Below are 57,422 nucleotides of genomic sequence, written 5' to 3'. Positions count from 1 at the left end.
CTGGCCTTCTACCTTGCCTTCCACGCCGAACGCCGCAGCGTGCCGGGTCTTCTGCTGCGGCTGTTGCCACTGCTGTTCATCGGATTCGCCCTGCGCGGCCCGCTTGGCCTGGTGGTGCCGGCGGGCATGGTGTGCAGCCAGTTGCTGCTGGACCGGCGCTGGAAGTCCCTGTTCGCCTTTTCCGCGAGCGCGCTGGTGTTGCTGATCCTTTGTGTATTTGCGCTGATCGCGCTGGCACGCTCCGTGGGCGGCGAGGCGTTCGTCCAGGATGTCCTGCGGATGCAGGTGATCGGTCGCCTGGATGGCTCCGCCGGCTCCAGCGATGCGCTGTATTACTTCCGCAGCTCCCTGGGCAACTACGCGCTGGCCTTCCCGCTGGCGCTGCCGGTCCTCGCGCTGTTCTGGCAGCAGCGCCGTGAGCCGGCCTTCCGCCTGGTGGCGGGCTGCGCCCTGGCCGGGCTGGTCGTCATGCTCGGGCTGTCGGTCCCACAGGCAAAGAAGGCGCGTTACATCATCGCCGTGGCGCCCCTGGCGGCCGTCATCGCGGGATATCCCTTCATGATCGCCGGTAGCCGCCTGGCGCAGGTGCTGCGCGGGCTGCTGCGTTTGCTCTGGTTGTCGCTGCCGGCGCTTCTGCTGGCCGGGTTGTGGTTCGTCTGGAAGCGTTATCCACAGGAGCTGGCCGCGCTCGGCTGGCACCTGCCGGCGTGCGTCGTGGTACTCGCGGCATTGCTGGCAACTGGCGCGCTGCGCTGGCGCCGGTCGGCGGAACTGGCGCTGCTGGCGGCGCTGGCGTTGTGGGCGAGCTTCATCCTGGTCTTCGAACCGGTGGAGCACCGTCTGTACGACAGCCAGGCGTTTTCCCGCGAGCTTGCCCGCCATCTCGATACGCAGCCTGCGCCGCTGGTGCTCTATGGCATGGGGCCGGACGCGCGGGCGATCAAGCTGATGGTCAACCTCGACCGCGACTTGCAGCCGCTGTTCCTCGACAGCCCGGAGCAACTGGCGGCGCAGAGCGGCCCGTTCTACCTGATGATCCAGGCGCGTGATGCCCAGCGCATTGCCGCTTCGCTGCCCGGGGCCTCGCAAGCGCTGTTCGAAGGCCGTTTCGACAACGACACCTACCGCCTGCTGCGCCTCCCCGGAGTGGGCTCCAATCCGTGATGAAAGTACTGACTTCCCTACTTGCCTGCTGCCTGCTGCTGGGGGGCTGCGACGACTCCGATACCCAGGACGTGGTCGAACGGGACCAGGCATTCTTCCGCCAGCACCCCCTGCCGCCCCTGGAGATCGTCTCCGGCGGCGGCAGCTTCGTCCTGCCGTTGCTGCCGGACACCCAGTTCTATGCGGAGAACAACCACCGCAAGCGCCATCTGTTCCGCAGCGAGCAACGCTTCCCCGACCTGCCGTACCAGCCGGCACTGGCGTTCTTCGCCCAGACCTACTGGCTGGCGAAGCATGCCGAGCTGCTGCAGGTTCCGCTGGTGGTCCACCTCGGCGACGTGGTGGAGAACGCCGGTGTCGCCACCCAGTGGCAGACCGCCAGTGGCGCCATGCGCACGCTGGAAGAGCGCGGCGTGCCCTACAGCATCGCCACGGGCGAGCGTGACGTGCATGAGGAGGCCAGCACGGATGACCGTCGCTCCTTCCTCGATCGCTTCAAGGACCACTTCGGCCCCGAGCGCGCCGCCTGGCAGAGCACCTATGTGGGCAGCGATCCAAAGGGGCTGAGCCAGGTGCATCTGTTCCAGCGCTACGGCCAGTCGTTCCTGCTGCTGGCGCTGGACTGGAGCCCTTCAGAGGCGACTCTGGCATGGGCACAGAGTGTCATTGACGAACATCCGCACGTACCGGTGATCCTCGCTTCGCACAGCATCCTGCAACGCGGTGCCAACGGCATGGCTGAGCTGTCCCGCGAGGACAATGCCAGCGGAGCGCTGCTATGGGACCGGCTGATTCGCCGCAACGACCAGATATTCCTCACCCTGAACGCCCATGCCGACGGCGCCGTGCACACGCGGATGCTCAATGACCTGGGACACAGCGTGGACATGGTAATGGTCGACTACCAGCACCAGTACCTGGGCGGCAACGGGTTGCTGCAGTTGCTGGAGCTGGACCTGCGGCGCAATCGCCTCGCCGGCCTGTCGCTGTCGCCGTGGGTGCTCTGGAAGCGCCAGGTCTACCCGCAGGCGTACAAGCCCTGCGAGTCGCTGCAGGCGCTGAATGATTGCGATCAACTGATGCCGGAAGATTCGCCCGGCTGGGATAACCGCTTCCAGCTCGAGCTGGATTACCAGGCGCGGTTCGCCAGTTTCCACGGCTACAGCGCGCAGTTGCCACTGCCGGGAGCGCAGGCTTCGCTGCTCGACCAGGTCCAGGCGCAGCTCGGCAAGCGCTGAGTCAGGCGTCCCGGCGGAGAAGGCGGCGCATGCCGATGCCGGCCAGCGCCACACCCAGGCAGGGCAACCAGACCCAGCGCGCCTCGGAGAGCAGCACGTCGAGCCCGCGTTGGCTGAGGAATCGCGACAGGCCGATGGGCGAAACCTCGATGGGGTGCAGCGGCAGGAAGTAGCGCTGCTCGCTCCAGGGCCAGAACCACGCGACGCCCAGGCCGCCGTCGGTCATCGCATCCAGCACGCTATGGGATGCGGTCGCCAGGCCGATCCACAGGCCGGCTTTCAGCGGGCCGCTGTCCAGCAGGCGGCAGCCCAGCGCCCCGAGCACACCCATGCACGCCGCGAACAGTAAGGAGTGGCTGAAGCCGCGATGGCCGAACGCATCGTGGTAGGCAATCCCCAGCTTGAAGGCGACCACGTCGAGGTCGGGCAGGCAGGCGGCCAGCATGCCGGCGAGCAGCAGTCGCGGCGCAATGAGGCGCGAGCCAAGCGCGAGGCCCACTGCCAGCACGGGCAGGGGGTGAGTGATCAGGGTGGTCATGGAGTCCGTTCCACGAGGGGCCTGGCGACCCCCTCTCTTTCTATTGGGGGTCAGGTGGTGCGCAGGGCGCGCATGCGCGAGAGCTGGCGCTCCAGCATGGACGGATAGGGCTCTTTCAGCCATTCCACGCAGCAGGCGTTTTCCGGGCTGGCGATGGGGCGGATGCGTGCCCGCTCGCGGACCTTCTCGTCGTCGCCAATGGATTTTTCCACCAGCAGCAGGTTGCGGCTGTGCTGGCTGAGGGCCAGGGCGTCCTGGGCAGAGGAATCCTGCAGCAGTTCGGCCTGTTCCAGGTCGGCGACGTCTTCGCCCAGCACCAGGCCCAGCTGCAGTTGCAGGGTGATGCCGCTGTCGGCAACCTCGATCTGCAGGGCGTGGCCGAGGGCGCGCATCAGCTCGCCGCAGCACAGTGCATTGGTGAGGAACTCCTCGTCCTGGTCGCGGCTGTGGAAAAGGATCAGGCTACCGCCGTCGCTGAGGGTGTAGAGCGTGCCCTTGTACAGGCGCGCGGCCTGCTCCAGGCAGTCGCGGTAGCGTTCCAGCAGGTCGACCAGGCGCGCACGCGGCAGGCGCCGTAGCTGTTCCTGGGCGCCCAGTTGTACGGCGAGCACCGCGCTGGTGCCGGCGGAAACCGGCTCCGGCTCGGCTTCGGGTTCTTCTTCCTCGACGCCGATTTCGTCCTCGGCTTCCTCTTCCGTCACCGCCTCGAATTCTTCCTCGGGGAAGTCGTCTTCAGCGTCGGTCTTGCGGCGTGCGGCGGGGGCGAGCAGCTCGTCGTCGGAGAAGATGTTCTCGTCGAATTCGTGTTCGTCAGTGGCGCCGCTGGCTTCCAGCACCGGCTCCCTGGCAGCGGGCTTGCCGGCCTTGGCCGGCGCTTTCGCGCGCGGCGCGGGGGCGCTGACCACCGGCTCGGGGGCCGGCGGCTTCTCCGGCGCCAGGCGAGCTTGCAGCTGGCGGGCGAGATCGCCGATCTCGTTCTGCAGACCGGCGCCCGGCGCGCTGTCGTCCGGATCGCGAAGCCAGACGCGAAGTTGTAACAGGGGTGTGGAAATCTGCCGCCCCAGGCGCAGGCCGAAAGTCAGGGTGAGCAGCAACAGGATCAGGCTGATGAGTCCCATGCTCTGCAGGCTGACGGTCATCGGCTGCTCGAACTGATGCATGTCGAGGCTGATGCGCAGGTGGCCGGCGATGACTTCCTGGAAGGTGATGGGCGTGGAGTACAGGCCTTCGGCGTCGCCCAGCAGGCCCTGCTTGGGCCGCGTACCGGACTCGGCGAGGATGCGGTTGTCCACGCTGTAGATCGCCGCGTGGGCCACCAGCGGGTTCTTGGTCAGGTTGTTGAGCAGCACGTTGAGGCTGAGGATGTCATTGGACACCAGCAACTCGGTGGCTGACTGCGCGGTCTGCGTGGTCAGGCTCTGGCCGAGGGCGTCGGCCTGCTGCTGCATGGCCTGCTTGAACTGCAGGCCCATCACGCAGGCATAGATCACCAGGGCCGTGGCCACCAACAGCAAGCTGTGGACGGCGATGCGCAGGGCAATCGGCACGCGGCGCTGACGCAGGGCGTGGAAGAGCAGCAGGAAGAAATTGTCGGGCTTGACGGAGGTGGGCCGGGTCACAGCGGGCTCGGTCTTCTCTAGGGCAGATGCGGGGCAGTATAACGAGGCCCTACCGGGGGGCAAAGCGCCGCAGGCGCTGTCAAGGCGGCGAAAGTCGGCGTGCCGCACCGATCCACCGTGCATTCCGATCGGCGGTGGCGCTGCGCGGGCGGGCGAGCGGAGCATCCGCAGGCACTGAAAGCAGGTAGAATGAGCGCCTTTTTTCCATGGCGGAGACAGCGCCTTGCGCGAGATCGTCCTGATCAACATCACCGGGGAAGACCGCCCCGGCCTCACCGCAGCCATTACCGGCGTCCTGGCGCAGGGTGGCGTGAACATCCTCGATATCGGCCAGGCGGTAATCCACGACACCCTTTCCTTCGGCATCCTGGTGGAAATCCCGGATAACCAGCGGGCTTCCTCGGTGCTCAAGGACGTGCTGTTCACGGCCTACGAACTCGATCAGCAGGTGCGCTTCACGCCGGTCTCCGAAGACGACTACCGCCAGTGGGTCGGTGGCCAGGGCAAGCCGCGCCACATCGTCACCTTGCTGACTCGCCGGGTAACCGCCGAGCAGTTGCAGCGGGTCAGCTCGATCACCGCCAAGTACGGCCTGAACATCGACCAGATCGATCGCCTGTCCGGGCGCATGCCGCTGGACATGCCGGCCGACCAGGGCAAGGGCTGCATCGAATTCTCCGTGCGTGGCGAACCGGCCGACCCTGTGGCGCTGCGCGCCGAGTTCCTCAGCGTGGCCCAGGAGCTGAACGTCGACATCGCCTTCCAGCAGGACTCGGTGTTCCGCCGCAACCGTCGCCTGGCGGTGTTCGACATGGACTCGACGCTGATCGAGGCCGAAGTGATCGACGAGCTGGCCAAGGCCGCCGGCGTCGGCGAGCAGGTCTCCGAGATCACCGAGCGCGCCATGCGTGGCGAGCTGGACTTCCGTGCCAGCTTCAAGGAGCGTCTGGCGCTGCTGCAGGGGCTTTCCGAAGACGTGCTGGAAGAGATCGGCGCCTCGCTGCGCCTGACCGAAGGCGCCGAGACCCTGTTCGCCGAGCTCAAGCGCCTGGGTTACAAGACCGCCATTCTCTCCGGTGGCTTCAGCTACTTCGCCAGGCAGTTGCAGGCGAAGCTGGGCATCGACTATGTGTTCGCCAACGAGCTGCAGATCGTCGACGGCAAGCTGACCGGCGTGGCCATCGAGCCCATCGTCGACGCCCAGCGCAAGGCCGACCTGCTGCGCGAGCTGGCAGCGAAGGAAGGCTTGCAGCTGGAGCAGACGATTGCCGTGGGCGACGGCGCCAACGACCTGCCGATGCTCGGTCTGGCCGGCCTGGGTGTGGCCTTCCGCGCCAAACCGCTGGTCAAGCAGTCGGCCAAGCAGGCGATCTCCACCCTCGGGCTGGATGGCATCCTCTACCTGCTCGGCTTCCGCGATCGCGAAGGTGCCTGACCAGCGCTGAGTTGTCGCTGCAAAAAAGCCGCCCCAAGGGGCGGCTTTTTTGTTTTCGCATGCTACGGATGGTTCGGCGTGGAGCCAACCCAATCGCGGACAGAGTCCGCTCCTACGCTCAGGCCGGGGGTAGGAGCGGACTCTGTCCGCGATCGATCAACCCCAATACTGGAGCTCCGCCGTAACTTCCGCTTACTCGTCCGAGGCGAAATCGTAGTCCATCGCCTGGCTCGGGCCCTGCAGGTAGCGGCCCTGGATGTAGTTGGCGCCGGCCTGCCACAGGGTGGCCAGCGCGGTGGCGCTTTCCACCATCGGGACGATGGTCAGCTTGGCCTGGGCGTGCAGGCTGGCCATCAGGGTCTTCAGGTTTTCCTGGTTCTCCGCCGTGTTCAGGTCCTGCACGTAGGAACCGTCGACCTTCACGAAGTCGACGTTCATATGCTTGAGGGTGTTGAACGGGTTGAGTGCGCAACCGAACTGGCACAGCGCGACCTGGCAGTGCAGCTCGGCGAGGCCCTGGCTCAGCACCTTGGCCTGGCGCAGGTAGGCGATGGCGTCCGGCTCGCTGATCTGCACGATCAGCGCGTCGGCCGGCAAGCGCGAGGCCTTCAGCGCCACGCTCAGCCACGGCAGCAGTTCCGGGTCCTGCAGGCTGGGCCCGGAGAGGTGCACGAAGAGCTTGGTCTCATGCCCCTTGGCGCGATGCTCGGAGAGCAGCTTGATGGAATTGAGCAGCACCCAGCGGTCGATCTTCTCGGCCAGGCCGCTGGACTTGGCGGCATTGAGGAAGTCCGCCGGCGGCACTTCCTCGCCCTGCGGATTGAGCAGGCGCAGCAGTACTTCATAGTGCTCGTGGGTGTCGCCGCGCAGGCTGATGATTGGCTGGAACAGCAGGCGGAAGCTGTTCTGCTCCAGCGCCTGGCGGATGATCGCGCTGATGTCGCCACGGTAGGCGGCGGCAGCCAGTTCGTCGGCCGGGTTGAAAACCTTCAGGCCGTTGCCGTCCTTCTGTGCGATTTCATCGGCGCCGCGGTGGGCGCGCTCGATGACTTCCTGGGCGCGGGTGGTCTTCTCGTCGAGCCCGGCGGTACCGATGGACAGGGTGATCTGCGCGGTGCGGCCATGAATGTCGAACAGATGGCCTTCGACTTTCTTCAGCAGGGCGTTGAAGCGCGGGACCGATTGCTCTGGGGTTTCGCCCGGCAACAGCACGGCGAACACGTCGTCGCTGAGGCGGGCCAGTTGCGCCTGCTCCGGGAACTGCCCGCGCAGCAGGTTGCCCAGGTCCGCCAGCAGCAGGTCGATGCTGGCGACGCCGAGTTCCAGCTGCAGGGCCTGGGCGCGATCGAGCAGCATGTAGGCGAAGGTCGCCGGCTGTCCGGCGGTCACTGCGCGCTCCACGGCGGTGTCCATCAGGTCGAGGAAGTGGGCGCGGTTGAACAGGCCGGTAACCAGGTCCTGGCTGCTGACTTCGCGGAGTTTTTCCTCGAGCTGGGCGTTGTCCGACTCGGCGCGGATCACCACCTGGATGCACGGCTCGCCGTCATAGGTGGCCGGCGAGAAGGTCATGCGCGCGGCAAAGGCCTGGCCGTCGCTGCGGATACCGCTGCAGGCGAGGTCGGCATTGTCCTCGGTGGTCTGATAGCCCTTGAGGAAGTCCTTGAAGTTGGCCTGGTCGCAGCCGGCGATCAGGTCGATCATCGGCATGCCTTCCAGCTCCTCGGCATCCTCGTAGCCGAACAGGCCGACGTAGGCGCGGTTGGCGTAGATGTGCATGCCGTCGTGGACGTAGGTGATGGCGTCGACCGAACTGTCCAGCAGCAACTGGCAACGCTTCTCCGCTTCGCGCAGCGCGACTTCGGCGGCACGCCGCGCGCGGCGCTCCTCGAGGTTGGCCAGCTCGCGGTTGGCCACCAGGATCAGCCGCTCGTCCTCGCCTTGCGGCAGGGCGTCCTGCGCGCCGAGGGCCAGGGCCTCGGTGACGGCATCGGAGTCGTTGCCGCTGACCAGTTGGATGAAGGGAATATCCTTGGCCTGCCGGCGGATGGTGCTGAGCGCTTCGCTCGGCTCCAGCGCCTCGGCTTCGGGGGCTGCAATCAGCAGGTCCCAGCCCTGGGACAGGATGTCCGTCAGGTCTTCGCTGGAGGTGATGCGGTGAACGCGGGTCGCACGACCGGCGTTGCGGAACAGGCTGACCAGGCGCTCGGCTTCGTTCTGCGAGTCTTCCAGGATCAGCAGGCGGATGGTTTTCTTTTCATTGGCCATGGAGAAGACTGCTTATACCGCGCTGGACGGCAGCAAAAAGGCGACGAAAGGGGATCGCCTGGAATCTACAGAGACTTCCAGAGCGAGTCAAAGTCTTCCTCCCCGCCAGCGCCGCGAGCATTCGGTGCTGTGATGGGCTTATCGCTCGCTGTGCCGGCTGCATCCTGCGCCTGGTATTCGAACTGGGTGAAGCTGGCAGTGGCGGTGACCTTGCGGGTCAGGGTAGCGCGACGCTCGTCACCCTGCAGGTTGAGCTGCACGCGATTGCCTTCCTGGAACGGCAGGCGCGGGGTGATGACGGTGGCCGGGCGGGAGATCGCGGCGATCTCCGGTAGCAGCAGGGCGCGCAGATACTGGCTGCCCTGTTCGGTCTTGCGCAGCAACTGCAGGCCGCAGGGTTGCGCGAGCGGAGCGATCAGCTCGATGCCCATCTGCGTGCCGCCGCCACGGACCTGGCGAATCCAGCGCACCACGGCGACGCTCCAGCTGTGCTCCGGGGTGTCCTGGATGCCAAGGATCTCGCCGGCCTGCAGTTGGCTGGGGATATCCTTCGGCCAGGTCAGGCAGTAGCCGCCGGGGCTGTGGTTGACGATGTTCAGGGTGAACACCGGGTAGTCGTCGCGCGGGGATTCCTGCGCCACGTTCAGGCCGCTGTCGTCGTTGGCGCGCGGTGCGGTGTACTCGATTTCCTCCAGCGGCATGCCGGGCTGCCAGTCGTTGACCTTCTGCGCGTCGAAGGCGCCGGACCAGGCATCCTTCACGTCGGCCTTGAAGGCCGGTACCTGTTCCTGCACCTGGATCTTCAGCACGTCGTTGAAGCTTCTGCGGCCAGCGAGGAAGTAATGCAGGGCGCTCATGCCGATGCACAGGGTCAGCTGGCCCTGGCCGGGAGTGCGGTGAAAGGTGCGTTCGGCGATATCGCCCCAGGCCGCGGCAAGGTGCTGCAGCAGGTCGACGCTGACGCCTTCGGGAACCTTCAGGCGCGCCTGCGCGCGGCTTTCCGGCGGCAACAGGAGGTACTCGCGGATCAGGTCCACCAGCGGCTGCGGGTCGATGCCGAGGCTGCCGGCGAGGTCGCTTTCCTTGAACAGGGTGCGGTAGCGCGGCGGGCCGTCGACCTGCGGCACCACCACGAACAGGGTGGAGGGCGCATCGGCGGCCTGGACTTTCACCTGCGCCGTCCAGCCCTCGAGGACTTCGGCGACACGGGCGATGTTGTTCTGACGCATCTGGTTGCAGCGCGCGGAGCCGAGCATCAGCGCCACCAGGTAGGACTGTTCGATGGACAGCCCCTGGGACTGACGCGCCAGGGCATCACGCACCGGCGTGTGCTGCAGGCCGTGCTGGCGGGCAAGCTGGTAGAGCTGGTGGAGCTCCAGCCAGAGGTTTTCCGGCACCGGGCAATACAGCTGCGAGGCGCGCACCAGCGGGCCGCAGAGGCTGCGGATGGCGCGCTGGATAGCAGCGGTGGTGACCTGGGCGCGCTCGCGGGTGAAGCGCGAAGCTTCGCGTACGACGATCAGCTTGTAGCCGATGGCCAGGTGGTTCTGCAGGGCCTGGCAGAGGTTGGCGACCTTGCGCGGGCGCTCGTCGAGGACGATGGATTGGTTGAGGAAGTGCCGTTCCAGGTTATGGCAGACGAAGTGGACTTCCGGGCGGAACAGTTCCAGCAACTGCAGGCGCGTCTCGACCGGCAGCTTGAGCTGGTTGAGTTCGATCAGCCCCTGGTAAAGCTGGCGGGCTGTTTCCCCGAGGTTGGCCTTGGGCAGGTGATCCAGCCAGTTTTTCAGCTCACGCGCATTGGCGTTGCAGAAGCTCAGGCTCTCGTGCGTCGGGGTGGGGACACGTAGAAACTGCTGGGGACTGTTGTCCATGGTGGCAATCGTTTCTCCACAAGCCGGCTCGTTGTACGAACCGGTTGGTCATAACTGTCGGCTTTTTCCGAACTCTAGCAGCATCCGCCGCCCGCCGCAGCCCATCGCCCGGATGGTGCGCGGACAGGTCACGGTAGAGCGGTCTCGCCTTTGATCTGCCGTTGCAGGGCGTTCTTCGCCGAGTCCTGCGCCGTGCTGCGTACCCAGCCGTCGCCCTGGGCGAGCACCGGATGCGCGGCCCAGTCGAGCAGGTCCTGGCGCCGGCAGACGCCGGTATTGCCCTTGCCGGCGCCGCCGACCACCTTGTAGACGAGTTGGTCCTGGCGGCTGCGCTTGTCCGGATGGTCGTCGATCACCTGGCGCACGGCCCAGGCGTCGCCGCTCAGGGCATTGCTGTAGCAGGCGCCGAGCAGGATGTCGTCCGGCGTCAGGCGCTGCGCCTGGGCATGCTCCTGGGCCAGCTGGAGGATTTTCAGCAGGTCGTCGAACTGCACGTCGATGTACGAATCCATCTTGCGTAGCGCGTGGTAGAGGTCTTCGGGCGCCGGGCCGGCGGGCAGCTTCGGCGTGGCGGGCAGGCGTGCCAGCGGCGCGGGATAGCGACGCCAGGCGAACAGACCGTTGAAGACCACGGCGACCGCGAGGATCAGCACCACGTTGAGCAGTACCGGGCTGAGCACGTAGTGAAAGCCCAGGGCTGTGATGGCTGGCCCGCCGGAAACCGCTGCCAGCGCGGTAGCGCCGCCCGGTGGATGGATGCAGCGCGCGTAGTGCATGACCAGGATCGCCGCGCCGACCGCGAGAGCGGGCGTGAACGGCTGGCCGGGAAAGAGTTTCTGGCAGATGACGCCGACGCAGGCCGAGAGTACCTGGCCGCCGAGAACTGCCCAGGGCTGCGACAGCACGCCATGGGGTACGGCGAACAGCAGCACGGCGCTGGCGCCCATGGAGGCGACGACCCAGATGGCCGCTTCGCTGGGCAGAACCCAGTGGGTGACGGCGTAGATAGCGGCGATGCCGCACAGCGCTCCGATTGCGGAGAGCCACTTTTCAAGATGGCTGGTGGCGTTGGCACGCCAGCCCATCAGGTGCAGGAAGCGTTTCATGGCAGGAGAACTAACACGATGAGGCGGAAAGCAGCGGCGGGCAGCTCATTGGCCGCCCGCCTTATAGAAACGGGCGTCAGCCCTGGCGCGCGCCACCCAGGCGTTCGCCCATGCGTACGGCGCTGGTGGCGGCGAGGTTTTCCGCCCAGCTGACCTGCTCGGGCCCGAACAGCACGATGGCGGTGGAGCCCAGCTTGAAGCGGCCCAGTTCGGCGCCTTTCTCCAGGTGGATCGGCGCGCGTGCGGCTTCGTCGTAGCTGAAGGACTTCAGCTCGCGCTTGGGCGGTGTGACCAGGCCGGCCCAGACGGTTTCGATGGAGGCGACGATCATCGCGCCCACCAGCACCACGGCCATCGGCCCGCGCTCGGTGTCGAAGATGCACACCACGCGCTCGTTGCGGGCAAAGAGTTCCGGTACCTGTTCGGCGGTCAGCTGGTTCACCGAGAACAGTCGGCCCGGCACGTAGACCATCTCGCGCAGGGTGCCGGCCAGTGGCATGTGCACGCGGTGGTAATCCTTGGGCGACAGGTAGACGGTGGCGAACTCGCCACCCATGAACGGCGCGGCGCGCTCGGCGTCGCCGCCCAGCAGTTCCATCAGGCTGTAGCTGTGGCCCTTGGCCTGGAACACGCGGCCGTGCTCGATCGGGCCGAGCTGGCTAATGGCGCCGTCGGCGGGGCAGAGCACCGCGCCTGCGCTTTCGTCCAGTGGCCGGGCGCCGTCTTTCAGGGCGCGGGTGAAGAAGGCATTGAAGTGCTCATAGGCACGCAGGTCCTCGACCTGGGCTTCGCGCATGTCCACCTGGTAGCGACGGGCGAACCAGGGAATCAGACGGTCCTTGAACCAGGGTGCGCGGCATTCCGCAGCGCAGCCGATCAGGCGCGACAGCAGGTGATGCGGCAGCAGGTACTGGGCGAGGATGAACAGACGATCTTTGAACGACATTCCTTAAACCTCTACGGGGGTGTCGGGATGGTTGCCCCATTCCGACCAGGAACCGGCATAGCCCTTGACCCGCGGATAGCCGAGGGCCTTGGCCACCAGGTAGGTGAAGCCGGAGCGGTGGTGAGTCTGGCAGTGGGTGATCACTTCCTTGTCCTTGGTGATGCCCAGGTCCTCGAGGATCTGCGGCATATCGGTACGGATGCGCAGGGCGCGGGCCGGGTCCATGCCGGCGGTCCATTCGAAATTGACGGCGCCCGGCACATGCCCGCCCTTGGCGGCGAGGACTTTCTGGCCGCTGTACTCGCTGGGGTTGCGGGCGTCCCAGACGGCCAGGTCGGCGGCGCCCAGGCGGCTCTGCAGGTATTCGCGGGTGGCGGTGGGTTCGTCGTGCAGGGTCAGCGGCAGCGGGCCGCCGGCCGCGGCGGGGACGTCCTCGCTCAGCGGCAGGCCGTCGGCGAGCCAGGCATGCAGGCCGCCGTCGACGTAGTGATAGTTGTCGTGGCCGATCACGTCGAGCAGCCAGATGAAGCGGCCGGCCCAGCCACCGCCCTCGTCGTCATAGACCACATAGACGGCATTGGGGTTGTGGCCCAGTTCGCCGAACAGCGCCTCCAGGTCGGCCTTGGCCGGCAGCAGGCCGGGCGCCGGCGTGCCGCCCAGCTGGGTGCGCGCGGGCGCGACGAAGCGGGCGCCGGGGATGTGGCCCTGGGCGTAGCGCGCGGCGCTGGTCAGGTCGACCAGAATCAGTTCCGGAGCATCGAGACGGCTGGCGAGGTCAGCCGGTTCGATCACCAGGGGCAGGGCGGAGAAGGCGGACATGGCGGAGACTCCCGGCAAAAAAGGTGGGGGAGGCAACGTGAGCGCGTGCCCTGGGCTACCCCGTGAGGGCGGTTAGTTTAAAGGGCGGAAGGCGGGGCGCAAACCTTTCCCGGATCACGAGCCGCTCGCCATCTGCTTCACCGCGTGCTCGATGCACTGCACGGTGCGGCCGAAGGCCTGGGCGTGAAAGTCCGCCAGTGGCTGGCCTAGGCGGTCGCAGACGACCAGCATGACCACCCGCGCGCCGTTGCCCAGCGAGCGCAGCAGCAGGTGTTCGCTGGGCAGCAGCGCCTTCAGCGAGCCGGGGATCAGCGCCGAGAACTCGGCCATGTTGGCTGGGCTCAGGCGCAGTTGCCCGGGTTGTTGCAGGAGTTTGCGCAGCACCGGGCTGGCGGCGACTTCCAGCTTGAAGTCGCCAATCTCGCTGTCCAGGCCGAAGTGCCGGCGTGCCTGCAGCCAGCTGCCACCCTTGTCGGCCAGCAGGATCATCCCGCGTTGCAGCCCGCAGGCCTGCAGGGCGTCGCTGGCGCAGTCGAGCAGTTGTACGGCGTTGCCGAACGGGCTGGGCGTCTGCATCAGGCGGCTACAGTGCTGGCGCCATTCGGCCAGCGTATCCGGCGCCTTGGCCGGCTCTGCAGCCTTCGGGCCGTTGAGCCAGCGGCGCGCCTCCCAGGGCCACAGCAGCGCCTCGGCCGGGTGCCAGAGCAGCGGACGGGCGTGGTGACGGGCGCTCTGCGCGGCGAGGGCGTGGACGGTCTGTTGCAACTCTTCCAGCGGCATCTGCAGGTAGAGGCTGGTCAGGCGCTGCCAGCGCAGCATGTGCACGCCGCCCCAGGACTGGTGCGCGGCCATGGCGATGCTGTTGGCCAGGAGGATGGTGTTGGCCGGGCGGGTCAGCCAGCGTTGCAGTTCCGGGTCGGCATCCAGGCGCTGCTGCTGGCCCAGCGGCTCATGTTCGGTGTGGGCGACGTGCAGGGCGCGCACCAGCAGGCGCTTGTCGTCGCTGAGCAGGGCGTAGCCCTGGCCGACCCAGTCCGGCAGTCGCCAGCTGTCGGCCAGCGCGCGACACAACGGCAGCAGGGGAGTGCCGAGCAGTTCCGCTTCGACTTCGCTGCTGCAGCGGCCCAGGCCGTAGACTTGGCGCTGCCAGTTCTCCATCAGCTCCGGCCTGGCGGTGGCCAGCGCCCACAACGGCGCGAGGGTGAACAGGCTGCCCCAGTGGATTTCCTGCCAGAGCCGCGCCAGGCGGTTGGCGAACAGGCCGCTGGCCTGCTGCATGGCATGGCGGCTGATCAGTAGCAACTGACTGAGCGCGCGGGGCATCTGTGCTTCCGGCATCGCCGGCAGGCTATCCAGCAACTGGGTGACACGTGCCAGCCCCAGGCGATTGAGGGCCACTTCCAGGCTTTCCGCCGGATTGTCCCGCACACTGGGTACGCGGTTGGCTTCGCGCAGGATGGCGAACGCCAGCGTTGGTGCGTCCTGCAGCAGTTCGGAAATGTCCCGGATCGAGCGGCGACTGTCGTTCAGCGCCCGGCGAATGTCATCGCGCTGTTCCAGTGGAACCGGCAAAGGCAGATCTTCCAGCTGGGTAAGCCAGGCCTTGAGACGCTCTGGATGAAGCACTTGCTTAGACATGCGTGAGGCGCCGAACTGGTTTTTAGTGTTTTCGGCCTATAGTCTTGCCCGAAATCTCCGATAACAACAGGGAGGCGGGAATCATGCCTCCTTTCTGTTCACAGTTTCAGTCCGGTCCCCATGGCAAAAATCATCGGCATCATCGTCATTCTGGGTAGCGTGCTCGGCGGCTACATGCTCTCCGGCGGCAAGATTGCTGCCATCATCCAGCCGTTCGAAGTGCTGATCATCGGCGGTGCCGCGCTGGGCGCCTTCCTCCAGGCCAACCCTGGCAGCACCTTCATGACCGTGCTGAAGAAGGCGCCGAAGATGTTCGGCAACCGCTTCACCCACACCTTCTATCTGGAAGTGCTGGGCATGCTCTATGAGGTGCTCAACAAGAGCCGCCGCGAGGGCATGATGGCCATCGAGGCCGACGTCGAGGACCCGGCTGCCAGCCCGATCTTCAGCAAGTACCCGGCAGTGCTCAAGGATGACCGCATGACCGCCTACGTCTGCGACTATCTGCGCATCATGTCCTCCGGCAACATGGCGCCGCACGAGCTGGAAGGCCTGTTCGACATGGAACTGGGCAGCCTCAAGGAAGACCTCGAACACCCCGCCCACGCGGTGACCCGCGTCGCCGACGCCCTGCCAGGCTTCGGTATCGTCGCCGCGGTACTGGGCATCGTGATCACCATGGCGCTGCTTGGCCAGGGCAGCCAGGCCGAGATCGGCCATCACGTCGCCGCGGCGCTGGTAGGTACCTTCCTCGGTATTCTCGCCGCCTACGGTTTCGTCGGCCCGCTGTCCAACGCCCTGGAGCACGACGCCAAGGAAGAGCTGAACCTCTACGAAGCGATCAAGGCCTGCCTGGTGGCATCTGCCTCCGGCATGCCGCCGTCGCTGGCCGTGGAGTTCGGCCGCAAGGTGCTGCTGCCGGCGCATCGTCCCAGCTTCAGTGAGCTGGAACAGGCGGTACGTGGGCGCTAAGCATGGATAACAACCAGCCGATCATCGTCAAGCGCATCAAGCGCTATGCCGCCGGCCACCATGGCGGTGGCTGGAAGATCGCCTTCGCCGACTTCGCCACCGCCATGATGGCGTTCTTCCTCGTGCTGTGGCTGCTGTCTTCGGCCACGCCCGAGCAGAAGAAGGCCATCTCCGGCTACTTCCAGGACCCCATCGGCTTCACCGAGAGCGCCAGTCCCTACGTCATCGACCTGGGCGGCACGCCGACGCCGGCGCCGGACAAGACGCTGAACCCGCAGATCCAGGCCCAGCCGGACGCCGACGAGACGCGCATCAACCCGGACGAGAACGCCAAGGTCACTGAGCAACAGGCCCAGGACGTCGCCGAGCAGGTGGAGAAAGAGCGCCTGGAGCTGCTGCTGCAGGAGCTGCAGAACAAGGTCGACGAGAACCCGACGCTGAAACGCTTCAAGGACCAGATCCTCTTCGAGATCACCCAGGACGGGCTGCGCATCCAGATCGTCGATTCGGACAATCGGCCGATGTTCGACCTGGGCAGCGCGCGCCTGCAGTCGTATTTCGAGGACATCCTGCTGGCGCTGGCCGAGACCATCAAGCAGGTGCCGAACAAGATCAGCATCAGTGGCCACACCGACGCCAAGCCCTACGCCGGCAACGGCGACTTTGGCAACTGGGAGCTCTCGGCCAACCGCGCCAACGCGGCGCGCCGCGCGCTGGAAGCCGGCGGCTATCCGGAAGACCAGATCGCCCGCGTGGTGGGTTACGCCTCCTCGGCGCTGTTCGACCGCGACCAGCCGCTGAATCCGGTAAACCGCCGCATCGACATCATCGTCCTGACCAAGAAGGCCCAGCGTGCCATCGAGGGACAGGACGGTGGCGCTGAGAAGCCGGCCGATGGCGCCACGCCTGCCGTGCCGGGGGCACAAGCTGCTCCCGGTGCTCCCGGTGCTCCGGGTGCCCCGAATGCCGCGCCGGCCAGGCAGGGCGACCCCGTGCCGCCGGACCAGCTCAAGCAGAAGCTCAACCTGTTCGACGACGGTGGCACGCTGAAACTCGACGAGCTGAACAAGCAGCAGTAGGAAACGAAGAAGGCCAGCTGAAAAGCTGGCCTTCTTCGTTGCGCTTCATGCCATTGATTGGCCGAGGCGTGCTCTTCGTAGGAGCGAGCTTGCTCGCGAACCAACGCCGCTGCGGAAGCTGTTCGCGAGCAAGCTCGCTCCTACTGGTCCGCGCAACATCGGTGCGGCGGATAACGCGTGAGGGTTATGCGCCCTACGGCTCGCATCGGTGTAGGGCGGATAAAGCGGAACGCTTTATCCGCCAATCAATATTCGTCTTCCGGCAGGCTGGCGAGGATGTGCCGGTAGCTGTTCATCCGCTGCGGCGAGACGCGCCCTTCTTCCAATGCCTTGAGCAATGCGCAGCCCGGTTCACGGTCATGCTTGCAGTCGCGGAAGCGGCAGTGGCCAAGCAGATCGTGGAATTCGATGAAGCCGGCCTCCACATCGTCGCGGCTGACATGGCCGAGGCCGAATTCGCGAATGCCGGGGGAGTCGATCAGGTCGCCGCCGGCGGGGAAGTGGAACAGCCGCGCGGTGGTCGTGGTGTGGGTGCCCTTGCCGGTGACTTCGGAGAGGTCGCCGACACGCGTGTCGACCCCGGGCAGCAGTGCGTTCACCAGCGACGACTTGCCCACGCCGGACTGGCCGACGAACACGCTGACGTGCTCGTTCAGCGCGGCGCGCAGGGCATCCAGTGCCAGGCCGTTGGCGGCCGAGACTTCCAGCAACGGGTAGCCCAGCTCGCGGTAGGTGCCCAGCAGCGCATCGAGGAAGGGGGCGTTTTCCTCGTCGATCAGGTCGGCCTTGTTCAGCAGCAGCAGCGGCTTGATGCCAGCGTGTTCGGCAGCTACCAGGTAACGGTCGATCAGGTTGGCGTGGGGTTCCGGGCGCGGGGCGAAGACGATCACGATGCGATCGACGTTGGCCGCCACCGGCTTGAGCACGCCGCGCATGTCGGGGCGGCGCAGCTCGGATGTCCGCGGCAGTTGCGCGACGATCACCCCGATGCCCTGGTTACCCGGGCGCCAGACCACCTGGTCGCCGGTCACCAGCGGAGGCAGGTTGGCGCGCAGGTGGCAGCGGAACACCTGGCCGGCGGCGTCGCCGTCCTGGGCCTCGACTTCCACCTGGACGCCGAAGTGGGCGATCACCTGCCCGGTCTGTTCCGGGCCCAGGTCGCCGCCTTCCAGTTCTTCCAGCGCGCGTGATTCGCGCTTGGCGGCGCGGGCGGCGCGCTCTTCCTGGACTTTTTCGATCCGCCAGCTCTGCCGGCGGGTTAGGTGACGCTTGGCCATAGGGAATCCACAGGGAAAATCGCGCCGCAGTTTAGCATGCACTGGTGCGCTTCCCGCTAAACTAGGGGGCTGAGCTGAGGAGCCCCATCATGCAGAACCCGCAGAACCTGATCTGGATCGACCTGGAAATGACCGGGCTGGACCCGGACAAGGACGTCATCATCGAGATGGCGACCATCGTCACCGACAGCGACCTCAACATCCTCGAAGAAGGCCCGGTGATCGCCGTGCACCAGAGCGAGGAGCTGCTCGCCGGCATGGATGAGTGGAACACCCGCCAGCACGGCCAGTCCGGCCTGACCCAGCGGGTGCGCGAAAGCACCATCTCCGCCGCGCAAGCCGAGGCGATGACCATTGCCTTCCTGGAGAAGTGGGTACCCAAGCGCAGCTCGCCGATCTGCGGCAACAGCATCTGCCAGGATCGCCGCTTCCTCTATCGGCATATGCCGAAGCTGGAAGGCTACTTCCACTACCGCAACCTGGACGTCTCCACCCTCAAGGAACTGGCCGCGCGCTGGGCCCCTTCGGTGCGTGACGGCTTCAAGAAGGGCAACACCCACCTGGCCCTGGATGACATCCGCGAGTCCATCGCCGAGCTGCGCTACTACCGCGAGCATTTCATCAAGCTCTGAGTGGGCGGCATCTCGTAGGGCGCATAACCTGGAACAGGTTATCCGCCGACGTGCGCGGCGGATAACGCTGGCGCGTTATGCGCCCTACAAGAGCCTCAAGCGCCGTGCCGGCCCAGCGCCCACTCCACATGCTCGCGTACCAGTTCCGATGGGAACTCCCGCCGCGCGCGCAGCGCCTCGATCACCGGGATGGTCGACGGCGCATTGCCCAGCCCCACAGCCAGGTTGCGCAGCCAGCGCTCGTAGCCGGCGCGCCGCAATGGCGAGCCTTCGGTGCGGCTGAGAAACTCTTCTTCCGTCCACAGGAACAGCTCCGCCAGCGCGGCGTTGTCCAGGCTGTGGCGCGGCTGGAAGTCGTGCTGGTCGGTGGCGCGGGCGAAGCGGTTCCACGGGCAGACCATCTGGCAGTCATCGCAGCCGAACACCCGGTTGCCGATGAGCGGGCGCAGGTCCTCGGGGATCGAGCCCTTCAATTCGATGGTCAGGTAGGAGATGCAGCGCCGCGCGTCCAGTACATAGGGTGCGACGAAGGCGGCGGTGGGGCAGATGTCCATGCAGGCCGAGCAGCGCCCGCAGTGCTCGGTGCCGTGCGGCGCGTCCACCGGCAGTGGCAGATCGGTGAACAACTCGCCGAGGAAGAAATAGCTGCCGGCCTTGCGATTGAGCACCAGGGTGTTCTTGCCGATCCAGCCCAGGCCCGATTGCTCGGCAATGGCCTTCTCCAGCACCGGCGCGCTATCGACGAAGGCGCGGAAACCGAACGGCCCCACCTGCTGCTGGATGCGTTCGGCCAGTTGCTGCAGGCGCTTGCGGATCAGCTTGTGGTAGTCGCGGCCCAGGGCGTAGCGCGATACATAGGCCTTCTCCGGATCGCCCAGCACCTGCGCCATGCGCGTGTCGCCGGGCAGATAGTCCATGCGCAGCGACACCACCCGCAGGGTGCCGGGCACCAGTTCGTCCGGCCGCCAGCGCTTGCTGCCGTGGGCGCCCATGTAGTCCATCTCGCCGTGATAGCCGGCGGCCAGCCAGCGCTGCAGGTGCGCACCGTGCGCCTCCAGGTCGAGCCCGCTGATGCCGACCTGCTGGAAGCCGAGTTCGCGCCCCCAGTCCTTGATGGCGCGGGCGAGGTCGTCATGGTCGAGCGTTGAATCGTGCATGGAGGGCAGGAAACCGAAGTCCGGGTGCGTATAATTCTGCCAGACCTTGCCGGCGTCGGCCTGCCCGCACGCCAAGGCGACACACCCTGCCGCCCGGAATCGCGATGACTGCCCACGATAATCTGCCCCTTGATCTCTACAGCGCCCAGCAGGTACGTGACCTCGACGCACGCCTGATCGCCGCTGGCACGCCCGGCTTCGAGCTGATGCGCCGTGCCGCCCATGCTGCCTGGCGCGCCCTGCGCCGCCAGTGGCCGGATGCCGGCGAGATCACCGTCCTGGCCGGCCATGGCAACAACGCCGGCGATGGCTACCTGATAGCGGCCCTGGCCCTGCGCGCCGGCTGGCGCGTGCGCGTGCTGGCGGTGGGCGAGGCTTCGCGGCTGTCCGGCGATGCCGCCTCGGCCCATGGCGAGGCGCGCTCAGTCGGCGTGGCTATCGATGCCTGGAGCGAGCGTGCCGAACTGCGCGGCGTGCTGGTGGATGCGCTGCTGGGCACCGGCCTCGGTGGCGAGGTGCGTGAACCCTATGCCTCGGCCATCGGCGCAATCAACGCCAGCGGACTGCCGGTGCTGGCGGTGGACATCCCTTCCGGTCTCAGCGCCGACACTGGGCAAGTGCTGGGTTGCGCGGTGCACGCCGACCTGACCGTGACCTTCATCGGCCTCAAGCTTGGTCTGTTCACCGCCAGTGGCCCCGATCAGTGTGGCGAACTGGCGTTCGACGGGCTCGATGCCGATCCTGCGCTGATTTCCGAGGACGGCGTGGCGCGCCGTCTCGCTCCTGCCTCGCTGGCTCGCCTGGCTGTGCGCCCGAAGGCCGCGCACAAGGGCCAGTTCGGCCATGCGCTGGTAATTGGCGGCGATACCGGCATGGGGGGCGCCGCTCTGCTGGCAGCGGAAAGCGCGCTGCGCTGTGGTGCCGGGCTGGTTTCTCTGGCGACGCGCACGGCCCACGTGCCCGCTGCGTTGGCTCGCCGGCCTGAGTTGATGGTGCGCGGCGTTTCCTCTTCTGCCGAGCTGCTGCGTCTCGCCGAGCGCGCCGATGTCCTGGTAGTGGGGCCCGGTATCGGTCGCGAAGCCTGGGGCCGTGTGCTGGTCAGTGCCGCGGCGAGCCTGGCGTGCCGGCAGGTGTGGGACGCCGATGCGCTCAATCTGCTGTCCGAAGGGCTGGTCGCTCGTCCGTCCGCTGACTGGTTGATCACTCCCCATCCCGCCGAAGCGGCGCGTCTGCTAGGGATAACCACCGCCGAGGTCCAGGCGGACCGCCCGAATGCGGCGCGCGCACTGGCACAGCGCTATCAGGCCGTGGTCGTGCTCAAGGGCGTCGGCAGCTTGGTCGCGTCTCCGGATGGACGGCTGGCGCTGTGCAGTCATGGTCACCCTGCCATGGCGGGCGCTGGGCTCGGCGATGTGTTGTCCGGCATTCTCGGTGCGCTGCTGGCGCAGGGCTTGCCTGCGTTCGATGCCGCCTGCCTGGCAGTCTGGCTGCATGCATGTGCCGGCGAGTCGCTCGGTGCGCAAGGTCGCGGCCTGGCAGCCGCCGATCTGATTCCTGCCGTTCGTCAGTTGCTCGAGGAGCTGTCCCCATGCCTGAACTGAATCTTTTCGCCGACGGCGAAGATGCCATGGTCGACCTCGGTCGGCGGATTGCCGAGGCAGCCGGCGGACGCGGGGTGATCTACCTGCACGGAGACCTGGGGGCGGGCAAGACGACCCTCTCGCGCGGCATTCTGCGCGGATTGGGCCATGCCGGAGCGGTGAAAAGTCCGACCTTTACCCTGGTCGAGCCCTACGAAATCGGCGATCTGCGCGCCTTCCACTTCGACCTCTACCGCCTCGCCGATCCGGAAGAACTGGAGTTCCTCGGTATCCGCGACTACTTCGAGGGCGACGCACTGTGCCTGATCGAGTGGGCGGAGCGCGGCAAAGGCATTTTGCCAAAGGCCGACATGGACATTACCATTGTTCCGCATGCGGGCGGACGCATGCTGCGCCTCGACCCGCACGGAACACGGGGCGAAGCCTGGTGTGCCGCCCTGGCCACGGGAGCATAGAAAAAAGATGGGTTGGGGGTTGCGCCTTCGGGCGTTGTTTATCGGGGTGTCCGTTCTGCTGGCATTCTTTGCCGGCGAGGTTTCTGCCGCCACGCAAATCAAGAGCGTGCGCATCTGGCGCGCGCCGGACAACACACGTCTGGTGTTCGACTTGTCCGGTCCCGTGCAGCACAGTCTGTTCACCCTGAGTGCACCCAACCGCATCGTCGTCGACATCAATGGCGCGCAGATGGCCGCCGCACTCGACAAGCTCAAGCTGAGCAACACGCCGATCACCGCGATGCGCTCTGCACAGCGCTCGCCCACCGACCTGCGCCTGGTGTTGGACCTGAAGAACCAGGTCACGCCCAAGAGCTTCGTGCTGCCGCCGAACCAGCAGTACGGCAATCGCCTGGTCGTCGACCTGTATGACCAGGGCGCTGACATCGCCCCGGACGTACCGGCGACCCCGACCCCCAGCGTACCCGCCACCCCGGTCAGCCCGGCGCAGTCGGTCGCCAAGATTCCCGCGCCCAGCAGCGGCGGCAAGCGTGACATCGTGATTGCCATCGACGCCGGCCACGGCGGCGAAGACCCCGGTGCTCTCGGCCCGAACGGCCTGCACGAGAAGAACATCACCCTGTCGATCGCCCGCGAACTGCAACGGCAGATCAACCAGATGAAGGGCTTCCGCGCCGAACTGACGCGGACCGGCGACTACTTCATCCCGCTGCGCAACCGCACCGTCATCGCCCGCAAGAAAGGCGCGGACCTGTTCGTTTCCATCCATGCCGACGCCGCGCCCAGCCGCAGCGCCTTCGGTGCCTCGGTGTTCGCCCTGTCCGATCGCGGCGCCACCTCCGAGACCGCGCGCTGGCTGGCCGACACGGAAAACCGTTCCGACCTCATCGGCGGTGATGGCGGCGTCAACCTCGACGACAAGGACAAGATGCTCGCCGGCGTGCTGCTCGACCTGTCGATGACCGCCACCATGTCTTCCAGCCTGGACGTCGGCCACAAGGTCCTGACCAGCGTTGGGCGTGTCACCCCGTTGCACAAGCGTCGGGTGGAACAGGCCGGCTTCATGGTGCTGAAGTCTCCGGATATCCCGTCGATCCTGGTGGAAACCGGGTTCATCTCCAACCCGAACGAATCGGCCAAGCTGGCCAGCGGTTCGCACCAGCAGGCGCTGGCGCGATCCATTGCCAGCGGTGTGCGCCAGTACTTCGTGCAGACCCCGCCGCCGGGCACCTACATCGCTTCGCTGCGTGACGGCGGCCAGTTGGCTTCCGGCCCCCGCGAGCACGTGGTGCGCGCCGGCGAGAGCCTGGGCATGATCGCCAGCCGCTATGACGTCAGTACCGCATCGATCCGCAGTGCCAACAGCCTGAAGACCGATGCCCTGAAGGTCGGCCAGGTGCTGAACATTCCCGGCACTGCCCTGGCGTCGCAGCAATGAGTGACGTTCGCCGAATCCAGCTGCTGACTCCGCGGCTGGCGAACCAGATCGCTGCCGGCGAAGTGGTCGAGCGGCCCGCCTCGGTCATCAAGGAACTGCTGGAAAACTGCCTGGACGCCGGTGCGAAGCGCATCGATGTCGAAGTCGAGCAGGGCGGCGTCAAGCTGCTGCGTGTGCGTGACGATGGCAGCGGCATCCCCGCCGACGACCTGCCACTGGCACTGGCGCGCCACGCCACCAGCAAGATCCGCGAACTGGAAGACCTCGAGCGGGTGATGAGCCTGGGCTTCCGTGGCGAAGCGCTGGCCTCGATCAGTTCCGTCTCCCGTCTGACCCTGACGTCCCGCACCGCCGACGCCGAGCAGGCCTGGCAGGTGGAAGTCGAGGGGCGCGACATGGAATCCACGGTGAAGCCGGCGGCGCACCCGGTGGGCACCAGCATCGAAGTGCGCGACCTTTTCTTCAACACCCCGGCGCGGCGCAAGTTCCTGCGCGCCGAGAAGACCGAATTCGATCACCTGCAGGAAGTCATCAAGCGTCTGGCCCTGGCGCGCTTCGACGTGGCTTTCCACCTGCGCCACAACGGCAAGACCATCCTCTCGCTGCATGAAGCGAAGGACGAAGCCTCCCGCGCCCGACGCGTCGGCGCGGTGTGCAGCTCCGGCTTCCTCGAGCAGGCCCTGCCCATCGAGGTGGAGCGCAATGGCCTGCATCTGTGGGGCTGGGTTGGCCTGCCGACCTTCTCCCGCAGCCAGCCGGACCTGCAGTACTTCTACGTGAACGGCCGCATGGTGCGCGACAAGCTGGTCGCCCACGCCGTGCGCCAGGCCTATCGCGACGTGCTGTACAACGGCCGGCATCCGACCTTCGTGCTGTTCTTCGAGGTCGACCCCGCGGTAGTGGACGTCAACGTCCACCCGACCAAGCACGAAGTGCGCTTCCGCGACAGCCGCATGGTCCACGACTTCCTCTACGGCACCCTGCACCGGGCGCTGGCGGAAGTGCGCCCGGACGATCAGCTGGCGCCGCCGGGAGCGACCAGTCTGACTGTGCCGCGCCCCACTGGCGCGGAAGCCGGCGAGTTCGGCCCGCAGGGCGAGATGCGCCTGTCCGAGACCGTGCTCGAGGCTCCTGCCGCCGCGCGCGCCTGGCAGCCGAGTCCGACTTCCGCCGGCGCCGGCGCTGGTGGCGGCTACAGCTATCAGCCGAACCGCCCGGAAATGCCGCCGATCCAGGAGGCCCAGGGCGCCTACAAGGCCTACTTCGCTCCGTTGCCCGACCAGGTGCCGCAGGCGCTGCCGGAAAGCAGCCAGGACGTGCCGCCGCTGGGCTATGCCCTGGCGCAGCTCAAGGGCATCTATATCCTCTCGGAGAACGCCCACGGCCTGGTGCTGGTGGATATGCACGCTGCTCACGAACGCATCATGTACGAACGCCTGAAGACCGCCATGGCCAGCGAAGGCCTGCGCGGCCAGCCGCTGCTGGTGCCGGAGTCTATCGCCGTCAGCGAGCGCGAGGCGGATTGCGCCGAAGAGCATGGCAGCTGGTTCTCCAGGCTGGGCTTTGAATTGCAGCGGCTCGGCCCGGAAACCCTGGCGATCCGCCAGATTCCCGCGCTGCTCAAGCAGGCCGAGGCCACCCAGTTGGTGCGCGACGTGCTTGCCGATCTGCTGGAGTACGGCACCAGCGACCGTATCCAGGCGCACCTCAACGAGCTGCTCGGCACCATGGCCTGCCACGGCGCGGTACGCGCCAACCGGCGTCTGACCCTGCCGGAGATGAACGGCCTGTTGCGCGACATGGAAGTGACCGAGCGCAGCGGCCAGTGCAACCACGGCCGCCCGACCTGGACCCAGTTGGGGCTCGACGAACTGGACAAGCTGTTCCTGCGCGGACGTTGATTTCCGTAAGGTTGCGTTCAGGAAAGTGCAGTAAACTGCGCGCCAATCGATTCAGCAGTGCGCAATAACGAGCTCCCGATGTCCCTGCCTCCCGCCATTTTTCTCATGGGCCCCACCGCCGCCGGCAAGACCGACCTGGCGCTGGAACTGGCGCGCTTGCTGCCAGTGGAGTTGATCAGCGTGGACTCGGCGCTGATCTACCGCGACATGGACATCGGTACTGCCAAGCCTTCTCGTGAAGTGCTGGCCGAGTTTCCGCACCGCCTGATCGACATTCGTGACCCCAGCGAGGCCTATTCGGCGGCGGAGTTCCGCGCTGACGCCCTGGCGGCCATGGCCGAGATCACCGCGGCCGGGAAGATCCCGCTGCTGGTTGGCGGCACCATGTTGTATTTCAAGGCGTTGCTGGAAGGTCTGGCCGATATGCCCGGCGCCGACGCCGCCGTGCGGGCTGAGCTGGAGGCCTGGGCCGCCGCCGAAGGCTGGGGCGCTCTGCATGCGGAGCTGGCCCGCGTCGACCCGGAGTCGGCTGCACGTATCCATCCCAACGATCCCCAGCGACTTGTCCGGGCCCTTGAGGTGTACCGTGTGAGCGGTATGTCCATGACTGCACATCGCCTGCGCCAGGCGCGTGAAAATGCGGGTCTCGGCGCGCAAGGCGGTGGACAATTACCGTATACTGTGGCTCATCTGGCAATCGCGCCTCTGCAGCGCCAGGTATTGCACGAGCGTATCGCGCAACGTTTTGACCAGATGCTGGAACAGGGCTTCATCGCCGAGGTCGAACGCCTTCGCGCAAGGAGTGACTTGCACGTGGGGCTACCGTCCATAAGAGCGGTGGGTTACCGACAGGTATGGGATTACCTCGAGGGCAAACTGTCCTACGCTGAGATGGTGGAGCGCGGCGTCATCGCCACGCGGCAGCTAGCCAAGCGCCAGTTCACCTGGCTCCGCAGCTGGAGCGATCTACACTGGTTGGACAGTCAGGCAAGCGACAATTTGCCGCGTGCCTTGAAATACTTTGAGGCGGTCTCCATATAGGCTCGAGACCTTAATTCCGGCCGTCTATCCTTGGGGTTCAGGACGGCGTTAAGCCAAATTCGACTACTACTAAATCAGTTTTTTACCCTTACAAGGAGTGCGGCATATGTCAAAAGGGCATTCGCTACAAGACCCTTACCTCAATACCCTGCGCAAAGAACGCGTTCCGGTTTCCATCTACCTGGTCAACGGCATCAAGCTGCAGGGTCAGATCGAATCCTTCGACCAGTTCGTCATCCTGCTGAAGAACACTGTCAGCCAGATGGTCTACAAGCACGCTATCTCCACCGTGGTTCCCAGCCGCCCCGTGCGCCTGCCCACCGGTGATCAACCGGCCGAGCCGGGCAACGTTTGACGGGAGTCCGCCTTGTTCTTTGAGCGCCCGGGTGGTGGGGAACGGGCCATTCTGGTCCATCTGGAAGGTCAGGACCCCGAGGCGCGCGAAGACCCGCAGGAATTCCAGGAGCTGGCCCGTTCGGCAGGCGCGGAATCGGTTGCTTTCGTCAGCATTTCGCGCCATCAGCCCTCAGCCAAGTACCTGATCGGCAGCGGCAAGGTCGAAGAGTTGCACGACCTCGTCCACGCCGAGAAGGTCGAGCTGATCATCTTCAATCACACCCTTACGCCGAGCCAGGAGCGCAACCTCGAGCGAGCGCTCGAATGTCGCGTGCTCGACCGTACGGGGCTGATCCTCGACATCTTCGCCCAGCGCGCCCGTACCCACGAAGGCAAGCTGCAGGTGGAGCTCGCCCAGCTGGAGCACATGAGCACGCGTCTGGTACGCGGCTGGACTCACCTTGAACGCCAGAAAGGCGGTATCGGCCTGCGTGGCCCGGGTGAAACCCAGCTGGAAACCGACCGCCGCCTGCTGCGTGGGCGTATCCGCCAGATCAAGTCCCGCCTGGAAAAGGTCCGCAGCCAGCGTGAGCAGGCTCGTCGTGGCCGTCGCCGGGCGGAGATTCCGGCGGTATCCCTGGTGGGCTACACCAACGCCGGCAAGTCCACGCTGTTCAATGCGCTGACCACTTCCGAGGTCTATGCGGCCGACCAGTTGTTCGCCACCCTCGACCCGACCCTGCGCCGCCTGGAGCTGGATGACGTCGGGCCGATCGTGCTGGCCGACACCGTGGGCTTCATTCGTCACCTGCCGCACAAGCTGGTGGAGGCGTTTCGGGCTACCTTGGAAGAGTCCAGCAACTCCGATCTGCTGCTGCACGTGATCGACTCCCACGAGCCGGATCGCGACGCGCAGATCGAACAGGTGCTGGCGGTGTTGAAAGAGATCGGCGCGAACGAATTGCCGATGCTCGAGGTGTACAACAAGATCGACCTGCTGCCGGACATGCAGCCGATGATCCAGCGCGACGAGTTGGGCAAGCCGGTTCGTGTCTGGCTGTCGGCGCGGGAATCGCGCGGACTGGAATTGCTCGAGCAGGCGGTCGCCGAGTTGCTGGGGGAGGACATGTTCGTCGGAACGCTCTGTCTGCCACAGCGCCTCGGACGACTCCGGGCTCAGTTCTTCGAGCTGGGTGCGGTACAGTCGGAGAATCACGACGAACAAGGACGCGCCGTTTTGCAGGTCCGCCTGCCGCGTGTCGAGTTGAACCGCATGGTGAGCCGCGAAGGCTGGCAGCCGGCGGAGTTCATTGCGCAACACACTTTGCAATAAAGCCCGGCACACTGTTTTTGGCAGGGTAATGGGCATTCGGTAGCATAGGTGGGCGCGCCGTAGGCGCGTTTTCGCGTTATCAGATGGAGAGCGCTATGGCTTGGAATGAGCCGGGTGACAACTCGAACAAGAACGACCAGGACCCCTGGGGTGGACGCCGTGGTGGTGGTCGCCAGGGTCCTCCTGATCTGGATGAGGCCTTCCGCAAGCTGCAAGACAGCCTGAACGGAATTTTTGGCAAACCCAAGCGCGGCAGTGGTTCGGGCGGTGGCGGCGGTGGTCGGGGCGGTAGCCTCGGTCTGTTCGGTATCGGCCTGGCGATTCTCGCCGTGCTGTGGCTGTACAACGCCATCTACGTGGTGGATGAGCAGGAGCAGGCGGTGATCCTGCGCTTCGGTCAGTACCACGAGACCGTGGGCCCCGGCCTGAACATCTACTTCCCGCCGATCGACAAGAAGTTCCAGGAGAACGTCACCCGCGAGCGTGCCTACAGCAAGCAGGGTCAGATGCTCACCGAGGACGAGAACATCGTCGAGGTTCCGCTGACCGTGCAGTACAAGGTCAGCAACCTGAAGGACTTCGTGCTCAACGTCGACCAGCCGGAAGTGAGCCTGCAGCACGCCACCGAAAGCGCCCTGCGCCACGTGGCTGGCTCGACCACCATGGACAAGATCCTCACCGAGGGCCGCGAACAGATGGCCACCGAGGTGCGTGATCGTCTGCAGCGTTTCCTCGATACCTACAAGACCGGTATCACGGTGACTCAGGTGAACATCCAGAGCGCCGCCGCGCCGCGTGAAGTACAGGAAGCGTTCGATGACGTGATCCGTGCCCGCGAGGACGAGCAACGCGAGAAGAACCAGGCCGAAGCCTACGCCAACGGCGTGGTGCCCGAAGCCCGTGGTCAGGCCCAGCGCATCATCGAGGAAGCCAATGGCTACCGCGATGAAGTGGTCTCCCGCGCCCAGGGTGAGGCTGATCGCTTCACCAAGCTGGCCGGTGAGTATCACAAGGCTCCGGAAGTCACTCGTCAGCGTCTGTATCTGGACACCATGCAGGATGTCCTGAGTCAGACCAGCAAGGTGCTGGTCACCGGCAAGCAAGGTCAGAACAACCTGATCTACCTGCCGCTGGACAAGATGATGGATGGCCGTGGTTCGGCAGCTCCGAGCAGCGCGCCCAGCGCGAGCAGCAGCACGCCGGATATCGGTTCGCGGGTCGCCAGCGACCTGCAGCAGCGTGACACGCGTACCCGGGAGAGCCGCTGATGAGTAACAAGTCCCTGATCGCCCTCATCGCGGGTGTGGTGGTTGCTGTTGCCGTCTGGAGCAGCGTCTACGTGGTGCAACAGACCGAGCGCGCGGTGATGCTGCGCTTCGGTCGCGTGGTCGAGCCGGATGTGAAGCCGGGTCTGCACTTCAAGATTCCGTACGTCAACACGGTGCGCAAGTTCGACGGCCGCCTGCTGACCCTGGATTCGCCGACCCAGCGCTTCCTGACGCTGGAGAAGAAAGCGGTGATGGTCGACGCCTACGCCAAGTGGCGCGTCTCCGATGCCGAGCGCTTCTACACGGCGACCTCGGGTATGAAGCAGATCGCCGACGAGCGCCTGTCCCGCCGTCTGGAAGCCGGTTTGCGTGACCAGTTCGGCAAGCGCACCCTGCACGAAGTGGTGTCGGGTGAGCGTGATGCGCTGATGGGCGATATCACCGCTTCGCTGAACCGCATGGCGCAGAAGGAGTTGGGTATCGAAGTGGTCGACGTTCGCGTCAAGGCCATCGACCTGCCCAAGGAAGTGAACCGCAGCGTGTTCGAGCGCATGAGCACCGAGCGTGAGCGGGAAGCCCGTGAGCATCGCGCCAAGGGTCGCGAACTGGCTGAAGGTATCCGCGCGGATGCCGACCGTCAGCGTCGTGTGCTGCTGGCCGAGGCCTATCGCGAATCGGAAGAAACCCGTGGTGACGGTGATGCCAAGGCGTCGGCGATCTACGCCAAGGCCTACGCTGCCGATCCGGAGTTCTATGCCTTCACCCGCAGCCTCAAGGCTTATCGCGAGAGTTTTGCGGACAAGAAGGACGTGCTGGTGCTCGATCCGAGCAACGAGTTCTTCCGCTATCTGGAAAAAGCTAAACCCTGAGTCAAACTCTCCGGCGGGCGGCAGCGCCCGTCGGAGAAATCGTGTTATCATGGGTCAGCCGGGAAATCCCGGCTTTTTTGCGTCCGCGAGAATGATGTACGAGAACCATGTGGCAGGAATTCGGCAAGGCGTTCTGTCTGTTGCTGGTGCTGGAAGGCATCCTTCCATTCCTGGCTCCGCGTGGTTGGCGCGACGCCGTGAGCGGGCTCGGGCGCCTTGGCGACCGCGGTCTGAGACTCATCGGGCTGGGCAGCATGCTGCTCGGCACCGTCCTTCTTTACTGCATTCATTGAAGTGCCGCCCGGCTGAAAGGGGAGAGGCGAGATGGCAACGGTAGACCGCTGGCTGCTGCCAGATGGGATCGAAGAAGTGCTGCCACCGGAGGCGGCGCGCGTTGAAGCAGCCCGCCGTCAGGTGCTGGACCTGTTCCAGCGCTGGGGTTACGAGTTCGTCGTCACCCCGCATATCGAATACCTGGAATCCCTGTTGACCGGTGCCGGCCAGGATCTGGACCTGCGTACCTTCAAGGTCACCGATCCGGCTTCCGGCCGCCTGATGGGCTTCCGCGCGGACATCACCCCGCAAGTGGCGCGCATGGACGCCCACAGCCTGCGTCGCGAAGGCCCGAATCGCCTGTGCTACGCCGGCAGCGTGCTGCATGCCCGCCCGCGTGCGCTGGCCACTTCGCGCAGCCCGATCCAGCTGGGCGCCGAGCTTTACGGCAATACCGGCTCGGCAGGTGACGTCGAAGTCATCAGTCTGCTGCTGGACATGCTCGAGATGGCCCAGGTGCCGGATGTGCACATGGACCTCGGTCATGTTGGCATCTACCGTGGCCTGGCCCAGGCTGCCGGTCTTTCCGGTGAGGTCGAGCAACTGCTGTTCGACGCCCTGCAGCGCAAGGCCGTGGACGAAGTCGCGGCGCTGACCGAAGGTCTGCCCACCGAGCTCGCCGGCATGCTCCGCGCGCTCGCCGAGCTGTGTGGTGGCCGCGAAGTGCTGGACCAGGCGCGTGAAGTGCTCGCTGGCGCCCCTGCTCCGGTGCAGGCCGCGCTGGCCGACATCACCGCCATCGCCGACTCGCTGGCCGCGCGCTTCCCGCAGCTGCCGCTGTATTTCGACCTCGGCGAGCTGCGTGGCTATCACTATCACACGGGCGTGGTGTTCGCTGCGTTCGTGCCTGGGGTTGGCGAGTCCATCGCCCAGGGTGGTCGTTACGACGACATCGGCGCCGACTTCGGTCGTGCGCGTCCGGCTACCGGTTTCTCTACCGACCTCAAGACCCTGGTCACTCTCGGCCGCGCTCAGCTTGACGAGCCGCGCAGTGGAGTCTGGGCGCCGGCCGATGGCGCCGGATTGTGGCAGGCGGTGCAGCAGTTGCGCCGTCAGGGTATGCGCGTGGTACAGGCGCTGCCCGGGCAGGATGCGGCTTCGGCTACCGAAGCGGGCTGCGACCAGCAACTGCTGGCTCGCGATGGCAATTGGCAGGTGATCGCGCTCTGAAGCGCGTCACTTCGAGTTTCCGCCGGCCGCGGCCGGCACCGAACATCCAAGGGGACAAGAGTTATGGGTAAGAATGTCGTAGTCCTGGGCACCCAGTGGGGTGATGAGGGCAAAGGCAAGATCGTCGACCTGCTGACCGACCAGGCTGCTGCCGTGGTGCGTTACCAGGGCGGCCACAACGCCGGTCATACCCTGGTGGTCGCTGGCGAGAAGACCGTACTGCACTTGATTCCGTCGGGCATCCTGCGCGAAGGCGTGCAGTGCCTGATCGGCAACGGCGTGGTGCTGGCCCCCGACGCGCTGATGCGCGAGATCGCCAAGCTGGAAGAGAAGGGCGTACCGGTGCGCGAGCGCCTGCGCATCAGCCCGTCCTGCCCGCTGATCCTGTCCTTCCACGTAGCCCTGGACCAGGCTCGCGAGAAGGCCCGTGGCGACGCGAAGATTGGTACCACCGGTCGCGGCATCGGCCCGGCTTACGAAGACAAAGTGGCCCGTCGCGGCCTGCGCGTGGGCGACCTGTTCCACCGCGAGCGCTTCGCCGCCAAGCTGGGCGAGCTGCTGGACTACCACAACTTCGTCCTGCAGAACTATTACAAGGAACCGGCCGTCGACTTCCAGAAGACTCTGGACGAGTGCATGGCCTACGCCGAAGAGCTGCGTCCGCTGATGACCGACGTGACCTCGACCCTGCACGACCTGCGCCGCGCCAACGAGAACATCATGTTCGAAGGCGCCCAGGGCTCGCTGCTGGATATCGACCACGGTACCTACCCGTTCGTCACCAGCTCCAACACCACCGCAGGCGGTACTGCCACCGGTTCGGGCTTCGGTCCGCTGTACCTGGACTACATCCTGGGTATCACCAAGGCCTACACCACTCGCGTGGGTTCCGGCCCGTTCCCGACCGAGCTGTTCGATGACGTCGGTGCGCGCCTGGCCAAGGTCGGTCACGAATTCGGCGCCACCACTGGCCGTGCCCGTCGTTGCGGCTGGTTCGATGCGGTCATCCTGCGTCGCGCCATCGAGATCAACAGCCTGTCCGGCCTGTGCCTGACCAAGCTGGACGTTCTCGACGGCCTGGAAACCGTGCGTATCTGCACCGGCTACCAGAACGCCGCCGGCGAGCTGCTGACCGATGCGCCGACCGACGCCGACAGCTACATCGGCCTGCAGCCGATCTACGAAGACCTGCCGGGCTGGAGCGAGTCCACCGTCGGCGTGCAGAGCCTGGAAGGTCTGCCGGCCAATGCGCGTGCTTACATCAAGCGCATCGAGGAGCTGGTTGGTGCGCCCATCGACATCATCTCCACCGGCCCGGACCGTGCCGAGACCATCGTTCTGCGCCATCCGTTCGGCTGATTCAGAGCCGTACACTGCAACGGGCCGCTCATGCGGCCCGTTGTCGTTTCCGGGGTTCTATCCTGCGCGGCGGCACGCGCTTTGCTGGTGAAACGCATTGGCGCCTTTCGCGCCAGACATCCGTTGCATCCGGAGGAAGCCAGCCGTGTCCGCCGTCCTGTCTCTGTTGCGCAGCCGCTTGCTGCGCCCCGCTTTCATCGCCTTGGGTGCCGCGCTGCTGGTGCAGTTGGCAATTGCTCTCTGGCTTACCCGCAGTACCGTCGAGGGGCTGGTCAGCGACCTGGGAACACACCTGGGTAACGAATCGCAACGCCTGGCCGGTGAACTGGAACAAGCTGGCCGCGAGGTGACTTCCGGCTTGAATGAGCTTTCAGCGCGTACCCGCGAGCGCCTGGGTTCGGCACTCTCTGCGCGCCTGGAGGAAGAGCAGGGCGAGCTGCGTCAGGGGCTGGAGCAGAGCCTGCGCCAGTCCGCCACTGAGTTGGCGCAATTGCTCGCCGCCGTGGCGCCCAAGGCCATGTGGGATAACGACGTGCCGGTGCTCTCCGACTACGCTCGGCGCGCGCAGGCCAACCCCAATGTGCTTTTCGTCGTGTATGACGATCCCCAGGGGCAGCACTTGACCCGTTATCTCAATCGCGAGGATGCGCGGGTCAAGGCGCTTCTGGAGAAAGGCAAGGGCGAGCGCGCGCTGGACAAGGTGCTTGAGGCGGCGAGCCACGACGATTCAGTATTCCTTGTCGAGGCGCCGATCAGCCCTAACGGTGTGGTCATCGGTACCGTGCGCCTGGGTGTCTCCACCGATGCCATCGAGAAGCAGATTGCGGCGCTGGACCAGCGCTTCTCCGCGCTGGTCGCCAGTGGCGACCAGTTGGTGGGCGATAGTCTCGCTGGTGCCGCCGCCGACAGCACCAAGGCGCTCACGGCGCGCCTGCAATCGGCGAAGCAGGCGGCGGACGGCATGAGCCGCGGTGCAAGGGCCTCCATCGAAGAAGCGGCCGGTACCCTGCGTTGGCGGATCGGCATGGGCCTGGTGCTGGTTGGTCTTGGTGTGTTGCTTTGCCTGGCAATCGTGCTCGGCCGCCGCGTGGTGAATCGCCTGCGCCTGCTGATTGACGCGTTGGATGATCTGGCGGCGGGAGAGGGCGATCTGACCCGTCGTGTACGCCTGGACAGCCGCGATGAGCTGGGTGAAATGGCGAGGGCGGTGAATCGCTTCGTCGACAAGCTTCAACCCATCGTGCGCGAGGCCGGGCAGGTGGCGCAGCAGACCGGCAGCGAGATTGCCGCGCTCGCCAGTCGCAGCGCCAGTGCCGAGGCGGCGGCGGATCGACAGCGCAATGAAGTGGCTGGCAGCCTGGAGGCGCTTTCCGGGATGGCGGCGGAAGCGGAAGTGGAGAGTCGCTCCATGCAGGCGGCCCTGGCGCGGGTCGGCGAGATCCGCAGGGCGGCGCAGGACAATGCAGCCATTGCGCACAAGGTGGGTGGCCTGATCGAAACCCTGGAGTCGCGTGTGCAGAGCGGTGCCGGCGTGATCGAGCGCCTGGCGCGGCAGAGCGAACAGATCGAAGTGGTGCTCTCGGTGATCCACGGTATCGCCGAGCAGACCAACCTGCTGGCACTGAACGCGGCCATCGAAGCGGCGCGTGCGGGTGAAAGTGGGCGCGGTTTCGCCGTGGTGGCGGACGAGGTGCGAGCGCTGGCGAGCAAGACGCAGCAGTCCACCGGCGATATCCAGTCGCATATCGATGCGTTGCAGCAGGGGGCGCGGGAGGCGGTCTCGGCTATCGGGCAGGCTCGTGAGCAGGCCGTCCAGGGGTTGGTCGCGTTGCAGGATAGCGAGCGGCTGCAACGGGAAGTGCAGAGTGCGGTGGAGGAAGTGCACGGTGCCATCGAAGCGGCGACTCATTCGGCGCAGCAGCAGGCGGCTGGCGCTGCGGCGGTGCGCGGACGGGTCGAGGTGATCCATGCTGAAGCAAGTCGAGCCGCGGAAGCGGTGAGTGCGACGGCCAGCAGTGGGCGAGTGCTCGATGGGTTGGCCGGTCAGTTGCGTGCCAGCCTGGGGCAGTTCAAGGCTTGAAGGTGCGCACGGTTCTGGCTTTTTCGCAGGAGCGGATTTTGTCCGCGATGTGCGGCAGGCCGGCTCCGGGCTGCCAGTAATCTATCGCGGACGGAGCCCGCTCCTGCGCCAGGTTTGAATTCTTGGCGAGGCGTAATGCCGAAAACAAAAAAGCCGAGCTATGCTCGGCTTTTTCGTTTGAAGATGGTGCCCAGGAGAAGACTCGAACTTCCACGGTGTTGCCACCGCTAGGACCTGAACCTAGTGCGTCTACCAATTCCGCCACCTGGGCATGCTTTTCAGCATGGGGTGCGATGATCGCTCATCGTCTTGCGGTGATGCAACCCTTGGTTGCATCGGACGGTCTATTGTTCGGTTATCAGGGTTCCGAACCCGCCTGATAAAGCCTGTCAGCGACTGACTTTATCCTTGAATAAGTGGTGCCCAGGAGAAGACTCGAACTTCCACGGTGTTGCCACCGCTAGGACCTGAACCTAGTGCGTCTACCAATTCCGCCACCTGGGCACTGGAGTCGATGATTACTCATCGTTTCCGTGTTACAACGTCTGTCTGACGCTGTGGGCGCGAACTATACGGAGAGCGTTTTCGCTTGTAAACCCCTGATGCGATAAAAAATTTATTCTCGCCCGAAGCTGACCGACGAGCGGATTTCGCGCTTCAATAAGCAGATGGCGAACCATACCCCTATATATAAGGTGACCGCACTTTAATGGCCGATTGGCAAAACCTCGATCCCGAGGCCGCCCGCGAGGCGGAAAAATACGACAACCCCATTCCCAGCCGCGAACTCATTCTGGCGCATCTCGCCGAACGTGGCGCGCCCGCGACGCGGGCCCAATTGCTCGATGAGCTCGGCCTCTCCGGCGAAGAGCAGGAAGAAGCACTACGCCGCCGACTGCGCGCCATGGAGCGCGACGGCCAGCTTATCTATACCCGCCGTGGCGCCTACGCGCCGGTGGACAAGCTCGACCTGATCCTCGGCCGCATCGCCGGCCACCGCGATGGCTTCGGCTTCCTGATTCCCGATGACGGCAGCGACGACCTGTTCCTCAGCCCGACGCAGATGCGCCTGGTGTTCGACGGTGACCGCGCCCTGGCGCGTGTGTCCGGTTTTGACCGCCGTGGTCGCCGTGAAGGCGCGATCGTGGAGGTGGTCGAGCGTGCCCACGAAACCATCGTTGGTCGCTACTTCGATGAGAGCGGAATCGGTACGGTCGTGGCAGACAACCCGAAGATCCAGCAGGAAGTCCTGATCCCGCCGGGCAAGGCCGGCAAGGCCAAGCACAACCAGTTCGTCCAGGTGCGTATCGATGTCTGGCCGAGCGTGCATCGCCAGGCCCAGGGTGAAGTGGTGGAAGTGCTGGGTGACTACATGGCGCCGGGCATGGAAATCGAAGTCGCCCTGCGCAGCTACGATATTCCGCATACCTGGCCCGAGGCCGTGGAGAAGGAAGCCGCCAAGCTCAAGCCCGAGGTTCTGGAGAAGGACAAGGAGAAGCGTGTCGACCTGCGCGCCCTGCCTTTCGTCACCATCGACGGCGAGGACGCCCGTGACTTCGATGACGCGGTCTACGCCGAGAAGCGCAAAGGCGGCGGCTGGAAGCTGTTCGTCGCCATCGCCGACGTCTCTCATTATGTGAAGGTCGGCTCGGCCCTGGATGAAGAAGCGGCCAAGCGCGGCAACTCGGTGTACTTCCCCGAGCGCGTGATCCCGATGCTGCCGGAGATTCTTTCCAACGGCCTGTGCTCCCTGAATCCGCTGGTCGACCGTCTGGCCATGGTCTGCGAGATGAATCTCTCCAAGGCCGGCAAGATGACCGACTACCAGTTCTATGAGGCGGTCATCCATTCCCATGCGCGTCTGACCTACACCAAGGTCAGCCAGTACCTGGAAACCCCGGATAGTCCTGAAGGCCAGCGCCTGAAGGAACAACTGCCGGCGGTGGTGCCGCACCTCAATACGCTTTATGACCTGTACAAGGTCCTCGTCGGTGCGCGCCACGTGCGTGGGGCAATCGATTTCGAGACCCAGGAAACCCGCATCGTCTTCGGCGCGGACCGCAAGATCTCGGAAATCCGCCCGACCCAGCGCAACGATGCGCACAAGCTGATCGAGGAGTGCATGCTGGCGGCCAACGTGGCCACCGCCAAGTTCCTCGAAAAGCACGCCATCCCCGCGCTGTATCGCGTCCACGACGGCCCGCCGCAAGAGAAGCTGAACAACCTGCGGCAGTTCCTCGGCGAGCTGGGGCTGACGCTGTATCGCGGCAAGGGTGATCCGACTCCAGCGGACTACCAGAAGCTGCTGGAGTCCATCCAGGGCCGCCCGGACCTGCAACTGATCCAGACCGTGATGCTGCGCTCCCTGAGCCAGGCGGTGTACAGCCCCGAGAATGCCGGCCACTTCGGCCTGAACTACGAGGCCTACACCCACTTTACCTCGCCGATCCGTCGCTACCCGGACCTGCTGACCCACCGCGCCATCCGTGGCCTGATTCGCTCCAAGGCGGCATCGGAGCACGTGCAGCGCGCCGGCGCCGCGAGCATGCCCAAGGCACGCATCTATCCGTACGACGAAGCGCGCCTGGCCCAGTTGGGCGAGCAGTGCTCGATGACCGAGCGCCGCGCCGACGAGGCGACCCGCGATGTCACCAACTGGCTGAAGTGTGAGTTCATGCGTGAGCGCGTGGGCGAAACCTTCCCCGGCGTGATCACCGCAGTGACCGGTTTCGGCATTTTCGTCGAGCTGAGCGACATCTACGTGGAAGGTCTGGTGCACGTCACCGCGCTGCCGGGCGACTACTACCACTTCGACGCCGTGCATCACCGCCTCGCCGGTGAGCGCACCGGCCGCAGCTTCCGCCTCGGCGACAGCGTGGAAGTCGTGGTGGCGCGTGTTGACCTGGACGAGCGCAAGATCGATTTCGAGCTCTCCGACAATGTGCTGAGCGCGCCGATCGGCCGCAAGAAGCGTGGCGACAAGGCCGAGCCGGTTGCCAAGGGCAAAGTCGCCAAGGGCAAGGCGCCCAAGGGCGGAGCGGCAAAAGATAAGCCGGTCAGGGCTCCTCGTGCGGTCGCGGACGATCCCTACCTTGCTCCGGACGTTGCCGTGCAGCCGCGCAAGCGCAAGGTGGGTGTGGTCCAGGCGCTACCTTCGGTGGCCCCGGAAATGCTCGCCAAGGCCGAGGAAATGCTCGGCAATACCGATGTGCGCAAGAGTCGCGAAGTGAAGAAGGCGCTGCTCGAAGAGGCCAAGGTCGGCGGTAACAAGCCGGCGACCGGCAAGGGCAAGTCCGCGTCCGCCGCTGGCAAGCCGCGCAATCCTTCGAAGCAGAAGGCCCGGTCCGGCAAGTCAACCAAGCACCGCAAGGGGGCGTCGCAGCCTAAGGCGGGTGCATCGACCGGCGCTCCGGCAGGCAAAGGTAAGGCGAAGAAATGAGTCAGTGGGAAAAGGTCTACGGGGTCCATGCCGTAGAAGCGTTGCTGCGCCATCACCCGAAGCGGGTCAAGCAGTTGTGGCTGGCCGAAGGCCGCCATGATCCGCGCGTCCAGGCGTTGGTCGAGCTGGCCGGCCAGGTGCGTGTGCCGGTGGGCACGCGTGACCGCAAGGAGCTGGACGAGTGGGCTGAGGGGGTGCACCAGGGCGTGGTGGCCGAGGTCAGCCCGAGCCAGGTATGGGGCGAGAACATGCTGGAGGAGCTGCTGGAGCGCTCCACCGGCCCGGCGCTGTTGCTGGCGCTGGATGGCGTGACCGATCCGCACAACCTTGGTGCCTGCCTGCGTACCGCCGATGCGGCGGGGGCGCTGGCGGTCATCGTGCCGAAGGACAAGTCTGCCACCCTCAACGCTACCGTGCGCAAGGTCGCCTGCGGCGCCGCTGAGGTGATCCCGCTGGTGGCGGTGACCAACCTTGCGCGTACGCTGGAGAAGCTCCAGCAGCGCGGCCTGTGGATCGTCGGTACTGCCGGCGAGGCAACCCAGATGCTCTACGAGCTCGACCTCACCGGGCCCACCGTGCTGGTGATGGGGGCAGAGGGCAAGGGCATGCGCCGCCTGACCCGCGAGCACTGCGACTATCTCGCCAAGCTGCCGATGCAGGGCAGCGTCAGCAGCCTGAACGTCTCGGTGGCCACCGGCGTCTGCCTGTTCGAGATCGTCCGCCAGCGCCAGCTCAAGGCCGGCGCCTAGCCTTTCTGTAGGAGCGAGGGGGACGCCTGGTTCTTGCTCGCGAACGGCGCTGGCTCCGTGCTTGCCCGGTTCGCGAGCAAGCTCGCTCCTACGAAAAGCCCGTTGTACAAATAATCGTCAATTTCCTTGCGCCACCTTCCCCCCTTCTCTAGAATGTCGGCCCTTGTCGTCCGGGCAGGCGTTCGCGCGTGCTTCCGAGCGGCAAGGAAAAAATCATTCACTCCTTGTCTGACCGCTTTGTCGGCAGGCTGCAATCCGTAAGGAGCATTTATGCGTCATTACGAAATCGTGTTCCTGGTTCACCCGGACCAGAGCGAACAAGTCGGTGGCATGGTCGAGCGTTACACCAAGGCCATCGAAGAAGACGGCGGCAAAGTCCACCGTCTGGAAGACTGGGGCCGTCGTCAGCTGGCTTACGCCATCAACAACGTGCACAAGGCTCACTACGTTCTGATGAACGTCGAGTGCACCGCCAAGGCCCTGGCAGAAATGGAAGACAACTTCCGTTACAACGACGCCGTGATCCGTAACATGGTCATCCGTCGCGACGAAGCCGTTACCGGCCAGTCCGAAATGCTGAAGGCCGAAGAGAGCCGCAACGAGCGCCGTGAGCGCCGTGAGCGTCCCGAATCGAACGAGGGCGAGTCCGCTGACGGCGAAGATAGCCGCGACAGCGCTGACGAGTAATCCCGGACCAGTATTGAGGAGCCACACACATGGCACGTTTCTTCCGTCGTCGTAAGTTCTGCCGTTTCACCGCTGAAGGCGTGAAAGAGATCGATTACAAAGATCTGAACACCCTGAAGGCCTACGTTTCCGAAACCGGCAAGATCGTTCCGAGCCGTATCACCGGCACCAAAGCCAAGTACCAGCGTCAGCTGGCGACCGCTATCAAGCGCGCCCGTTACCTGGCCCTGCTTCCCTACACCGACAGCCACGGCCGTTGATCGGGCAGTCGACTGGAATTGATGGATAGATCGCATGCGCGCATTGGCTGAATTCGTCATGCGAGGCCGCATGCAGGCGACCCTGGTGGTCGTCGCAGCCGCGGTACTGCAGCCGTTGTTCTGGCTCGGTGCCGCAGCAGGCAGTCTGGTGCTGTTGCGCCGTGGTCCGCGTGATGCCTTTGGCATCCTGGCCTGGGCGCTGCTTCCGGCGCTGGCCTGGTGGTACCTGGGTGACCCCAGCGTAAGTCTGGTTCTGGTGGGTAGTGCCGTGCTGGCGCAGGTTCTGCGCAGCAAGGTGTCCTGGAACCAGGTGATGCTGGCGAGCGTTGTGCTCGGTGCGGTGTTCGTGCTGCTGCTCAGCACGGTGTCGGCCGGGTTGGTCGCGGGTCTTGCCGATGCATTCGGCAAGGCACTGCCGCAGGTTCTGGCCGAAGCCAAGCTTTCGCCGGAACAGATGGCCGCCCTGCAGGCGGAGATGGTTCCGACCATCACCGGCCTGATGGCAGCTTCACTGCAGACGATCAGCCTGTTGTGCCTGATGCTGGCGCGTTACTGGCAAGCAGTACTGTTCAACCCGGAAGGGTTTGGCCGCGAGTTCCGCGCACTGCGCCTGTCGCCGAGCACGGCTGTAGCGCTGCTGGTCGGCGTTGTGGCACTGCCCTTCGCAGGGCCCGCGGCCACCATGCTGGCGCCGTTGTGCATGATCCCGTTGCTGTTCGCCGGGATCGCACTGGGGCACGGCCTGGCCGCGCTGAAGAAGCTTCCGGGCTTCTGGCTGGCACCGCTGTACCTGTTGGTATTCGTACTGGGCAATGTGATCTGTCTTGTCGCCGTAGTCGACAGTCTGTTTGATTTTCGCGGTCGTCTGGCGAAGCGCCAGAAAGCTGCGAACGGTGAAGGTTAAAAGTTAAGAGGTAAGACTCAAATGGAAGTCATCCTGCTGGAAAAGATCGCCAAACTGGGCAACCTGGGCGACAAGCTGAACGTAAAGGGCGGTTACGCTCGTAACTACCTGCTGCCGCAGGGCAAAGCCACCGCTGCCACCGCTGCCAACGTCGCTGCTTTCGAAGAGCGCCGCGCAGAGCTGGAAAAAGCCGCTGCTGAGAAAAAAGCCGCTGCTGAAGCTCGTGCTGCCCAACTGGCCGAACTGATCGTGACCATCGGCGCCCACGCTGGCGACGAAGGCAAACTGTTCGGTTCGATCGGCACCCGCGACATCGCCGACGCCGTTTCGGCTGCTGGCTACCCGCTGGAAAAGAGCGAAGTTCGCCTGCCCGACGGCGCCCTGCGCGCTGTAGGCGAATACAACATCGAAGTGCAACTGCACATGGATGTTGATGCAACCCTGCACGTGGTTGTAGTCGCCGAGTAAGCGATCCGTCGCTAGGACGCTTCCCACGGCTTGCCTGTGTGAAGCTGTCCGCTAACAATGGGCACGGTTCCGATCTTCGGTCCGTGCCCTTTGTTTTTTCCGCCGTTTCATTCAACACGAAGAGCCCATGAACGACATCACCGTCCCCGAGCAATACGACCTGCAGACCGCTTCCCTCAAGGTGCCGCCGCACTCGATCGAAGCCGAACAGGCGGTGCTGGGTGGTCTGATGCTCGACAACAACGCCTGGGAGCGCGTCTCCGACGCCGTGTCCGACGGTGACTTCTACCGCCATGACCATCGCCTGATCTTCCGCGCCGTCTACAAGCTCGCCGAAGCCAACCAGCCGATCGACGTGGTGACCCTCTCCGAGCAGCTCGAACGCGAAGGGCAACTGCCCCAGGTGGGCGGCCTTGCCTACCTCGCCGAGCTGGCGAAGAACACGCCTTCGGTGGCGAACATCAAGGCTTACGCGGGCATCATCCGCGAGCGCGCCACCTTGCGGCAGTTGATCGGCATCAGCAGCGATATCGCCGACAGCGCCTTCAACCCCGAAGGGCGCAGCGCCAACGAAGTGCTCGACGAAGCCGAGCGCAAGATCTTCGAGATCGCCGAAGCGCGGCCGAAGACCGGAGGCCCGGTGGGCATCGGTGACATCCTGGTCAAGACCATCGACCGCATCGATCACCTGTTCAACACCTCGGATGCGCTGACCGGTATCACCACCGGCTTCACCGACCTCGACGAGAAGACCAGCGGCCTGCAGCCGTCCGACCTGATCATCGTCGCCGGCCGCCCGTCGATGGGCAAGACCACCTTCGCCATGAACCTGGTGGAGAACGCCCTGATGCGCAGCGACAAGGCGATCCTGGTGTACTCGCTGGAGATGCCTTCCGACTCCATCGTGATGCGTATGCTCGCCTCGCTCGGGCGCATCGACCAGACCAAGGTGCGTACCGGCAAGCTGGACGACGAGGATTGGCCGCGCCTGACTTCGGCAGTGAACCTGCTCAGCGACCGCAAGCTGTTCATCGACGACACCGCGGGCATCTCGCCCTCGGAAATGCGCGCGCGGACCCGCCGTCTGGCGCGCGAACACGGCGAGATCGGCATGATCATGGTGGACTACCTGCAGCTCATGCAGATCCCCGGTTCCGCCGGCGACAACCGTACCAACGAGATTTCCGAGATTTCCCGCTCGCTCAAGGCGCTGGCGAAGGAATTCAACTGCCCGGTGGTGGCACTCTCCCAGCTCAACCGCTCGCTGGAGCAGCGCCCCAACAAGCGTCCGGTGAACTCCGACCTGCGGGAATCCGGAGCGATCGAGCAGGACGCCGACGTGATCATGTTCGTTTACCGCGACGAGGTGTATCACCCGGAAACCGAGTTCAAGGGCGTCGCCGAGATCATCCTCGGCAAACAGCGTAACGGCCCCATCGGCACGGTGCGGGTGGCCTTCCTCGGCCGCTACAGCCGCTTCGAGAACCTCGCGCCCGGCATGTACAACTTCGAAGACGAGTAACGATGCCGCATTCCGCGTGATCGACGGGCGCCTTAAGATAGGCGCCCGTTTTCATTGCAGAGGCTGCCATGCGCCCGCTCGTCGCCCACGTCGATCTAGCCGCCATTCGCCACAACTACGCCGTCGCCAAGCGCTGTGCACCCGGGCGCGAAGCCTTTGCGGTGGTCAAGGCGAACGCTTACGGGCATGGTGCGCGGGAGGTGGTGAGCTGCCTGCACGACGAGGCTGACGGCTTCGCGGTGGCCTGCCTGGAGGAAGCCGCCGAGGTACGTGCCCTGCACGCCGGCGCCCGCATTCTGCTGCTGGAAGGCTGCTTCGAGCCCGCGGAGTACCTGATCGCCGCCCAGTTGCGCCTGGACGTGGCCGTGCAGGGCGTCGAGCAGGCCCAGGCTTTGCTCGCCGCTCAACTGCCCAGTGCGCTGAATGTGTGGATGAAGCTGGATAGCGGCATGCACCGCCTGGGCTTTTCGCCTGCGGCGCTGCGCGACTGGCACCCCCGCTTGCGCCAGGCGCCGCAGGTGGCCGAGCTGAACCTGATGAGCCACTTCGCCAATGCTGACCTGCGTGGCGACGAGCTGAGCGAAGACCAGGTGGCCTGCTTCCTCAGTGTGCTGGACCTGGATTTCGACCTGCGCTCGCTGGCCAACTCCGCCGCCGTGCTGACCATTCCCGCCGCGCACATGGACTGGGTTCGTCCCGGCATCATGCTTTACGGCGCCACGCCGTTCGCCGACATCGGCGCGGCCGAACTGGGCCTGCGCCCGGCCATGAGCCTGGAGGCGCAGCTGATCGCCGTGCGCGAGGTGGCGGTGGGGCAGAGTGTCGGTTACGGAGCCACCTGGGTGGCTGAGCGGCCGTCGCGTATCGGCACCGTGAGCTGTGGCTACGCCGACGGCTATCCACGTCACGCGCCGAGCGGCACGCCGGTGCTGGTGGCTGGCCAGCGCGCGCCGCTGGCCGGGCGCGTCTCCATGGACATGCTGGCGGTGGACCTGACCGACCTGCCCGGCGCCGCCGTCGGCGATCGCGTCGAGTTGTGGGGCGCCAACCTGCCAGTCGACGAGGTGGCGACCCATGCCGGGACCATCGGCTACGAGCTGCTGACCAAGGTCACTGCCCGCGTGCCGCGCCGCTACCGCAGCTGATCAGCTGCGGTCTTCGCTTTCCAGCCATTCGTTTTCCAGCCAGAGCTCGCTGGTTTCGCCGCCGACCTCGTTAGCCATGGCGTAGGCCGCCCGACCGTTGCCCTTCACCTCGTAAAGCGCCTGGTCAGCGGCCTTGTAGAGCTTGCTGAACTGCATGGCGTGGCTGGGATAGATGGCCACGCCGATGCTCGGCGTGACGCGCAGCTCCAGGCTGTCGAACTTCACCGGGCGCGACAGCTCGTTGAGGATGCGGCAGGCGATTTCCTTGGCGTGACCTTCGGCGTCGGGGCCGGCGATCAGTGCTGCGAACTCATCGCCACCCAGGCGTGCCACGCAGTCGCTGCCGCGCACACACTGGCGCAGGCGGTTGCCGACGTTCTGCAGCATGAAGTCGCCCGCGTCATGGCCGTGGCTGTCGTTGATCGGCTTGAAGTGATCGAGGTCGACCAGCATCAGTGCCAGGGTCTCGCCGTTCTGCTGGGCGTTGGCCAGGGCGTGCTCGGCGTGCTCCACCAGGTAGCGACGATTCGGCAAGCCGGTCAGCGGGTCGTAGTGGGCAGCGTGCTGCAGTTGTACTTCGCGCTCGCGCAGCAGCTGGTTGCTCTGGGTCAGTTCGGCGGTACGCTCGGCCACGGCCTTCGCCAGGTCGTGCTGGGCGCTCTGCATCAGGGTCAGGCGTGCGCTCTTCTCCCGGTCGGCCTGTTCCAGTGCCTGGGCGCGCTCGCGCTTGAGCCCCTGGATGCGCGAGGTGAGGGCAAAGGAGAACAGCACCGACTCCATGGCCACGGCGATGGGGAAGATGTACGAGGTCAGCGGCGATGGCTGGACTACGCCGGTGGCGCGCATGACCGAGATGCTCACGCTGGTCAGCACCAGGCCGAAGCCGAGCAGGTAGAGGAAGGCCGGGAACGAGCCCTGGCGCCAGCGCACCAGGGCGCCACCCAGCGCCGCCGGCACGCCAATCAGGGTGATCACTACCAGCATCCAGCCGGCGACGCCGCGCAATTGCAGGGCGCCGAGGACGATGGTCAGCACGTAGAGCGCGCAGTTCAGGTTCAGCAGCCAGTGCGACCAGCGCACATGGCGGCGGGTCTGCAGCAGGGTGATGGTGAAGCGGTGCACGCACAGCCCCCAGAGCGAGGGCAGGGTGATGCGGTCCAGCCACCAGGGTACCGGGTGGTCCGGCCAGAAGTACTCGAAGCCATGGCCGCTCATGCCCAGGCTGAACAGCAGCGCGGCGGCGGTGGTCAATACGTACCAGAAGTACGCCGGGTCGCGCAGGGTCAGCAGGATGAACAGGTTGTACAGCAGCAGGGCGGCGATCAGGCCGTAGATGAAGCCGAGGAACAGGCCGGTATCGGCGCGGTGGTCCTGCAGGTCGTCCAGCGACCAGATGCGTAGCGGGAAGGAGTTGCCGGCCGGATCGTAGACGCGGGCATACAGGCGTACCGGGCCGGTGCCCTCGGGCAGGTGGAAGACCGGTCGGCGGTAGTCGCGGTCGCGGCCCTCGGCGAAGGGCACGGCCTCACCAGAGAGCACCTGGCGATAATTCCCCTGGGCGTCCGGCAGATAGAGACGCAGGTCCTTCAGGTTGACCGCGTCCACCTCCAGCCACCAGCCGCCCAGCGGGCTGGTGCGGCGCTCGAGGTCCAGGCGCAGCCACCAGCCGTCGGGGCTCTGGCCGACGCTGGTACGGCCGTTGGCCGGCACGAAGTCGTGGCTGGCCTGCACGGCTGCCAGCGACAGCGGGCCGTCACGTTCCTGCAGCAGTTCGAGGTGATCGTTGAGCCAGGCGCCGCTGGCCTTGTCGTCCAGTTCGAAGGCTAGCGCCGTGTGGCAGAACAGCAGAGTAAGCAACAGCACGATGGCACGACGCACGACAGGCACTCCCTGGCCTGGGCGCGATGGCCAGGCGTACTGCGGATAGTGGCTGAAGTATAGCCATATGATGGCATTGGCAATCTACCGTACGCCGGTTAAATCTGAGCTCGGTAGTCGGATTTGTACACTTTTTGTGCTATATTCCGCGCCCGCGTTTTTCCGCGAATCCTACTAGAGATACCCCCGGTGCCCGTGATGCAAGCCGCCAAGCCGCTGTTCGACTATCCCAAGTTCTGGGCCGAGTGTTTCGGTCCGGCGCCGTTCCTGCCCATGAGCAAGGAAGAGATGGACCAGCTGGGTTGGGATTCCTGCGACATCATCATCGTCACCGGGGATGCCTACGTCGACCATCCGTCGTTCGGCATGGCCATCATCGGCCGCCTGCTGGAGGCCCAGGGCTTCCGCGTGGGAATCATTGCCCAGCCGGATTGGCGTTCGAAGGACGACTTCATGAAGCTCGGCCAGCCGAACCTGTTCTTCGGCGTGGCAGCGGGCAACATGGACTCGATGATCAACCGCTATACCGCGGACAAGAAGGTCCGCAGCGATGACGCCTACACCCCGGGCGGCCTCGCCGGCAAGCGCCCGGACCGTGCCAGCCTGGTCTACAGCCAGCGCTGCAAGGAAGCCTACAGCGACACCCCGGTGGTGCTCGGCGGCATCGAGGCCTCGCTGCGCCGCATCGCCCACTACGACTACTGGCAGGACAAGGTACGCCGCTCCATCCTGATGGACGCCACCGCCGATATCCTGCTGTACGGCAACGCCGAGCGCGCCGTGGTGGAGATTGCCCAGCGCCTGGCCGCCGGCGAGCTGGTCGAGCAGATCACCGACGTGCGCGGCACCGCCTTCGTGCGTCGCGACACCCCGGAAGGCTGGTTCGAGGTGGACTCCACCCGCATCGATCGCCCGGGCAAGGTCGACAAGATCATCAACCCGTATGTGAACACCCAGGACACCGCCGCCTGCGCCATCGAGCAGGAAAAGGGCGAACAGGAAGACCCGAACGAAGCCAAGGTCGTGCAACTGCTGGCACACCCGCGCCTGGAGCGCGAGCGCACGGTGATCCGCCTGCCGTCGTTCGAGAAGGTGCGCAGCGACGCCGTGCTGTATGCCCACGCCAACCGCGTGCTGCACCTGGAAACCAACCCCGGCAACGCCCGTGCCCTGGTGCAGAAGCACGGTGAAGTGGACGTGTGGTTCAACCCGCCGCCCATTCCGATGAGCACCGAGGAAATGGACTACGTGTTCGGCATGCCCTATGCGCGCGTGCCGCACCCGCTGTACGGCAAGGAAAAGATTCCGGCCTACGAGATGATTCGCTTCTCGGTGAACATCATGCGTGGCTGCTTCGGTGGCTGCACCTTCTGCTCGATCACCGAGCACGAGGGGCGAATCATCCAGAACCGTTCCCACGAGTCGATCCTCGCCGAGATCGAGGAAATGAAGAAGGTGCCGGGCTTCACCGGTGTCGTCTCCGACCTGGGCGGGCCGACCGCGAACATGTACCGCATCGCCTGCAAGGACCCGGAGATCGAGCGCCACTGCCGCAAGCCGTCGTGCGTCTGGCCGGGCATCTGCGAGAACCTCAACACCGACCACTCCTCGCTCATCGAGCTGTACCGCAAGGCCCGTGCCCTGCCGGGCGTGAAGAAGATCCTGATCGCCTCGGGCCTGCGCTACGACCTCGCCGTGGAATCGCCCGAGTACGTCAAGGAGCTGGTGACGCACCACGTCGGCGGTTACCTGAAGATCGCCCCGGAGCACACCGAGGAAGGCCCGCTGTCGAAGATGATGAAGCCGGGCATCGGTACCTACGACGCCTTCAAGCGCATGTTCGAGAAGTTCTCCAAGGAGGCGGGCAAGGAGCAGTACCTGATCCCGTACTTCATTGCCGCGCATCCGGGCACCACCGACGAGGACATGATGAACCTCGCCCTGTGGCTCAAGCGCAACGGCTTCCGCGCGGACCAGGTGCAGGCGTTCTATCCCTCGCCAATGGCCAGCGCGACCGCCATGTACCACTCGGGCAAGAACCCGCTGCGCAAGGTCACCTACAAGAGCGACGGCGTGACCATCGTCAAGAGCGACCAGCAGCGTCGCCTGCACAAGGCCTTCCTGCGTTACCACGACCCGAAGGGCTGGCCGATGCTGCGCGAGGCACTGGAGCGCATGGGTCGTGCCGACCTGATCGGCAACGGCAAGCATCACCTGATCCCGACCTACCAGCCGCAGACCGACGAGTACCAGAGTGCGCGCCGCAAGAACTCCACCCCGGCCGGCAGCAAGAAGACCGGCAAGCCGCTGCTGACCCAGCACACCGGCCTGCCGCCGCGCGCCAGCAACGGCTCCAAGCCGTGGAACAAGGCGGAGGAAGGCAAGGCCAGCAGCTATGCCAAGGGCAAGAAGCGCACCACCAAGCGGCAGCCGAACATCCCGCGCTGATCGGCCCGACTGCGTGATCGAGAAGGCGTGACTGTCAGGCAGTCACGCCTTTTTGCTGGAAGAAACTCACGTAGGCCTTGTCCACCTTCAGAATGTGGTGGATCAGCCAGGCCTTGAGCAGCTCCAGGGCTTCGACCGAGACGACCTCGCCATCCTCGTGGCGGTACAGCAGGTCGATGATCTGCCGGTTGAAGCGGTCGTGCTCGGCGCGGTGCGCCTCTTCCTCGGGGTAACCCAGGCGCTGGAACAGTACTTCCTCGACGATGAAGTGATTCATCGTGTACTCCACCAGTTGCTCCAGCAGTTCGCCGATGGGCTGGCCCTCGCCATCCTGGCCGTTGAGGCTGTCGTACAGCGCGTTGGTGAGGTCGACCAGCCAGCGGTGCTGTTCATCGATCCGCTCGATTCCGATCACGAACTCGTCGTTCCAGGGCATGAAGCTCATCCGTGCACTCCTTGGGTTGGAAGCGCAGATCATCCCGATCCGCCACTGTGAAACAGTGACGTCAATCAATCAAAGTGCGATGCGTCTGAAGGGCTGGCGCGGCGCGGGATGTAGGAGTATTCTCGGGCTTAATTGGTACGATAGTTCCATATCATAAGAACAAGACCGGAGCCCGCCATGCGTCTCGCTACCCTCTCGCTTCTCGCATTCTCCGTTGCCCTGGCCGCCTGCGGCGAAGGCGACAAGCCTACCGCAGCTGTCAGCAGCGACTTCCAGAAGGACCTGCAGGCGCGCCTGATCAAGGCCAAGGCCGGCGATGTCATCGACATTCCTGCCGGCACCTACCACCTGGACCGCAGCCTGAGCCTGAAGGTCGACGGCGTGACCATCCGTGGCGCCGGGATGGACAAGACCATCCTCAACTTCAAGAACCAGAAGGCCGGTGCCGAAGGCCTGTTCGTCGATGCCTCCGACTTCACCATCGAGAGCCTGGCCATCGAGGACACCAAGGGCGATGGCCTGAAGGTCATCGGCGGCAAGAACATCGTCATCCGCAATGTCCGCACCGAGTGGACCAACGGCGCCTCCACCGAGAATGGCGGCTATGGCATCTACCCGGTGCAGACCGAGAACACCCTGCTCGAAGGCAACGTCGCCATCGGCGCCTCCGACTCGGGTATCTACGTGGGCCAGTCGCGCAACGTCGTGGTGCGCAACAACCGCGCCGAGCGCAACGTCGCCGGCATCGAGATCGAAAACACCATCGGCGCCGACGTCTACAACAACGTCGCCACCGACAACACCGGCGGCATCCTCGTCTTCAACATGCCCAACCTGCCGCAGCCGGGGCGCGGCACCCGCGTCTTCGACAACGACGTGCAGGGCAACAACCACGACAACTTCGGCCACAAGGGCACTCCGGTGGCCAGCGTGCCGGCGGGCTCGGGCGTGGTGGTGAACTCCAACGACGACGTGGAAATCTTCAACAACAGGATCGGCAACCACAAGACCGCCAACGTCATCGTTAGCAGCTACTTCAGCACCGGCTATTCGGACAAGGCCACCCAACCCAACTTCGACCCGTATCCCGAAGGCATCTTCATCCACGGCAACACCTTCGGCCCCGGCGGCGACAGCCCCGACCACCTGGAGCTGAAGGCGCTGAAAGTCGCCAAGTTCGGCCTCAGCGGGCGCCTGCCGGACATCCTCTGGGATGGCTACTTCAACGAGAAGAAACTGGTCGACGGCAAGCTGCCCGAAGCCCTGGCCATCTGCATCGACAACGGCAACGCCGGCATCGTCAACGTCGATGGCCCCAACGGCTACAAGAACATCAGCACCGACATGAGCTCGCACCAGTGCAAGCTCAAGCCGCTGCCGAAGATCGAACAGGCCGGGCTGGGTGAGAAGGGCAACAAGGCATGATGAAACCCGCTTCGTTCCTGTTGTCGCTCGCCCTGGCCGCTACGCTGGCCGGGTGCGGGCAGGAGAGCAAGCCGCGTTATCAGCCCGAAGGCGACGACTACCCGGAGAAGCTCAGTGGCTGGGGCATGCTGCACCTGGCGGACGGCCACCTGACGCCGGCCGCCGAGGTACTGCCGTATGACCTCAACACCCCGCTGTTCACCGATTACGCGCACAAGCTGCGTACCGTGTGGATGCCCGAAGGGCAGTCGGCGCAGTACGCCGAGGAGCGTTTCGACTACCCCGTCGGCACCGTGCTGACCAAGACCTTCTATTACCCCAGGGACGCCCAGGGCAACCTGCTGCAGAACAGCCAGGACGACCGCGACCCCAAGGCCGGGCTCGACATGGCCAGGGTGCACCTGGTGGAAACCCGCGTGCTGGTTCGCCAGAAGGATGGCTGGGCGGCGCTGCCCTACGTGTGGAATGCCGACCAGAGCGAAGCGACCCTGGAGGTTGCCGGCGACAGCCCGGCGCTGGAGCTGACCGCCGAGGACGGCAAGAAGACCGCCTTCACCTACATGGTGCCGGACGCCAACCAGTGCTCGGAGTGTCACGCCGAACAGAAGGGCGGCGGCATAGCGCCGCTGGGGCCCAAGGCACGGCACCTGAACAAGGACTTCGCCTATGCCCAGGGTAGCGAGAACCAGCTGCAGCACTGGCAGGCACGCGGTTTCCTCAAGGGCCTGCCAGCGCTCGCGCAAGTCCCGCAGAACGCCCTGTGGGGCCACCCGCGTCCGGGCGAGGACCTGGAAAAACAGGCACGCAGCTACCTCGACGCCAACTGCTCGCACTGCCACAACCCCAAGGGCGCGGCGCGCACCTCCGGCCTGCACCTCGACCCGCACACACCGGTATCCATCGCCTATGGCCTGTGCAAGCCACCGGTGGCGGCAGGCGGCGGCACCGGGGGGCGGCTGGAGGACATCCACCCCGGCAGTCCGGAGAAATCCGTGCTCAGCTACCGCGTCGGCAGCGACAAGCCAGGCGACATGATGCCCGAGCTGGGCCGCGCCCTGGTTCACCGTGAGGGACTGGAAATACTCAACCGCTGGATCGCCTCGCTACCCGGCGACTGCTAGTGGAACAAGGCCTGGAGCCCGCCAGGGCTCTGGGCTGCGTGCTGCGACGAGCAAACCGCTGGGGTCGTGCTAGCGTTCATCTGGTCCCTTTCTCTCGCAGGTGCGCTTCCATGGACGATACGAACATCATCAATGTGGGTACGGAGAAGATCAACGCACTGTGGGCGACGGTTTCGCAGTACGCGCTCGCTTTCGGTGTGAAGATTCTCGTAGCCATTCTCTTCTGGGTTCTCGGCCGCTGGCTGATCAGCTTCGCCGTCGGCATGGTCGAAAAGGCCCTGGCGCGACAGAGCGTCGACCCCACGGTATTGCGCTATGTCGGCTCGTTCATCACCGTCACCCTGAACATCCTCCTGGTGGTGGGCATCCTCGGCTACTTCGGCGTGCAGACCACCAGCCTCGCGGCGCTGATCGCAGCGATCGGCCTGGCCATCGGCATGGCCTGGTCCGGGCTGCTGGCGAACCTCGCGGCCGGCGGCTTCATCATCGTGCTGCGGCCATTCAAGGTCGGTGATTTCATCTGCGCGGGCGGCGTGACCGGTACCGTCAAGGAAATCGGCCTGTTCGCCACCGCAATCAACACGCCGGACAACGTCCTGACCCTGGTGGGCAACAACAAGATCTTCAGCGACAACATTCAGAACTTCACCCACAACCCCTACCGCCGCGTGGAGCTCAAGGCGCAACTTTCCGGCGCAGCCGACTGGCAGGCCGCCGCCGCCGTGCTCAAGCAGCGCATTGCAGCCATCCCCAACGTGCTCAGCGAGCCGCCGGTGGACGTGGAGATCCTCGAGTTCAACCTGGTCGGCCCGGTGCTCGCCGTACGCCCGTACTGCCACAACGACGCGTACTGGCAGGTCTACTTCGACACCAACCGCACCATCAAGGAAGCCCTGGGCACCGACTTCCCGGCACCGATGCCGGCGCAGACGGTGATCGTCCAGCAGTCGGCGAACAGCTGACGTTTGCCGATCCTGCAAAGGCCACCGTGAGGTGGCCTTTTCTTTTATCGCTGCGAGCGGCTGGCTGAGGACCGATGGCGCGCCGGCCCGGATGAATGGTGCGATTCTTCGGACGCCATCCTAGCTGCGCGCTCAATCCGGGCCGGCTAGCAGATTTTTCTCTTTGATCTCCCAGCCACTGTCTGGCTGACCGCTGCGGACTTTGCCGTGAATCTTGGCGTTCACTTCTCAGCGGCGAGGTGGCGGGTATGTGCGGCGGCAAGCGGAGCAAAGGGTTCACCCTGGTCGAAGTACTGGTCTCGGTACTCATCCTCGGTATTGGCCTGCTGGGGTTGGCGGGGCTGCAGAACATCGGCGCCGCCGCCGGCTACAGCGCGCTGCAACGCTCCCAGGCTTCCTGGCTGGCCAGCGAAATGGCCGATCTGCTGCGCGCCAACCCGGACGCCGCCCGCGCTGGCGCTTATGACGTGAACTTCACCGATGTCGCCGACGGCTGCCCGAAGGCCGGCGGCTCGACGCGTGCGCAACTCGACCTCGGCCAGTGGCAGGCCGCCGTCTGCGAGACGCTCGGTGGAACGGGCAGTGGCGCCATCCAGGTGATCCGCAGCGGTGCTCTCTACAGTACGATCATTGCCGTGCGCTGGAGTGATCGACGCGCACGCGAGCGCCTGGATGCAGCGCAAGCCGCAGTGGAAACCTTCACCTACCGGGCAGGGCTGTGAAGTGCGTCAGCGCGGGCTCTCTCTGGTCGAGCTGCTGGTGGCCATGGCCCTCGGCCTGATCCTGCTGGCGGGCGTCATCCAGGTCGTCGTCGGCAGCAAGCGCAGCTACCAGAGCGGCATGGCCCTGGCCGAGTTGCAGGAAAACGGCCGCTTTGCGCTGGAGGCTGTGGGGCGCGACCTGCGCAATGCCGGGTTCGCGGGCGCCTGCACCGGGGGCCTGGTCAATGCCTCCGGGAGCGATGGCGCCCAGTATGCGGTGGAGCGGTCGCCCATCGAAGGCTACGGAGCTGGCATGGCAGCGCTGGCCTGGGTGCCTTCCGGGCGCTTGTCGAATACGGATGCGCTGTTGTTGCGCTATGCCGCCGACGCCGGCCTCCAGGCACGCTCGATCAGCGGCAACCGGTTGCTCCTGACTTCATCGAGTGCGCTCGCCGGAGCCCTCTATCTGCTCAGCGATCAACAATCCTGCCTGCTCCTGCGCAACGCCGGGAACACGGCGAGCCTGCTCGCGGATCGCTCGCTGGAGCACTTCCTGGTGCCGGCGACACGAGTCTATGCCTACCGCTACGCCATCTACTGGGTCGGCCGCGGCACCGACGGAACGCCGGGACTGTTCGTTACCGAAATCAGTGAATCCACCGAGAAGCAGCAGGCCAGCGAACTGGTCAGCGGGGTTGCCGGAATGAGCCTGCGCTACGGCGTAGCGGGTACCGGCAGCGAAGTCGTGGCGGCCTACAAGGCGGCGCGGGAAATGGCTGCTGGAGACTGGCGCCGGGTGCGCACGGTGCGCGTCAGCCTGCTGCTGCAGAGCCAGACAGTCGAGGCCGACGAGGTGCCAAAAGCGGTGGAGTTCGACGGCCGCAGCCTGGCGCCGAGTGCGGAGCGGCGGCTGCGCCTGGTAATGGGCAGCACCTTTGCACTGCGCAATCCGCCGCCATGAACGCGAACGTGCCGCTGCGCCATCGATCCGAGCGCGGGGCCGTGCTGCTGGTCTCGCTGGTCATGTTGCTGCTGCTCACCCTCATCGGTCTGGCGGGCATGCGCATAGTGCAGCTGGAAGAGCGCATGGCCGGCAACCTGCGTGATCGGCAGGTGGCGTTTCAGGCAGCGGAAGCGGCTTTGCGGGCAGGCGAAGCGGCGGCACGGGATATCTCCCGGCGTGGCCTTGCCGAGGCTTCCGCCTATGACGCCGGGGGGACCGCGAGTAGCTTTGCCGAAGGCGCTGCGCCGCCGGTCTATCGACTGCGCTTCCTGCGCTGGTTGACCAGCGAAGGGCTGGAGGTCGGCAAGGGCAGGGCGGCCCATGGTGTGGCCGTCGAAGTACAGGCCAGTGGCTACGGCGCGCGTCTCCAGCCTTCGGGAGAGCCGGTTTCCAGCGTTCGGCTCGGCAGCATCTATTTCATCCGTTAGCGAGCAGCAAGGAGGTTGCGGTGGGCCGCGGAAGACTTGGTTTCCTGATGCTGTGCTCCAGCCTGGCGGGCTCGTTGCTGGCCGCGCCGGTCAGCCAGGTTCCGCTGCAGATCGCCAGCGGCGGAGCGGGCAACCTGCTGCTGTTGCCCTCATCGGCCCACGAGGCAGTAGCGGCGGCGGCCAATCCAGATCCTGTCTACTCCAGCGCTGAGCGCTACATCGGCTACTTCGACCCGGACAAGTGCTACGCGTACCGTCACGCCGAGACGGCCCCGGCTCGCTACTTCCAGCCTATCGGTCAGGCCTTGGCCCATGCCTGCCGGCAAGCGTGGAGCGGCAACTTCCTCAACTGGGCGACGGCGCAGGCTGTCGATGTGTATCGCGCTGTCCTGACCGGCGGCGACCGCTTTATCGACAGCGTCGGCCTGACGGTACTGCAGAAGGGCCGGAGCCTGGAGCAGGGCGCAGCCTTCCCGGATCGCAGCCTGCCGCTCGACGCTGTCGCGGGGGCGACGCCATTTTCCGGCACAACGCTGTATCTGCGTATCGGCGGGGAGCAACGCAGCCTGTTGCTCAGCCGCGCTCCCGAGTTTCCCGGCGAGCCGCAGGAGTTCCTGTCGGGCGAGCCGCTGCTGCCAGCGGCGACCTATCGGCTGATGGTGCGCGTGGAGGTCTGCGTGGGTGGGCAACTGGAGCGCAATTGCCAGCGTTACGGCGAGCACTACAAGCCCGAGGGGCTGCTGCAGCAATACGCCGGGCGCTTGCGCTTCAGCCTCTTCGGCCGCCCAGACGATGCAGGCAGCGCAGTGTTGCGCGTGCCGCAGAAATTCGTCGGCCCCTGGCTGGACGATGGACAGGACAATCCGTTGCAGGAGTGGTCGGCGCAGACCGGCGTACTCATCGATCGGCAGGCTGGTGTGCTGCTTTCCCTCAATCGCTTTGATGAGGGTGGCGGGCTGCCAGGACAGTTCGATGATGTCGGTGAGCTGCTGCATGCCGCCACGAGTTACCTGCGCTACCAGGATGCGGACACGAACTCGCCCCGTTGGAGCGATCCGTTCTTCTACGCCTGCCAACGCAACGCCCTGCTCGGGATTGGCGGCGCGGGTGACGGTGAGGCCGGCGGCAGCCTGCTGCATTTCGGTGATGCTGAAGTGGCCCAGGCAGCGCAACGGGTGGCGGCCATGCAGGGCGGCACGGGCACCGCCGCTGCGTTCGCCCTGGCGGGGCTGGCCTATGACGCCCATGTGCGCGACCTGCGCCCGGACCTGCCCGGCCGGCAAAGCGCGTCCACTTACTGGCTGGCATCGTCGCGCGAGGTGTCCGGGCCTGGCAGCGCTCTCTGGCTGGCGACCCAGTACGGTGGCTTCGTGGTTCCGCGCCGCTACTCAGCGTCGCGCACCACGCCATTGCCGGATAGCTGGTGGAAGGGCACGGCAGGTCGGCCGGCCAACCTGCTGCAGCTCAGCGACCCCGACAGGCTGCGCGATGAGCTGAAGCAGGCATTCGCCCGCGTGGCCGACGATATACCGGGAAGCATCGGTAACTTCAGTGCGGGCCCGCAGTTCGGCCAATGGTTCAGCGCCTTGCTGGAGGGTCGGTACTGGAGCGGCGATCTGCAGCTCTGGAGTGAGGGCGAGCGGCTGCCGCGGTGGTCGGCTGCGCAGAAGCTGGATGAGTTGAGCGAGGCGCAACTGGCCGGGCGAAATATCCTCACAGTGCGGCCGGCCTTGGCCGGGGCGGATGGCGTGCAGGTGGCCAATGAAGGCGCGGTCTTTGTCTGGCGTGACCTGAACGATGAACAACGGCGCAGGCTGGGCGCCAAGCAGGGCGAAGCGCTGCTGGACTACCTGCGCGGTTCGCGCCTGCAGGAGCGCCGCGAGCCGGGCAGCGCGTTGCCGTTCCGCCAGCGTTCCAGTCGTTTGGGCGATATTGTCGGATCGCGGCCGGCCTACTCCTGGCATGACCCCCAGCCATACGGCGAGCTTCCCGAACCGCTGGGTAGCGGCTACCGGGAATTCCTCGCCAGCGCGCTTTACCAGCAGCGCGCGCCGCTGGTGGCAGTGGGAGCCAACGACGGCATGTTGCACGGATTCGATGCGCTCGACGGGCGGGAGCTGTTCGCCTTTGTGCCAGCGGCGGTGTTGGGGCACCTTCGCGAGCTGGCCGATCCCGGCTATGTGCATCGCTACTACGTCGATGGGACGCCGATGGTGGGCAACGCCTGGATCGGCGAGCGTTGGCGAACCCTCCTGGTGGGCAGCACGGGGGCGGGCGGGAACAGCCTGTTCGCGCTGGACATCAGCGATCCCGAACAGGTGCGGCCGGGCAGTGTGCTCTGGGAGTTCAGCCATCCTGACCTCGGCTACACGCTCGGGCGGCCGAGCCTCATGGCCCTGGCTTCGGGACGGTTCGTGGTGGCGATTTCCTCCGGCGCCCGGGACCCGGAAAGCCGCAGTGGGGCCATCTGGCTGCTCGATGCGGCGAACGGGCGGGTGCTCAAACGCATTGAACTGCCCGGCGCCGGTGATCTGGGGCCGGTCACGGCGATCAGCAGTACGGGCGACGTCACTGCCAATCGCCTCTATGTGGGCGACAGCCTCGGGAATCTCTGGCGCGTGGACCTGGCGGGCGAGGACGGCAGCCATTCGGCGATACCGCCCTGGTTGGCCGGCAAGCCGTTGTTCCGCGCGCAGGCGCCGGATGGCAGTCCCCAGGCGATCAGTGCGCCAGTGGCGGCTACGCTGGACCGCGGTGGGCAGGTGCGTGTGCTGTTCGGCAGCGGCCGCTATTACCGCGCGGGGGATGACGAGCCCTCGGCGCAAGGCGAAAGTCTTTACGGCGTACTCGACGACGGGAGGGCCCTGGCAGGGCGCTCGGACCTGCGGCCGGTG

At 65.6% G+C, this 57,422-nt stretch carries 48 protein-coding genes and 2 tRNA genes (2 of these 50 only partly in view); 35 read left to right on the top strand and 15 right to left on the bottom strand.

The genetic code is table 11. The annotated features are described in order from the left end of the window. On the top strand, positions 1-1,164 hold the 3' portion of the coding sequence (locus tag L6D89_RS05735; RefSeq protein WP_236199283.1) for an ArnT family glycosyltransferase. 393 nt of this gene lie to the left of the window's left edge; 1,164 of the gene's 1,557 nt are visible here — the last part of the coding sequence; its start codon lies beyond the left edge, outside the window; its stop codon occupies positions 1,162-1,164. Then, positions 1,164-2,402 (top strand): metallophosphoesterase family protein, encoded by a 1,239-nt coding sequence (locus tag L6D89_RS05730; RefSeq protein WP_236199043.1) that lies wholly within the window; start codon positions 1,164-1,166, stop codon positions 2,400-2,402. Before L6D89_RS05735 ends, L6D89_RS05730 begins: the two co-directional genes overlap by 1 nt. Before the next feature lies 1 nt (position 2,403). On the opposite strand, the gene L6D89_RS05725 is transcribed toward L6D89_RS05730, so the two are convergent. Next, positions 2,404-2,940, bottom strand: coding sequence for a metal-dependent hydrolase (locus L6D89_RS05725; RefSeq protein WP_236199042.1), 537 nt, complete (start codon positions 2,938-2,940; stop codon positions 2,404-2,406). A 50-nt stretch (positions 2,941-2,990) separates the two neighbouring features. Then, positions 2,991-4,559 (bottom strand): AhpA/YtjB family protein, encoded by a 1,569-nt coding sequence (locus L6D89_RS05720; protein ID WP_236199041.1) that lies wholly within the window; start codon positions 4,557-4,559, stop codon positions 2,991-2,993. Positions 4,560-4,782: 223 nt separating this feature from the next. On the opposite strand from L6D89_RS05720, the gene serB reads away from it, so the two are divergent. Continuing rightward, on the top strand, positions 4,783-5,994 hold the full coding sequence (gene serB, locus L6D89_RS05715; RefSeq protein ID WP_236199040.1) for a phosphoserine phosphatase SerB: 1,212 nt from the start codon (positions 4,783-4,785) through the stop codon (positions 5,992-5,994). A gap of 192 nt (positions 5,995-6,186) precedes the next feature. Here the strand turns inward: serB and L6D89_RS05710 are convergent, their stop codons facing one another. The 6 genes from L6D89_RS05710 to L6D89_RS05685 form a co-directional block, all read right to left on the bottom strand. After that, entirely contained in the window at positions 6,187-8,259 is a 2,073-nt protein-coding gene (locus L6D89_RS05710) for an EAL domain-containing response regulator (protein WP_236199039.1), read from the bottom strand. Between the two features lie 65 nt (positions 8,260-8,324). Continuing rightward, positions 8,325-10,133 carry a molecular chaperone gene (locus L6D89_RS05705; RefSeq protein WP_236199038.1) on the bottom strand — a complete coding sequence of 603 codons (1,809 nt, stop codon included), beginning with the start codon at positions 10,131-10,133 and terminating at the stop codon, positions 8,325-8,327. 128 nt (positions 10,134-10,261) lie between these two features. Then, complete coding sequence (locus L6D89_RS05700; RefSeq protein ID WP_236199037.1) at positions 10,262-11,239, bottom strand: HPP family protein; 978 nt, start codon at positions 11,237-11,239, stop codon at positions 10,262-10,264. 76 nt (positions 11,240-11,315) lie between these two features. Then, on the bottom strand, positions 11,316-12,185 hold the full coding sequence (gene asd, locus L6D89_RS05695; RefSeq protein ID WP_236171284.1) for an archaetidylserine decarboxylase: 870 nt from the start codon (positions 12,183-12,185) through the stop codon (positions 11,316-11,318). 3 nt (positions 12,186-12,188) lie between these two features. Further along, positions 12,189-13,004, bottom strand: coding sequence for a thiosulfate sulfurtransferase (rhdA, locus tag L6D89_RS05690; protein WP_236199036.1), 816 nt, complete (start codon positions 13,002-13,004; stop codon positions 12,189-12,191). A gap of 114 nt (positions 13,005-13,118) precedes the next feature. Next, positions 13,119-14,642, bottom strand: coding sequence for an HDOD domain-containing protein (locus L6D89_RS05685; RefSeq protein WP_236199035.1), 1,524 nt, complete (start codon positions 14,640-14,642; stop codon positions 13,119-13,121). A 120-nt stretch (positions 14,643-14,762) separates the two neighbouring features. On the opposite strand from L6D89_RS05685, the gene motA reads away from it, so the two are divergent. Both motA and motB read left to right on the top strand, forming a co-directional pair. Further along, positions 14,763-15,614 carry a flagellar motor stator protein MotA gene (gene motA, locus L6D89_RS05680; RefSeq protein WP_054906352.1) on the top strand — a complete coding sequence of 284 codons (852 nt, stop codon included), beginning with the start codon at positions 14,763-14,765 and terminating at the stop codon, positions 15,612-15,614. A 2-nt stretch (positions 15,615-15,616) separates the two neighbouring features. Further along, positions 15,617-16,693 carry a flagellar motor protein MotB gene (gene motB / locus L6D89_RS05675; protein ID WP_236199034.1) on the top strand — a complete coding sequence of 359 codons (1,077 nt, stop codon included), beginning with the start codon at positions 15,617-15,619 and terminating at the stop codon, positions 16,691-16,693. A gap of 245 nt (positions 16,694-16,938) precedes the next feature. Here the strand turns inward: motB and rsgA are convergent, their stop codons facing one another. Next, the gene (gene rsgA / locus L6D89_RS05670) at positions 16,939-17,970 is read right to left on the bottom strand and encodes a small ribosomal subunit biogenesis GTPase RsgA (protein WP_236199033.1); all 1,032 of its coding nucleotides are present in this window, start codon (positions 17,968-17,970) and stop codon (positions 16,939-16,941) included. Positions 17,971-18,059: 89 nt separating this feature from the next. Here rsgA and orn point away from each other — a divergent pair, with 89 nt between their 5' ends. After that, a complete protein-coding gene (orn, locus tag L6D89_RS05665; protein ID WP_236199032.1) occupies positions 18,060-18,602 on the top strand; it encodes an oligoribonuclease in 543 nt (180 codons plus the stop codon). A gap of 95 nt (positions 18,603-18,697) precedes the next feature. On the opposite strand, the gene queG is transcribed toward orn, so the two are convergent. After that, on the bottom strand, positions 18,698-19,759 hold the full coding sequence (gene queG / locus L6D89_RS05660; protein ID WP_236199031.1) for a tRNA epoxyqueuosine(34) reductase QueG: 1,062 nt from the start codon (positions 19,757-19,759) through the stop codon (positions 18,698-18,700). Positions 19,760-19,857: 98 nt separating this feature from the next. On the opposite strand from queG, the gene L6D89_RS05655 reads away from it, so the two are divergent. The 13 genes from L6D89_RS05655 to L6D89_RS32935 all read left to right on the top strand — a co-directional run bounded on the left by L6D89_RS05655 (position 19,858) and on the right by L6D89_RS32935 (position 34,943). Further along, complete coding sequence (locus tag L6D89_RS05655) at positions 19,858-21,360, top strand: NAD(P)H-hydrate dehydratase (protein ID WP_236199282.1); 1,503 nt, start codon at positions 19,858-19,860, stop codon at positions 21,358-21,360. Further along, on the top strand, positions 21,348-21,815 hold the full coding sequence (tsaE, locus tag L6D89_RS05650) for a tRNA (adenosine(37)-N6)-threonylcarbamoyltransferase complex ATPase subunit type 1 TsaE (RefSeq protein WP_236171291.1): 468 nt from the start codon (positions 21,348-21,350) through the stop codon (positions 21,813-21,815). The genes L6D89_RS05655 and tsaE overlap by 13 nt, the downstream gene beginning before the upstream one ends. Positions 21,816-21,822: 7 nt before the next feature. Next, positions 21,823-23,253 carry an N-acetylmuramoyl-L-alanine amidase AmiB gene (gene amiB / locus L6D89_RS05645; RefSeq protein ID WP_236171292.1) on the top strand — a complete coding sequence of 477 codons (1,431 nt, stop codon included), beginning with the start codon at positions 21,823-21,825 and terminating at the stop codon, positions 23,251-23,253. Further along, positions 23,250-25,154 carry a DNA mismatch repair endonuclease MutL gene (gene mutL / locus L6D89_RS05640; protein WP_236199030.1) on the top strand — a complete coding sequence of 635 codons (1,905 nt, stop codon included), beginning with the start codon at positions 23,250-23,252 and terminating at the stop codon, positions 25,152-25,154. Before amiB ends, mutL begins: the two co-directional genes overlap by 4 nt. 78 nt (positions 25,155-25,232) lie before the next feature. Continuing rightward, the gene (gene miaA, locus L6D89_RS05635; RefSeq protein ID WP_236199029.1) at positions 25,233-26,195 is read left to right on the top strand and encodes a tRNA (adenosine(37)-N6)-dimethylallyltransferase MiaA; all 963 of its coding nucleotides are present in this window, start codon (positions 25,233-25,235) and stop codon (positions 26,193-26,195) included. A gap of 106 nt (positions 26,196-26,301) precedes the next feature. Continuing rightward, on the top strand, positions 26,302-26,550 hold the full coding sequence (gene hfq, locus L6D89_RS05630) for an RNA chaperone Hfq (RefSeq protein WP_017520393.1): 249 nt from the start codon (positions 26,302-26,304) through the stop codon (positions 26,548-26,550). A gap of 12 nt (positions 26,551-26,562) precedes the next feature. Continuing rightward, positions 26,563-27,864, top strand: a complete 1,302-nt coding sequence (gene hflX / locus L6D89_RS05625) for a ribosome rescue GTPase HflX (RefSeq protein WP_236171295.1) — start codon at positions 26,563-26,565, stop codon at positions 27,862-27,864. A gap of 95 nt (positions 27,865-27,959) precedes the next feature. Then, positions 27,960-29,132: an FtsH protease activity modulator HflK gene (hflK, locus tag L6D89_RS05620; protein WP_236199028.1), complete on the top strand. Its 1,173-nt coding sequence runs from the start codon at positions 27,960-27,962 to the stop codon at positions 29,130-29,132. Beyond that, a complete protein-coding gene (hflC, locus tag L6D89_RS05615; protein WP_045216231.1) occupies positions 29,132-30,001 on the top strand; it encodes a protease modulator HflC in 870 nt (289 codons plus the stop codon). Before hflK ends, hflC begins: the two co-directional genes overlap by 1 nt. Before the next feature lie 107 nt (positions 30,002-30,108). Then, positions 30,109-30,294, top strand: a complete 186-nt coding sequence (locus L6D89_RS05610; RefSeq protein WP_236199027.1) for a DUF2065 domain-containing protein — start codon at positions 30,109-30,111, stop codon at positions 30,292-30,294. A gap of 31 nt (positions 30,295-30,325) precedes the next feature. Next, positions 30,326-31,504 (top strand): ATP phosphoribosyltransferase regulatory subunit, encoded by a 1,179-nt coding sequence (locus L6D89_RS05605; protein WP_236199026.1) that lies wholly within the window; start codon positions 30,326-30,328, stop codon positions 31,502-31,504. A 63-nt stretch (positions 31,505-31,567) separates the two neighbouring features. Next, the gene (locus tag L6D89_RS05600) at positions 31,568-32,863 is read left to right on the top strand and encodes an adenylosuccinate synthase (RefSeq protein WP_236171299.1); all 1,296 of its coding nucleotides are present in this window, start codon (positions 31,568-31,570) and stop codon (positions 32,861-32,863) included. A gap of 145 nt (positions 32,864-33,008) precedes the next feature. Continuing rightward, positions 33,009-34,943: a methyl-accepting chemotaxis protein gene (locus tag L6D89_RS32935; protein WP_236199025.1), complete on the top strand. Its 1,935-nt coding sequence runs from the start codon at positions 33,009-33,011 to the stop codon at positions 34,941-34,943. On the opposite strand, the gene L6D89_RS05590 is transcribed toward L6D89_RS32935, so the two are convergent. From L6D89_RS05590 to L6D89_RS05580, 3 genes are all read right to left on the bottom strand, one after another. Beyond that, a complete protein-coding gene (locus tag L6D89_RS05590; RefSeq protein ID WP_236199024.1) occupies positions 34,933-35,157 on the bottom strand; it encodes a hypothetical protein in 225 nt (74 codons plus the stop codon). The two genes, L6D89_RS32935 and L6D89_RS05590, sit on opposite strands and share 11 nt — an antisense overlap. Then, positions 35,128-35,214: transfer RNA gene (locus L6D89_RS05585), tRNA-Leu, on the bottom strand. Before L6D89_RS05585 ends, L6D89_RS05590 begins: the two co-directional genes overlap by 30 nt. Positions 35,215-35,360: 146 nt before the next feature. Then, positions 35,361-35,447: transfer RNA gene (locus L6D89_RS05580), tRNA-Leu, on the bottom strand. Between the two features lie 205 nt (positions 35,448-35,652). Here L6D89_RS05580 and rnr point away from each other — a divergent pair. From rnr to alr, 8 genes are all read left to right on the top strand, one after another. Further along, positions 35,653-38,382, top strand: coding sequence for a ribonuclease R (gene rnr / locus L6D89_RS05575; RefSeq protein ID WP_236199023.1), 2,730 nt, complete (start codon positions 35,653-35,655; stop codon positions 38,380-38,382). Then, positions 38,379-39,131 (top strand): 23S rRNA (guanosine(2251)-2'-O)-methyltransferase RlmB, encoded by a 753-nt coding sequence (rlmB, locus tag L6D89_RS05570; protein WP_205337752.1) that lies wholly within the window; start codon positions 38,379-38,381, stop codon positions 39,129-39,131. The genes rnr and rlmB overlap by 4 nt, the downstream gene beginning before the upstream one ends. A gap of 270 nt (positions 39,132-39,401) precedes the next feature. Then, positions 39,402-39,818, top strand: a complete 417-nt coding sequence (gene rpsF / locus L6D89_RS05565; protein ID WP_015479136.1) for a 30S ribosomal protein S6 — start codon at positions 39,402-39,404, stop codon at positions 39,816-39,818. Positions 39,819-39,847: 29 nt separating this feature from the next. Continuing rightward, positions 39,848-40,078: a 30S ribosomal protein S18 gene (gene rpsR, locus L6D89_RS05560; protein WP_003095634.1), complete on the top strand. Its 231-nt coding sequence runs from the start codon at positions 39,848-39,850 to the stop codon at positions 40,076-40,078. A 34-nt stretch (positions 40,079-40,112) separates the two neighbouring features. Then, positions 40,113-40,982: a hypothetical protein gene (locus tag L6D89_RS05555; RefSeq protein WP_236171303.1), complete on the top strand. Its 870-nt coding sequence runs from the start codon at positions 40,113-40,115 to the stop codon at positions 40,980-40,982. Between the two features lie 21 nt (positions 40,983-41,003). Continuing rightward, entirely contained in the window at positions 41,004-41,450 is a 447-nt protein-coding gene (gene rplI, locus L6D89_RS05550; protein ID WP_015479134.1) for a 50S ribosomal protein L9, read from the top strand. A gap of 127 nt (positions 41,451-41,577) precedes the next feature. After that, a complete protein-coding gene (gene dnaB, locus L6D89_RS05545) occupies positions 41,578-42,972 on the top strand; it encodes a replicative DNA helicase (protein ID WP_038803348.1) in 1,395 nt (464 codons plus the stop codon). Between the two features lie 68 nt (positions 42,973-43,040). Next, a complete protein-coding gene (gene alr, locus L6D89_RS05540) occupies positions 43,041-44,117 on the top strand; it encodes an alanine racemase (RefSeq protein ID WP_236199022.1) in 1,077 nt (358 codons plus the stop codon). Here alr and L6D89_RS05535 read toward each other — a convergent pair whose 3' ends face one another. Then, complete coding sequence (locus L6D89_RS05535) at positions 44,118-45,995, bottom strand: GGDEF domain-containing protein (protein WP_236199021.1); 1,878 nt, start codon at positions 45,993-45,995, stop codon at positions 44,118-44,120. 198 nt (positions 45,996-46,193) lie between these two features. Here L6D89_RS05535 and L6D89_RS05530 point away from each other — a divergent pair, with 198 nt between their 5' ends. After that, on the top strand, positions 46,194-48,443 hold the full coding sequence (locus L6D89_RS05530) for a YgiQ family radical SAM protein (RefSeq protein WP_236199020.1): 2,250 nt from the start codon (positions 46,194-46,196) through the stop codon (positions 48,441-48,443). A gap of 34 nt (positions 48,444-48,477) precedes the next feature. Here the strand turns inward: L6D89_RS05530 and L6D89_RS05525 are convergent, their stop codons facing one another. Further along, the gene (locus tag L6D89_RS05525; RefSeq protein WP_236171307.1) at positions 48,478-48,888 is read right to left on the bottom strand and encodes a bacteriohemerythrin; all 411 of its coding nucleotides are present in this window, start codon (positions 48,886-48,888) and stop codon (positions 48,478-48,480) included. A 177-nt stretch (positions 48,889-49,065) separates the two neighbouring features. Here L6D89_RS05525 and L6D89_RS05520 point away from each other — a divergent pair, with 177 nt between their 5' ends. The 7 genes from L6D89_RS05520 to L6D89_RS05490 form a co-directional block, all read left to right on the top strand. Next, a complete protein-coding gene (locus tag L6D89_RS05520; RefSeq protein ID WP_236199019.1) occupies positions 49,066-50,313 on the top strand; it encodes a parallel beta-helix domain-containing protein in 1,248 nt (415 codons plus the stop codon). Continuing rightward, positions 50,310-51,434: an SO2930 family diheme c-type cytochrome gene (locus L6D89_RS05515; protein ID WP_373873553.1), complete on the top strand. Its 1,125-nt coding sequence runs from the start codon at positions 50,310-50,312 to the stop codon at positions 51,432-51,434. Before L6D89_RS05520 ends, L6D89_RS05515 begins: the two co-directional genes overlap by 4 nt. Positions 51,435-51,544: 110 nt before the next feature. Beyond that, positions 51,545-52,396: a mechanosensitive ion channel family protein gene (locus L6D89_RS05510; RefSeq protein ID WP_236171309.1), complete on the top strand. Its 852-nt coding sequence runs from the start codon at positions 51,545-51,547 to the stop codon at positions 52,394-52,396. A gap of 248 nt (positions 52,397-52,644) precedes the next feature. Further along, positions 52,645-53,118, top strand: coding sequence for a type IV pilus modification protein PilV (gene pilV, locus L6D89_RS05505; RefSeq protein WP_236199018.1), 474 nt, complete (start codon positions 52,645-52,647; stop codon positions 53,116-53,118). After that, positions 53,069-54,058, top strand: a complete 990-nt coding sequence (locus L6D89_RS05500) for a PilW family protein (RefSeq protein ID WP_236199017.1) — start codon at positions 53,069-53,071, stop codon at positions 54,056-54,058. The genes pilV and L6D89_RS05500 overlap by 50 nt, the downstream gene beginning before the upstream one ends. Continuing rightward, positions 54,055-54,528 (top strand): PilX N-terminal domain-containing pilus assembly protein, encoded by a 474-nt coding sequence (locus L6D89_RS05495; RefSeq protein WP_236199016.1) that lies wholly within the window; start codon positions 54,055-54,057, stop codon positions 54,526-54,528. Before L6D89_RS05500 ends, L6D89_RS05495 begins: the two co-directional genes overlap by 4 nt. A gap of 20 nt (positions 54,529-54,548) precedes the next feature. Next, on the top strand, positions 54,549-57,422 hold the 5' portion of the coding sequence (locus tag L6D89_RS05490) for a pilus assembly protein (protein ID WP_236199015.1). Its footprint extends 387 nt past the window's final position; only the first 2,874 of its 3,261 coding nucleotides appear in the window; the start codon lies at positions 54,549-54,551; its stop codon lies off the right edge, out of view.

It is taken from the genome of Pseudomonas pseudonitroreducens, from assembly GCF_021603645.1.
Lineage (GTDB): Bacteria > Pseudomonadota > Gammaproteobacteria > Pseudomonadales > Pseudomonadaceae > Pseudomonas > Pseudomonas pseudonitroreducens.
The sequence above is the reverse complement of the archived record's forward strand: the minus strand, read 5'-3'. Positions and strand labels throughout refer to the sequence as shown.

Bases quoted from the DNA above. Each gene is read 5' to 3' on its own strand.
- L6D89_RS05685 (WP_236199035.1), bottom strand. From the start codon at position 14,642: ATGTCTAAGCAAGTGCTTCATCCAGAGCGTCTCAAGGCCTGGCTTACC.
- asd (WP_236171284.1), bottom strand. From the start codon at position 12,185: ATGTCGTTCAAAGATCGTCTGTTCATCCTCGCCCAGTACCTGCTGCCG.
- queG (WP_236199031.1), bottom strand. From the start codon at position 19,759: ATGCACGATTCAACGCTCGACCATGACGACCTCGCCCGCGCCATCAAG.
- L6D89_RS05555 (WP_236171303.1), top strand. From the start codon at position 40,113: ATGCGCGCATTGGCTGAATTCGTCATGCGAGGCCGCATGCAGGCGACC.
- L6D89_RS05710 (WP_236199039.1), bottom strand. From the start codon at position 8,259: ATGGCCAATGAAAAGAAAACCATCCGCCTGCTGATCCTGGAAGACTCG.
- motA (WP_054906352.1), top strand. From the start codon at position 14,763: ATGGCAAAAATCATCGGCATCATCGTCATTCTGGGTAGCGTGCTCGGC.
- motB (WP_236199034.1), top strand. From the start codon at position 15,617: ATGGATAACAACCAGCCGATCATCGTCAAGCGCATCAAGCGCTATGCC.
- L6D89_RS05515 (WP_373873553.1), top strand. From the start codon at position 50,310: ATGATGAAACCCGCTTCGTTCCTGTTGTCGCTCGCCCTGGCCGCTACG.
- dnaB (WP_038803348.1), top strand. From the start codon at position 41,578: ATGAACGACATCACCGTCCCCGAGCAATACGACCTGCAGACCGCTTCC.
- hfq (WP_017520393.1), top strand. From the start codon at position 26,302: ATGTCAAAAGGGCATTCGCTACAAGACCCTTACCTCAATACCCTGCGC.
- orn (WP_236199032.1), top strand. From the start codon at position 18,060: ATGCAGAACCCGCAGAACCTGATCTGGATCGACCTGGAAATGACCGGG.
- L6D89_RS05500 (WP_236199017.1), top strand. From the start codon at position 53,069: ATGCAGCGCAAGCCGCAGTGGAAACCTTCACCTACCGGGCAGGGCTGT.
- miaA (WP_236199029.1), top strand. From the start codon at position 25,233: ATGTCCCTGCCTCCCGCCATTTTTCTCATGGGCCCCACCGCCGCCGGC.
- pilV (WP_236199018.1), top strand. From the start codon at position 52,645: ATGTGCGGCGGCAAGCGGAGCAAAGGGTTCACCCTGGTCGAAGTACTG.
- hflK (WP_236199028.1), top strand. From the start codon at position 27,960: ATGGCTTGGAATGAGCCGGGTGACAACTCGAACAAGAACGACCAGGAC.
- L6D89_RS05705 (WP_236199038.1), bottom strand. From the start codon at position 10,133: ATGGACAACAGTCCCCAGCAGTTTCTACGTGTCCCCACCCCGACGCAC.
- amiB (WP_236171292.1), top strand. From the start codon at position 21,823: ATGGGTTGGGGGTTGCGCCTTCGGGCGTTGTTTATCGGGGTGTCCGTT.
- L6D89_RS05725 (WP_236199042.1), bottom strand. From the start codon at position 2,940: ATGACCACCCTGATCACTCACCCCCTGCCCGTGCTGGCAGTGGGCCTC.
- rhdA (WP_236199036.1), bottom strand. From the start codon at position 13,004: ATGTCCGCCTTCTCCGCCCTGCCCCTGGTGATCGAACCGGCTGACCTC.
- L6D89_RS05605 (WP_236199026.1), top strand. From the start codon at position 30,326: ATGGCAACGGTAGACCGCTGGCTGCTGCCAGATGGGATCGAAGAAGTG.
- L6D89_RS05610 (WP_236199027.1), top strand. From the start codon at position 30,109: ATGTGGCAGGAATTCGGCAAGGCGTTCTGTCTGTTGCTGGTGCTGGAA.
- rlmB (WP_205337752.1), top strand. From the start codon at position 38,379: ATGAGTCAGTGGGAAAAGGTCTACGGGGTCCATGCCGTAGAAGCGTTG.
- hflC (WP_045216231.1), top strand. From the start codon at position 29,132: ATGAGTAACAAGTCCCTGATCGCCCTCATCGCGGGTGTGGTGGTTGCT.
- L6D89_RS05495 (WP_236199016.1), top strand. From the start codon at position 54,055: ATGAACGCGAACGTGCCGCTGCGCCATCGATCCGAGCGCGGGGCCGTG.
- tsaE (WP_236171291.1), top strand. From the start codon at position 21,348: ATGCCTGAACTGAATCTTTTCGCCGACGGCGAAGATGCCATGGTCGAC.
- L6D89_RS05510 (WP_236171309.1), top strand. From the start codon at position 51,545: ATGGACGATACGAACATCATCAATGTGGGTACGGAGAAGATCAACGCA.
- rsgA (WP_236199033.1), bottom strand. From the start codon at position 17,970: ATGGCCAAGCGTCACCTAACCCGCCGGCAGAGCTGGCGGATCGAAAAA.
- L6D89_RS05525 (WP_236171307.1), bottom strand. From the start codon at position 48,888: ATGAGCTTCATGCCCTGGAACGACGAGTTCGTGATCGGAATCGAGCGG.
- rpsF (WP_015479136.1), top strand. From the start codon at position 39,402: ATGCGTCATTACGAAATCGTGTTCCTGGTTCACCCGGACCAGAGCGAA.
- mutL (WP_236199030.1), top strand. From the start codon at position 23,250: ATGAGTGACGTTCGCCGAATCCAGCTGCTGACTCCGCGGCTGGCGAAC.
- rplI (WP_015479134.1), top strand. From the start codon at position 41,004: ATGGAAGTCATCCTGCTGGAAAAGATCGCCAAACTGGGCAACCTGGGC.
- L6D89_RS05530 (WP_236199020.1), top strand. From the start codon at position 46,194: ATGCAAGCCGCCAAGCCGCTGTTCGACTATCCCAAGTTCTGGGCCGAG.
- alr (WP_236199022.1), top strand. From the start codon at position 43,041: ATGCGCCCGCTCGTCGCCCACGTCGATCTAGCCGCCATTCGCCACAAC.
- L6D89_RS05600 (WP_236171299.1), top strand. From the start codon at position 31,568: ATGGGTAAGAATGTCGTAGTCCTGGGCACCCAGTGGGGTGATGAGGGC.
- L6D89_RS05700 (WP_236199037.1), bottom strand. From the start codon at position 11,239: ATGAAACGCTTCCTGCACCTGATGGGCTGGCGTGCCAACGCCACCAGC.
- rpsR (WP_003095634.1), top strand. From the start codon at position 39,848: ATGGCACGTTTCTTCCGTCGTCGTAAGTTCTGCCGTTTCACCGCTGAA.
- L6D89_RS05520 (WP_236199019.1), top strand. From the start codon at position 49,066: ATGCGTCTCGCTACCCTCTCGCTTCTCGCATTCTCCGTTGCCCTGGCC.
- rnr (WP_236199023.1), top strand. From the start codon at position 35,653: ATGGCCGATTGGCAAAACCTCGATCCCGAGGCCGCCCGCGAGGCGGAA.
- L6D89_RS05730 (WP_236199043.1), top strand. From the start codon at position 1,164: ATGAAAGTACTGACTTCCCTACTTGCCTGCTGCCTGCTGCTGGGGGGC.